This is a genomic window from Stenotrophomonas sp. 99219_Sma (genome assembly GCF_056480785.1).
The window spans coordinates 1,347,723-1,403,885 of sequence record NZ_CM151117.1; the positions used below are offsets into that span (position 1 = coordinate 1,347,723).

Genomic DNA, 56,163 nt, shown 5'->3' on the forward strand with positions numbered 1-56,163 from the left:
CGGCCACGAGATGATGCACGGCTACGACGACTCGGGCAGCCAGTTCGCTGCCAACGGCAACTTCGACAACTGGTGGACCGACGCCGACCGCAAGGCCTTCACCGAACGTACCGACCAGCTGGTCGCGCAGTTCGATGGCTATGAATCGGTGCCGGGCGTGTTCGTGAAGGGCAAGCTGACCCTGGGCGAGAACATCGGCGACCTGGGCGGCTTGACCGTGGCCTACGACGCGTTGCAGATGGCGCTGAAGGAAGATCCGAAGGCGAATGTCGAAGTCGATGGTCACAGCCAGGACCAGCGCTTCTTCATGAACTGGGCTACCGTGTGGCGCCGCAACTTCACCGACGGTGAGCTGCGTGTGCGCCTGAACACCGACCCGCACGCGCCGGCCAACTTCCGTGCCAACGGCGCGCCGTCGAACATGCCGTCGTATGCCGCTGCGTTCCAGTGCAAGGCCGGCGACGCGATGGTGCGTGCCGACGACAAGCGCGTGGTGATCTGGTAATCGATCATCCGTGATGCGTGATGCAGAAGGCCCGGCGAATGCCGGGCCTTTTGTTTGTCTGATCGGTAGCGCCGGGCCATGCCCGGCGGATCTCAGGCCAGCGCCGGCTCCTGCGCCAGCATGCGATGGAAGCGCTGCAGCACGTAGGGATCGATCAGGCCGCCGGATTGCTCGTCAATGATCCGCAGCACCTTTTCGTGCTCCATCGCGGTGCGGTAGGGACGCACGCTGGTCATCGCGTCGTAGGCATCGGCGATGGTGACGATGCGTGCACCGAGTGGAATGTCTTCGCCGCGCAGGCCATCGGGATAGCCACTGCCATCGAAGGCCTCGTGATGGGTGCGGATCAGCCGTGCCACCGGTACGGCATCGCTGCGGCCGGTGGCCATGAAAATGTGCTCGCCACGCACCGGATGCTCGCGCATGATCGCGCGCTCCTCGTCGGTATGCCGGCGCGGGGCCAGCAGCACATCGTCGGGAATGCCGATCTTGCCGATGTCGTGGAAACGGGCGGCCAGGCCGATCTGCGCGCAGGCTTCATCGTCGAGATCGCAGCGTGCGGCCAGGCGCTGCGCGAGCAGTCCGACGCGATCGCAGTGGTGGCGGGTGTAGGCGTCGCGCATCTGCAGCGACATCGAGAGGGCATCGATCAGGCAGGCCTGCGCGTGCAGCAGGTCGGGGGCGGGTACGGCGTCAGGAAACATGGTCATCCGCCCGCACCGGGTGGGGACCGGTGCGGGGTATTCGGGGGCGATCAACCCGGGGCGAGGGTGGTCAGAAGGGCGCGGGCCGCATTGAAGCGGTCTTCCGGCAACGGCAGCGGGTGCTTGATGCGCAGCTTGTCAGGCCCTTCCATGGCGTAGAGATTGGGTTGTTTCTGGATCAGCTGGATCACCGCCATCGGATCGATGTTCGGCTTGGACTCGAACACGATGCGGCCACCGTTCTCGCCCAGGTCCAGCTTGCGGATGCCCAGCGTATTGGCCTTCAGCTTCAGCTCGGCGATGGCGAACAGGTGCTTGGCCGCATCCGGCAGCAGGCCGAAGCGGTCGATCATCTCCACCTGCAGTTCGCGCAGCGCATCACTGTCGCGCGCGCTGGAAATGCGCTTGTACAGGGTCAGGCGGGTGTGCACGTCCGGCAGGTAGTCTTCCGGAATCAGCGCAGGCACATGCAGCTCGACCTCGGCACCGCGCACTTCCTCGCCGGCATCCAGGTCGGGCAGTTTGCCCTGCTTGATGCTGCGCACCGCGCGCTCCAGCAGCTCGGTGTAGAGGCTGAAGCCGACCTCGGCCATCTGCCCGCTCTGGTCCTCGCCCAGCAGTTCACCGGCACCGCGGATTTCCAGATCGTGCGTGGCCAGGGTGAAGCCGGCACCGAGCTCGTCCATCGACGCGATCGCTTCCAGGCGCTTTTCCGCATCCGGGGTGATCGAGCGGCGGTCGGGCGCCACCAGGTAGGCGTAGGCGCGGTGGTGCGAACGACCGACGCGGCCACGCAGCTGGTGCAGCTGGGCCAGGCCGAAGCGGTCGGCGCGGTTGATGATGATGGTGTTGGCGTTGGGGATGTCGATGCCCGATTCGATGATCGTGGTCGACAGCAGTACGTTGAAGCGCTGCTTCTGGAAATCAAGCATCACCTTTTCCAGCTCGCGCTCGGGCATCTGCCCGTGGGCGATGCCGATGCGCGCCTCCGGCACCAGCTCGGACAGCTCGCGCTGCATGCGGCCGATGCTTTCCACGTCGTTGTGCAGGAAGTACAGCTGGCCACCACGCGCCAGCTCGCGCTGGAAGGCTTCGCGCAGCAGCGCATTGTCCCACTGGGTGATGAAGGTCTGCACCGCCAGCCGGTTCGGCGGCGGCGTGGCGATGATCGACAGGTCGCGCAGGCCGGCCATGGCCATGTTCAGCGTGCGCGGAATCGGCGTGGCGGTCAGTGTGAGCAGGTGCACGTTGGCGCGCAGCGCCTTCAGTGCTTCCTTCTGGCGTACGCCGAAACGCTGCTCCTCGTCGACGATGACCATGCCCAGGTCCTTGAACTTCACGTCCGGCTGCAGCAGGCGATGGGTACCGACGATGACGTCGATGGTGCCGGCGGCGACCTTTTCCAGCTCGGCCTTGATTTCCTTGGTGGTCTTGAAGCGCGACAGCACCTCGACCTTCAGCGGGTAATCGGCGAAGCGGTCGCGGAAGTTGCGGTAATGCTGTTCGGCCAGCAGCGTGGTCGGCACCAGCACGGCCACCTGCTTGCCGGCACTGGCGGCGGCGAATGCCGCACGCACCGCCACCTCGGTCTTGCCGAAGCCGACGTCGCCGCAGACCACGCGGTCCATCGGCTGGCTGCTGGCCAGGTCGCGCAGGGTGGCGTCGATCGCGGCCAGCTGGTCCGGGGTTTCCTCGAACGGGAAACCGGCGGCGAACGGCTCGTACATCGCGCGGTCCACCTGCAGCGCCAGACCAGCACGGGCCTGGCGGCGGGCCTGGATCTCCAGCAGCTCGGCGGCGACGTCGCGCACCTTCTCGGCGGCCTTGCGCTTGGCCTTGCTCCACTGCTCGCCGCCCAGCGAATGCAGCGGCGCGGTTTCCGCTGAAGCGCCGGAGTAGCGGCTGATCAGGTGCAGCTGGGCGACCGGCACATACAGGCGGTCGCCCTTGGCGTATTCGATTTCCAGGAACTCGCCGGGCATGCCGCCGACGTCCATCGCAATCAGGCCGCGGTAGCGGCCGACGCCATGGTCCTCGTGCACGATCGGCGCACCCTCGGTCAGTTCACCGAGGTCGCGGATGATCGCTTCCGGCTCGCGGCCGGCACGGCGCGTGCGGCGGGTGCTGCCGGCGCGCTCGGGGAACAGCTGGCGCTCGGTCAGCACCGCGATGCGCGGATCGTCCAGTGCGAAGCCATCCTCCAGCGGCGCCACCGCGATCGCGAAGCGCGCATCGTCGGCGAGGAAGCTGGGCAGGTCGGCCACCACCGGCGGCTTCAGCTCGGCGGCCTGCAGCACTTCCAGCAGCGCCTCGCGACGCCCGGGCGAATCGGCGGCGATCAGCACCCGGCCCGGATAATGGCCGAGGAAGGATTTCAGCGCGTCGCCAGCGGGGGCCTCGCGCGCGGCCACCGGCAGCGGCGGCAGCGGCTGGTCGCCCAACGCATGGGCATCGGCGATGCGCGCGTGGTCAGCCGACCACACTTCGATGCGCGGGGCATCGTTCAGACGCTCGCGCAGTAGTTCCGGCGACAGATACAGCGCCGACGGCGGCAGCAGCGGCCGTTCCACATCGTGGCGGCGCTGCTCGTAACGCTCGCCGGTCTGCGCCCAGAACGCCTCGGCGGCTTCGCCGGCACCGGCGCAGACCACCGGCAGGCTGCCGTCGGGCAGGTAGTCGAACAGGGTCGCGGTGCGTTCGAAGAACAGCGGCAGGTAGTACTCGACGCCGGCCGGGGCCAGCCCGGACTTCAGATCCTGGTACAGCGCGCTGCGCCGGGTATCGACATCGAAGCGTTCGCGCAGCGTGGCCAGCACGCGGGCGATGCTGGCTTCGTCCATCGGTACTTCGCGGCCCGGCAGCATGTGCACCGCCTCGACCTTGTCGAGCGAGCGCTGGCTTTCCGGGTCGAAGGCACGGATCGAGTCGATGTCCTCGTCCAGCAGCTCCACCCGCAGCGGCTCGTCGGCGCCCATCGGGAACACATCGAGCAGGCCGCCGCGCACGGCGAAGTCACCCGGGTCCATCACCTGCGGGACGTTGCGGTAACCAGCACTTTCCAGGCGACGCTTCTCGGCTTCCAGATCCAGGCGCTGGCCGACCTTCAGGTCGAAGCTGCCACCGATCACGTAGCTGCGCGGGGCCAGCTGCTGCAGCAGGGTCTGCACCGGCACGATCACCAGGCCGCGCTTCAGCGTGGGCAGGCGGTGCAGGGCGGACAGGCGCTGCGAAATGATGTCCGGATGCGGGCTGAAGCGGTCGTAGGGCAGGGTTTCCCAGTCCGGGAAGGCCACCACCGGCAGGGCCGGATCGCCGCCGAGCAGGGTCTGCAGGTCGGCTTCAAGCTGGTTGGCGCCGTGGTTGTCACGGGCGATCACCAGCAGCGGGGCGTCGTGCGCACGCGCGGCCTGGGCCAGATACCAGGCCAGGGCGGTCGGCGATGCGGGGGCGCGCCACCAGGCGCGGAGCTGGCCGGCGCGCGGCAGCGGCGGGGCGGGGTATGAGGTACGCGACATGGACCCCGGATTTTAGCAGAAGCCCGATCGAAGCCCGGCGAGTCGTGCCGGCCGTTGGCCGGCCGCCTCATGTGCGGTTGGGGGAACGCAATGCCGGCCAGCGGCCGGCACTACCGGAATGACGCGCCGGGCGATGCCCGGCGCATCCATCAGTTGTCCAGCTCCAGCACCATCCGCACCAGGCCTTCGGCACCGGTCGGGTGCGGGACCGGCTTGAAGCCCAGCGAGGCGGCCAGCTGCTTCATCGGCTCGTTCTCGGCGGCAACGTCGCCGTAAAGACGGTCCAGGTACTTGCCGCGGCCCCACTTCACCAGCTTGCGCATCAGCTGCCGGCCGAGGCCCTGGCCAATGAGGAAGCGGCTGATCAGGATCGCGTACTCGGCTTCACGGGTACCGGGGATGATCGAGGCCCGGGCGACCGCGCCGACCACCGCTTCGCCAGCGGGCAGGGATTCGGCTGCGACCAGGGTGATCTCGGTCTTGGGATTCGGGTGGGTCAGGCGCTGGGTGGTTTCCGGCGACAGCTCGGTCACCGCCTGCAGGAAACGATCACGGATTTCTTCCGGCCCGAACAGGCTGAACGCCGCTTGCAGCGGCGCGCCATCTTCCGGGCGGATGGGGCGGATCAGCAGCTCGTGGCCGCTGGGAGCCTTGAAGATCTCATGCCAGGGCGGCATGCGGTTGCGAGTGGCCATACCGGGTGATTCCTTGGTGGTCCATCGATTGTGGCATCACCGGGGCTGCATTCCGTGAACGAAAGGCTCACAGCGGTACAGCCTCGTGAAGGCCGTTATTCGGGGGCTTTGAGCCAATCCAGGCGGGTGCTGGCACCGGGTTCACCCAGGTGCTGGCGCAGCGCCGGCAGGGCCGGGCCGACCACCCGGTCGAACTGCCAGGGCGGGTTGAGCAGCAGCATGCCGCTGCCGTTGAGGCGCAGCGGCGAGTCGTCCGGCCGCACCAGGAACTCGATCGTCATCGCCGATTTCACCGGCAGGGCGGTGGCCTTGCGCAGGAAGTGCAGGATAGTGCGGCGCTGCTTGATCGGGAACCACACCGCGCAGGTAGCCTGCGGCCAGCGCGCCAGGGTCTCGGCCAGCGCGGCCAGGACGGCCTGGTATTCGACGTCCTGGGCCTCGTAGGGCGGGTCGATCAGCACCAGGCCGCGGCCGATCTTGCTGCCGTTGAACTTCGGCGGCAGCAGCGAGCGCAGCAGCGCATAGCCATCGCCCGCCCGCACGTCGACGCGGCTGTCATGGGCGAACAGGGCCTTCAGCGTGGCCGTTTCGGCTTCCTGCAGCTCACAGACCGCCATGCGGTCCTGCGCGCGCATCGCCTGCGCGCTCAGCAGCGGCGAGCCCGGGTAGTTGGTCAGGGCGCCCACCGGATTATCGGCCTGCACCGCCTTCAGATAGCGCTCGACCACCTCCGGCAGCTTGGGCTGGGCCATCAGCCGCATGATCCCGGATTCAGCCTCGAGGGTCTTGCGGCTCTCTTCGCTGGCCAGCAGGTAGCGGCCGGCGCCGCCGTGGGTGTCGAGCACAAAGAACGGGCTGTCCTTGCGCTTGAAGCTGTCGATCAGGGCCAGCTGCACGATGTGCTTGAGCACATCGGCGTGGTTGCCGGCATGGAAGGCGTGGCGATAGTTCATGGGCGGCAGTGTACGGGGCGGCGGCCGCAGCGGCTATGCTGCGCGCCATGACAGCTCCTGTTGCCCATGTCCTGGTGGTCGAGGACGAAGCCGCCATCGCCGAAACCGTGCTCTATGCGCTGCGCAGCGAGGGCTATGCCGCCAGTCACTGCCTGTTGGGCGGTGAGGCCCTGCAGCGGCTGCAGGCCGGCGATATCGATGTGCTGGTGCTGGACGTGGGCCTGCCCGATCTTGGCGGCTTCGAGGTCTGCCGGCGGCTGCGTGCGCAGCCGGGGCCGGCGGCGCAGCTGCCGGTGATCTTCCTGACCGCGCGCAACGACGAAGTGGACCGCGTGCTCGGCCTGGAGCTGGGCGCCGACGACTACATGACCAAGCCGTTCTCGCCGCGCGAGCTGGTCGCACGGGTGCGTGCACGCCTGCGCCGTGCGGCGCCGGTCGTCGCAGCGCCCAGCGCCGATGCGGGCTGGCAGGAGCATGGCGCGTTCGCCATTGACCGCGAGGGCCGGCGCATCCGCTTCCGCGGCCATGCGCTGGACCTGACCCGCTATGAGTACGCACTGCTGGAAGCGCTGCTGCAGCGCCCGGGTGCCATCCTCAGCCGCGCGCAGCTGATGGACCGGGGCTGGGACAGCAGTGCCGACAGTGCCGACCGCACCGTCGACACCCACGTCAAGACGCTGCGCGCCAAGCTGCGCGCGGCCGGTGCCAGCGACGACCCGATCCGCACCCACCGTGGCCTCGGCTACGCGCTGGAGGTCTAGCCGATGCGCCTGGTACTGAAGCTGTTCCTCGGCTTCTTCCTGATCAGCGGCATCGCCGCGTTCTTCGTGATGCGCGTGTTCGTCAACGAGGTGAAGCCCGGTGTGCGCCAGGCGATGGAATCGACCCTGGTCGATGCGGCCAACGTGCTGGCCGAGATGGCCGCCGCCGACGTCAAGGACGGCACCATCCGCAGCGGCAGCTTCACCCGCAACCTGGCCAAGGCGCGGCAGCGCGACCTGAAGGCGATGGTCTGGCGTTTCCCCAAGCGCTCGCTGGATTACCGGGTGACCATCACCGACGCCAAGGGCATCGTCATCTACGATTCGCTGGGCCGTGATCTCGGCCGCGACAACTCGCGCTGGAATGATGTCTACCGCACCCTGCGCGGTGAGTACGGCGCACGTTCCAGCCCCGAGATTGCCGGTGAAGAGGGCGATACGGTGATGCACGTGGCGGCACCGGTATACGACCCGGTGGATGGCCGCACGCTGATCGGCGTGCTCAGCCTGGCCCAGCCGAACCGCAGCATCGATCCGTTCATCGCCGCCAGCCAGCGCGCCATCATCGAGCGCGGTGCGTGGCTGATCGGGTTGTCGGCGCTGGTCGGCGTGCTGGTGACGATGTGGCTGACCACCGGCCTCGGCCAGCTCAGCCGCTATGCACGCGCGGTCAGCGCGGGCGAACCGGTGCCACCACCACGGCGCCGCCGCGACGAGATCGGCGATCTCGGCCAGGCGCTGGAAACGATGCGCCAGAAGCTCGAAGGCAAGGCCTACGTCGAGCAGTACGTGCAGTCGCTGACGCACGAGATGAAGAGCCCGCTGGCGGCGATCCGCGGTGCCGCCGAGCTGCTGCAGGAGCCATTGCCGGAGGCCGATCGCGTGCATTTCGCCCGCAGCATCGTCGACCAGCAGGAGCGGCTGACCGAGACCATCGACAAGCTGCTGGCGCTGGCCGAAGTGGAACAGCACGGCTGGCTGCAGACGCGTGACCCGATCGCGCTGCCGGCATTGCTGGCCGATGCGGCGGCGGCCGCGCAGGTGCGCGCGCAGGCGGCCGGCGTGCAGGTCCGCATCGGCAGCGTGCCCGACCTGCGGGTGCAGGGCGACGCCTACCTGCTGCGGCAGGCACTGCACAACCTGATCGACAACGCGATTGCCTTCTCGCCGGCCGGCGCGGAGATCGCGCTGCAGGCCGAGGTGGACGGGCAGGGCGTGCGCCTGCAGGTGGCCGACCGTGGCGCCGGCATTCCCGACTACGCGCGTGAGCGGGTGTTCGAGCGCTTCTATTCGTTGGCCCGCCCCGGCAGCGGGCGGCGCAGCTCCGGCCTGGGCCTGCCGTTCGTGCAGGAGGTCGCGCGCCTGCATGATGGGCGTGCCAGCGTGGATATCCGCGAGGGCGGCGGCACCGTGGCCAGCCTGTGGCTGCCTTTGGGTGTGCCAGGCCAGCGCCCGCGCCGCTGACTTCACACTCGCTTCAAATTCGCCACAAACCCTGCTCACCGCGGCGGTCCATCCTGCAGCCCTCTCCAACGAGGATGGACCATGAAATCCCTGAAGATGCTGCTGCGGTTCGCCATTGTCGGCGGGCTGATCCTGCTGCTGCTGGTGCCGCTGACGATGATCCGCGGGGTCATCAACGAACGTAGCGCGTACCGCGACGAGGCCTTCTCACGGGTGGCCGACAGCCGCGCCGGTGCACAGCAGCTGGTGGGCCCGGTGCGGGTGGTGCCGTGGGTGGAACGCAAGCAGGTTGAACTGGTCGACCCGCTGGGCGTCAAGAAGACCGAGGTGCAGGTCACCGAGGGGCACTGGCTGCAGATGCCGGCGTCGCTGGAGGTGGGCGGCGAGATGCTGCCGAGCCAGCGTGAGGTCGGCCTGTTCAAGGTGCCGGTGTACAGCTGGAACGGCCAGATGAAGGCGACGTTCGCTGCAGACGACTATCCGGTGAAGGCCGGCCGCAGCTATGGCCAGCCGTATGTGGCGGTGGGCATTTCCGATGTGCGTGGCCTGGTCGGTACGCCGAACCTGCGCGTGGATGGCAAGCAGCTGCGCCTGCTGCCTGGCGTTGGTGCGGCCAGCGAGGTGGGGCGAGGCCTGCACGCACCGGTGGCCGGATTCGCCGAAGACCATGGCGGCACGCTGGCTGCCAGCACCGTCGAACTCGAGCTGCGCCTGGATGGCAGCCGCATGCTGTCGGTGGTGCCGGTGGGCGATGACACCAAGATCGCACTGCGTTCGAGCTGGCCGCATCCGTCATTCAGCGGTGCGTTCCTGCCCAACGAGCGTCGCGTCGACGCACAGGGCTTCGATGCGCGCTGGGCGGTGTCTTCGCTGGCCTCCGATGCACAGCGACAGCTGCGCAATGATGGTGCGGTCGAGTCGCAGGCGGTGACGGTGTCACTGGTTGATCCGGTCGATGCCTACACCCAGGCCGACCGTGCCTCGAAATACGGCGTGCTGTTCGTGCTGCTCACCTTCGTCGGCTTCATCCTGTTCGAGCTGATCAGGTCGCTGCGCATCCACCCGCTGCAGTACCTCATGGTGGGCCTGGCGCTGGCGATCTTCTTCCTGCTGCTGATCAGCCTGTCCGAGCACATCGCGTTCTGGAAGGCCTACCTGGTCTCGGCGGTGGCCTGTATCGGCCTGCAGGCGGTGTACCTGGCCAACGTGCTGGGCCACTGGAAGCGCGGCCTCGGCTTCGCTGCGCTGCTGACCGTGTTGTATGGCGCGCTGTATGGCCTGCTGGTGTCGGAGAACAACGCGCTGCTGATGGGTTCACTGCTGCTGTTCGTGATCCTGGCGCTGGCGATGTGGGTGACCCGCCGGGTGGACTGGTACGCGCTTGGCGCGGAACTGAAGTAAGGAGCACGCCATGAGCTGGCGCCAGGGATTGCGGCAACGGGCACGGCAGGGCATTCCGGCCCTGCTGGAAGTGGATGCGCTGCTGCAGGCACATGGCGTGCTGGCGGCCCTGCCGGGGGCACGGATCGCCCCCGGCCTGGTCCGCTTCCAGCTGGCGGCGGCGACCTGCGAGGGACTGCAGGGCCAGGGACTGGCCTGGCTGCAGGGCGCACGGCAGGGACGCGGTGCGCTGGCCGGCAGGGTGCCGCGCTACCGGCCATGGAAGGCCGGGGCGGAGGCGCTGGCCGAGATAGGTATCGGCGGCCTTCCGGATGGCTGGCCGGCACACGCGGCGGTGTACGGCTGCAGCAGCATCGACCGGCGGCACTGGTTGCTGCTGCTGCCGGAACGGGCGCAGTTGTGGCTGGGATGGAGTGGGTGATTCGGTTGTTCATCCACGCATGACCTGTATCTACTGTCGCTGTCCATGACCGATGGGACGGTATCGGCGCGCCCCTGCTGGCTAGACTCGATGGGTTTATGATCGAGCCGAAGGGCAGGGGTGCGATGTGTTGAAGTGGGGCATGCTGGCCGCAGCGCTGGCGATGGGTGGCAATGCAGGCGCGCAGCAGCGCGAGCCGGTGGACCTGGACATGGTCAGCCGCATCCGCCAGGAGGCCTTCCACCGTTCGCAGGTGATGGACACCTTCAGCTACCTCACCGAACGCATCGGCCCGCGACTGACCAACTCGCCGGCGATGGGCCGCGCCAATGCGTGGACCCGCGGCAAGTTCAACGAATGGAAGCTGGACAACGTCCACGACGAAGCCTTCGACGACTTCGGGCGCGGCTGGGAGTTCACCTCGGCCAGCGTGGAGATGCTGGGGGACCGCGTGCAGCCGCTGCATGCGCTGCCCAAGGCTTGGACCCCTGGTACCAAGGGACCGGTTGAAGGCGAGCTGGTGCAGGTCGAGATCAAGAAGCCCGAGGACATCGAGAAGTACCGCGGCAAGCTGCGCGGCAAGATCCTGCTGCTGGGCGAGGCGCGCGAGTACAAGCGCGGCACCGAGGCGGATTCGCACCGCCACGACGCCACCTCGCTGGAGGGCCTGCAGGAGTTCACCCTGCCCAAGGACAAGGACGCCACCGCCGAGCGTGCGAAGCGGGTCAAGGAATACCAGGAACGCCAGCAGCTGGCGACCAAGGTCAATGCGTTCTTCGTGGAAGAAGGCGCGCTGGCCTCGATCAGCATCAGCAGCTGGGACAACGGCATCATCCGCGTTGCCGGTGGCGGCTCGCGCAAGGCCGGTGAATCGGTGGGCATCCCCGAACTGGCGATGATCAGCGAACACTTCAATCCGCTGGTGCGCGCGCTGGAGGCCAAGCAGACCGTGCGCCTGCGCGTGGATGTGGCCGCGCGCTTCACCGACGAGGCCGACCAGCCGGGTTACAACACGCTGGCCGAGATCCGTGGCAGCAGCAGGCCCGATGAAGTGGTGATGATCGGCGCGCACCTGGATTCCTGGCACAGTGGTACCGGTGCGGCCGACAACGCGGCCGGCGTGGCGGTGATGATGGAAGCGATGCGCATCCTCAAGGCCACCGGCGCCAAGCCCAAGCGCACCATCCGGGTGGCGCTGTGGAGCGGCGAGGAGCAGGGCCTGATCGGCTCGCAGGCCTATGTGGCCAAGCACTTCGGCCGTTTCCCGGAACCCACCGACCCGGCGCAGAAGGCGCTGCCGGCCTCGCTGCGCGAGCCGACCGGCGCGCTGCAGAAGACCCGCGACTACGGCAAGTTCCAGGTCTACTTCAACATGGACAACGGCTCGGGCCGCTTCCGTGGCATCTATGCACAGGAAAACCTGGCGGCGATGCCGATCTTCGAAGCCTGGCTGGCCCCGTTCCATGACGTCGGCGCCACCACCGTGGCCACCCGCAACACCGGCAGCACCGACCACATCAGCTTCGACCGCATCGGCCTGCCGGGCTTCCAGTTCATCCAGGACCGGCTGGACTACTTCACCAACGTCCACCACAGCCACCTGGACACCTGGGACCACGCCGAACCGGAAGACCTGAAGCAGGCCGCAGCCATCGTCGCCTCGTTCGCCTACAACGCCGCAATGCGCGAGCAGTCCTTCCCACGCAAGGTAGAACCGTAAAAGGGGACGGAGGGGATTAAGTCGTTTCTCCCCTCCGTTTCCCGGTTGCAGGCCCAGCGGCTGGGCAATCGCGACTTAATCCCCTCCGTCCCCTTTTTCCGTCGGGGGCGGTGGGCTGGTAAAATCGGGGGATTCCCGTTCCTCGAGCCGTCCATGACCTGCCGCACCCGCTTCGCCCCCAGCCCCACCGGTTACCTGCACATCGGCGGTGCCCGCACCGCGCTGTACTGCTGGCTGGAGGCCCGCCACCGTGGCGGCGAGTTCGTGCTGCGCATCGAGGACACCGACCGTGAACGCAGCACCCAGGGCGCGATCGACGCGATCCTGGAGGCGATGGAGTGGCTGGGCCTGGACTATGACGAAGGCCCGATCTACCAGACCGACCGCGTCGCCCGTTACCTGGAAGTGGCCGAGCAGCTGGTGGCGGACGGCAAGGCGTACTACGCCTATGAGACCCGCGAAGAGCTGGACGCGATGCGCGAGGCCGCCATGGCCAGGCAGGAGAAGCCGCGCTACAACGGCGCTGCACGCGAACTGGGCCTGCCGCGCAAGGACGACCCGAACCGCGTCATCCGCTTCAAGAACCCGCTGCAAGGCACGGTGGTGTTCGACGACCTGATCAAGGGCCGCATCGAGATCGCCAACAGCGAGCTGGATGACATGGTCATCTTCCGCCCGGACGGCTACCCCACCTACAACTTCGCGGTGGTGGTGGACGACTGGGACATGGGCATCACCGAGGTCATCCGCGGCGATGACCACATCAACAACACTCCGCGCCAGATCAACCTGTACGAAGGCATCGGCGCGCCGGTGCCGAAGTTCGGCCACATGCCGATGATCCTGGACGAGCAGGGCGCCAAGCTGTCCAAGCGCACCGGCGCGGCCGACGTGATGCAGTACAAGGACGCCGGCTACCTGCCGGACGCGCTGCTGAGCTACCTGGCCCGCCTGGGCTGGTCGCACGGCGACCAGGAGCTGTTCAGCCGCCAGGAGCTGATCGACCTGTTCGACGTGAAGGACTGCAACTCCAAGGCCTCGCGCTTGGACATGGCCAAGCTGGGCTGGGTCAACCAGCACTTCCTGAAGACCGAGGACGTGGCCGCGATCGTGCCGCACCTGGTCTACCAGCTGCAGAAGCTGGGCCTGGACGTGGCCGCCGGCCCCGCCCCGGAGGACGTGGTGATCGCCCTGCGTGAACGCGTGCAGACCCTGAAGGAAATGGCCGAGAAGGCGGTGGTCTGGTACCAGCCGCTGACCGAGTACGACGAAGCGGCGGTGGCCAAGCACTTCAAGGCCGGTGCCGAAGTGGCGCTGGGCAAGGCCCGCGAGCTGCTGGCCGCCCTGCCGGAATGGACCGCCGAGTCGGTGGGCGTCGCCCTGCACGACGCGGCCGCAGCGTTGGAAATCGGCATGGGCAAGGTGGCCCAGCCGCTGCGCGTGGCCATCACCGGCACCCAGGTCAGTCCTGACATTTCCCATACCGTTTACCTGGCCGGCCGCGAGCAGGCCTTGAAACGCATTGATGTGGCCATCACCAAGGTAGCAACGGCCTGAGGCATCCTTGCCAGGCCCGAACCGGAGAACACGCATGCCCGCCAAGACCGCCACTGCCTGTACCGCCCCGCACCACCACGTCCACGACGCATCGGATTTCGTGGCGGTGGTCGAGCGTGTCTCGCGCGAACGCGGGCTGCGCCTGACCCCGATCCGCGCCAATGTGCTGAAGCTGATCGCCGAGGCCGGCAAGCCGGTCAAGGCCTACGAGCTGCTGGAATGGGTGCGCAACGGCAAGGGCGTGGGCGCTGATGCCCCGCCCACCGTGTACCGTGCGCTGGACTTCCTGATGGCCAATGGCTTCGTGCACAAGCTGGAATCGGTCAATGCCTTCGTGGCCTGCCACCATCCCAGCAGTGCCGCGCACTCGGTGCCGTTCCTGATCTGCAACAGCTGCCACAGCGCGGTGGAGCTGGAAGACCGCGAGATCGTCACCCAGCTGGAGAAGCGTGCCAAGGAGCTGGGCTTCCAGCCGCAGGCGCAGACCCTGGAAGTGCACGGCCTCTGCGCGCGCTGCGCGGGCTGAGTCGCGGCGCGTACCCGGACTGGGCCGTACGCTCAGTCCCGGGCGGCGTGCTCTTTCAGACGCTTCAGGACGCTGCGCTGTGCGTCGACCAGCACAGGGTCGTCCACCCGCAACTGCTCGACCCAGGCGAGCGCTGGTACCGGGTCGGCACGGCGCACGAAATACAGTGCCTGCGCCAGGAAATGCACATTGGGCACCCTGGCGTCCCAGATGAGCTTGGCGATACGCAGCATCGACGCCTGCATGCCGGGTGTAACCTCAACGCCGGTCTTCCCCGAAAGCGCGGTATTGAGGCAGTAAAGCGCCTGGCAGGGCAGATCACGCGGTGTGCCCGCACGCGACCAGTCAGCGCGTTCGGCAAAGTCCAGCAGGATGGCAATGGCGGCGGGGCCACCCACATCGGCCAGTGTGCCGAGCGCGAACACTGCCAGCTGGGGGTCACCCAGCATATCGCGCAGGCCTTCCACGCCCTGGCGTCCCCAGGCGGTGCAGGCCTTGGCCCAGCCGCCGAACGGTACGACCCGGCTACCATCGCCCAGCAGGCCATCATCCGGCCAACCGTGCAGTATCCGCAGCCGCTCAATCTCCTCGCCACCTTCGGCGCCGTGCTCCTGCACGAAGGCGATCAGATCTTCCGCTTCCAGCGTGTCCTTGGCCGCCCGCCTGGCCAGTGTCGTGAATTTCATCGTCTTCCAGCGATCCTGACCCAGATCCGCAACGGTAGCGGATCAATGGGGTGAAGGCAGCCAGCAGCCTGCACCCTAGTCCATCGGCTTGGACCGGGTATCCACCCGCACGATCACCGACATGCCGGGCCGCAGCTGCGCGGCCAGCGTCTGACCTTCATTGATCGATATCCGCACCGGCAGCCGTTGCACCACCTTGGTGAAGTTGCCGCTGGCGTTGTCCGGGCGCAGCACGCTGAACTCCGAACCTGTGGCGGGTGCGATCTCCTGCACGCGGCCGCGCAGCACCTGGCCCTGGAACGCGTCCACCGAGAACGTGGCCGGCTGACCGATCGCCATGCCCCAGGTCTGGCCTTCCTTGTAGTTGGCCACCACCCATAGCGTGTCAGGCACCAGGAACAGCAGCTGCGAACCGGCGGCGACGTATTGGCCCACGCGCACGCTGGCTTCGCTGATCTGGCCGTCGCGCGGTGCGTGGATCACCGTGTTGGCCAGGTCGATGCGCGCCAGTTCCAGTTGTGCCTGTGCACTTTCCACCTGGGCCTCCAGGCTCTTGCGCGCCACCTGGGTCGACACCAGCGTTTCCTCGGCGATGCGGATCTGCGCCTGCGACTGCTGCACGCTGGCCTGTGCCGAGGCCTGGGTGGTGCGGAACTTGTCGCGGTCGTTGACCGACACCAGTTGCTGCGCAGCCAGTTCCTCGTAGCGTTTCAATTCATTGCGCGAACGTTGCAGCTCAGCCTGGCCGGCCGACAGCGTGGCGTGCGCCGAAGCGATCTGCGCACGATTCTGTGCCTGCGACTGGTCCGAGTTGGCCAGTGCCGCACGTGCGCTGTCCAGCGTTGCCTGCGCCTGGGCGACACGCTGCGTGTAGATGCGGTCATCGATGCGCAGCAGCGGCTCGCCTTCCCTTACGTGCTGGAAGTCCTTCACCAGCACTTCGGTCACGTAGCCGTTCACCTGTGGCGCCATCACCGTGATCTGCCCGCGCACATAGGCGTTGTCGGTCACCATCACGCTGCTGGTGAACGGCCACAGGTGCCAGGCGCGCAGGATCAGCGCAATGCCCAGCAAGGCCACCACCACCATCACCACCACGCTGCGCGCGCTGGGCTTGAGGTACTTCGGCGCGGCAGCCGGTGTCGCGGGCGCAGGCGCAGCATCGGTCGGCGGCGGTGGAGTGACGTTGTCGGCGTCGATGTCGTCGGGGCGGGGCGGGACGGGAGGCATGGAGGAGGACTCAGCGGGGCGCGGCCGGCGTGGCCGCAGCGGGGGAAGTGGGGTGGCGCTTGCGCCATTGCTTGAGCACGGCGGTGCGCAGCGACAGCAGCAGCAACCAGCCCAGGAAGCCGATCGCCAGCCAACCGCTCAGCGTGAACACATCATTGAAGCCACGCACGTTGGCTTCGCGGCGCGTGGTCTGCGCCAGCTGCGCGCTGCCCTGCGCGCTGCGCAGCACCGGGTCGGTGATCTGTGCGCTGTACAGCTGCTGCTGGAGGCGCAGGCGTTGCGCCACCACCGGGTCGGCCGGGTCGAGCTGGCTGGTCAATGCACTGGAGTACAGCTGCTCGCGGTGCAGTTGGAAGGTGCCCAGCACCGCCGAGCCGGCCAGACCACCCAGCGTCTGGGTGATCGACAGCGTCACCAGGAAGGTGATCATGTGGTCCACGCCCTGTTTCAGCGCGGCGGAAATGCCGAGCATGATCAACGGGCCCATGAACATGCCGGCACCCACCGAGGCCAGGAACTGGCTGACGTAGAAGTCGTGCGGTCGATCCATGCTGGTGCGGTGCTGATCGAAGAAGGCGGCAGCGCCGAGCAGCAGGATCGCCATCAGCAGCTGCGCGATCAGCCGCTTCGGGCCGAAGGTCAGCGAGGCACCGGCGATGCCGGTGACCACGCCCGCGAGGATCACTACGAACAGCGGGCGCATCTGGTCCGGGCCCATGCCCAGCGTGCGCATCAGGTTGACCACGCCATAGGACTGCTCGGTGGTCAGGAAGCGGATCAGGAACGCGCCGACGATGAAGTGCAGCACCGGCAGCTTCGACAGCCAGCGGATCTGCAGCAGCGGATTGCGTCGGTAGTGTTCGATGATGAAGGCAGTGGTGGTGAGCACGATCGAGGCGACCAGCGCCCAGCCCAGCCATGGCGTGTTGAGCCACCAGCGGGTGTAGCCCTGCGCCAGTACGATCACCAGCAGCGCGACAGCCGGCGCAAGCAGGGCGAAGGTGAGGAAGTCCAGTGGCTCGAAGGCTTTCACCTGGATGCCGGGCGGCAGCTTCAGCACCACCACTGCCGCGAACGCGCACAGGGCCAGCCCGGCTTCAAACGAGTAGAGCTGGTGCCACTGGCCGGTATCGACCAGGCCCGGTGACACGATCCAGGCGATCGGCACCGCCAGCTGCGAAAGGCCGACACCGACCACCAGCAGGTTGCCGGTGAACCGCCGTGGCAGCGCCTGCAGCATGTACAGCGTGCCCAGCGTCGAACAGGCGGCGCCAGCGAAGCCGCTGGCGGCACGGGTCAGCATCGTGGTCTCGAAGCTGCCAACGAACAGGTGCAGCACCGCCAGTGCTGCGTACAGGCCCAGGCCGATCTCGGCGAACAGGCGGATGCCGTACTGCTGGCGGAACTTGAAGGCCAGCAGGTTGGCCGTGACGTTGACCATTGCATAGGCCGCCACCAGCCAGCTGCCCTGGGTCGGCGTCAGTGCCAGCTGGCCCTGCAGGAAGGGCAGGTTGGCGGTGACCAGTGCATTGCCAAGGCCACCGGTGATCGCCACCAGCAGCGACACCAGTGCATAGGCCACGCGTCGATACGGTGGGTGCCAGGGCATCGACGCCGAACCGGGCATGGTCGGCTTCTCGTGCTCCTCCCAATCCGGAACCGGCTTCAGATACGGCTGGACCATCAGCGGGCCTCGCTGGTTGCTCCCTGGAGACCCCCGCGCAGCAGCTGCAGGGCACGCCCGGCCAGGTGGGCGCGCTCGTCGCGGGTCTTGCCGCGCAGGGCCGCGCCCAGCATGCCCGAGATCAGTGAAATATCCGTCTTCTCCAGGTCGGCCCGGCACAGGCCGGCGGCCTTGGCACGGGCGATCGGTGCTTCCAGCAGATCGCGCACGGTCTCGCGCGCGGTGCGCATGGCCGGCACGTCCGAATCGACTGCACGCCAGTAATCGGCCAGTGCCGGCGAATCGATGATGCGCTGGGCCATACCCTCGAACACTTCGAACAGGGCATCGTCGCGGTCGCCGAGCTGCTCGACCTGGCGCCGGATACGGTCGACCGTACGTTGCAGCAGTGCCTGGATCAGCGCGGTGCGGTCGGGGAAGTTGCGGTACAGGGTGGCGCGGCCCACCTGGGCGCGTTCGACCACCAGGTCCAGCGGGGCGGTGACACCGTGTTGGCCGAACACATGATCGGCGGCGTCGAGGATGAGGGCACGGCGGGCAGCAGCATCGGCACGTTGGGCAGTCATGGAATTATTTTCGGACAAAAGTGTCCGATTGGCGAGACTTTGAGTGACGGGATTGTCCGCTTGTTGTGGTACGCACATCTTTGTGACGAATGCGTGATGGATGCTGCACAAAGAGATGGGGGCCAGAAGGCCCCCATCGGATCTGCTTGCATTGGATCCACGCCATGCGTGGGCTGAGGCTGGGGTCAGAACCCATTCCTCTGGAATGGGATCCGACTCCACTACGCGATCAGAAGAACGCGCGGATGCCGAATGCGACACCACGGCCCGGCAGCGGCGAGTAATCACGCAGCAGCGAGGTATGCGGACGCACTTCGCGGTTGGTCAGGTTGCTGCCATCCAGGAACACCTCGTAGCTGTTGCTCGCGTTGCGATCCCAGCGGTAGGCCAGATGCGCGTCGACCAGGGTGTAGCCGTCGCTCGGCGCTTCGTTCTGGGCGACATCCTTCTGGCGGCTGTAGCGGACCGCACCGACCGAGGCGCGCCAGCCGTCCTTCGACCAGCGCAGGTCGGCGCCGACGCGGGCCGGGGCGATGCGCGGCAGGTAGCCGGTGTTGGCCAGCTCCACGCTGTAGTTGTGGTTGTGGTCGCCATGCGGCACGGCGATGTCGAGGTTGCGGCTGCCGCTGCCATCCAGCTTGGCCTTCACGTAGTCGCCGAACAGGCGCAGATCCCAGTCACCGGCGCCGCCTTCGAACAGGTGCACCAGCGCTTCGGCTTCGGCACCGCGGAACACCGCATCCTGCTGCGTCCAGGCGCGGACCGGCAGACCCTCGGTAACGCCGGTGTCGGCCAGGTAGATGAAGTCCTTGAACCTGGTCTGGTAGACCGACGCGGAGAAGTCCAGGCGTTCGCTGTGGGTGTGGATACCCAGTTCCACGCGCTGGCCGCGCTCGGTCTTCAGGTTGGCGTCGCCGATTTCCAGCGAGCGGGTGGCGATGTGTGCGCCGGCGGCATACAGCTCTTCGTTGGTCGGTGCACGCTCGGAGCTGTCCACGCCGATGCGAAGGTCAACGGCATCGTTGAGCTTCCAGATGCCGGCCGCAGACAGGTTGGTGGCGCCGAAGGTGCGGCGGCGATAGTCGCCGGTCGGGTCCAGCTTGACCTGGTCGTGGCGGCCGCCCAGTTCCAGCTTGAACGGGCCGAACTGCTTTTCCTGCAGTACGAACAGGCCGATGTTCTTCGTGCCGGTATCCGGAACGAACGCCTCTTCGCCCTTGGCACCGAAATCACTGTTGCCGAACTGCAGGCCGAAGGCGCCGTCCCAGCCGCCGATCTGCTGCTGCACGGCTTCCAGGCGCGCCTCGATGCCACGGTTGGTGAAGCGGGTGGACGGCGTGCCGGCTTCCAGCTCCACGTGTTCGTAGTCGGTGTAGGCCACGCGTGCATTGATGTTCTTCAGGAACGAGACCGGGTTGTAGATGCCGGCCTTGGTCTCGAAGCGGTTCTGCACCATGTCGATGCGCACGTCATGCTCGTCGCCGCCTTCCTCTTCATCGCCATGGTCGTGGCCGTGGTCATGGCCATGATCATCGCCATCGGCATGCACGTGCGCGCCATTGGGAATGCCGTAGTTGGTGCGGTAGGTGCTGGCCGATACGCCGAAGTAGCCGCCGTCGCCCAGCCAGGTCGCGCCGACGCCGCCGGCGCGGGTGCGGATCGAGCTGTTGTCGAGGCGGCCGCGGCGCGGCTCTTCGCCTTCTTCGCCCGCGTGGTCATGGTCGTGATCGTGATGGTCTTCAAGGCTGTCGATCACTGCATAGCCGGGAATGCGGTAGTCGTCGCCATTGCGCACCAGGCCGTCCACATGCAGCACGACATTGCCGCTGACGCCATCGAGGCGGAACATGCCGCTGCGCTCGTTGTTCACCGAATTGCCGCGCAGCTCGGCGCGGCCGCTGAGCGGGCGCTCCGGCAGCTCGCGGGCGATGCGGCCATCCACCACATTGACCGCGCCACCGATGGCGCCACTGCCGAACAGCAGCGTGGCCGGGCCCTTCAGCACTTCGATCTGGTCGGCCAGGAACGGCTCGATGCTGGTGGCATGGTCGGCACTGACCGTGGACGCATCCATGTTGCCCATGCCGTTGGACAGCACGGCCACGCGCGGGCCTTCCTGGCCGCGGATGATCGGGCGGCCGACGCCGGGGCCGAAGAACGTGCTCTGCACGCCCGGCAGCTTGGCCACGGTATCGCCGAGGGTGCCGGCCTTCTGCTCGTCCAGGCGTTCGCCGGCCAGCACCTCGACCGGGCGCGCCAGCGATTCGGCATCGCCCTGCAGCGGCGACGCAGTCACCTGCACCGACGACAGTTCGGTCAGGTGGCGGTCACGATGAGCGCTGTCATCGCCGGCGGCAAAGGCAACCGAAGGCAGCAGGGCGGCGAGGGCCAGAGCGAGGGAATGCGGCTTCAACCGCGGGGTGTGGGCGGGCATGGAGCGGGTCCTTTGTTACAGTGTATCAATCGCTGGGCGCACGTATCCCGTCAGCGGGACAGGGGGAGGGAAACCGTGCGGGTCGGGAACAGATGTTATATTATTCCATAACGATTCGCCGACCCTGCTGGAAGTCATGTCCCTGTCCTCACGCCTGCGCCACCTGCTCGACCGTTTCGGCGCCACTGGTTCGATGCTGTGCGCGGTGCACTGCGCGGTGATCCCCGTGCTGCTGGCTGCGGCGCCGTCGCTGGGCCTGTCGTTCTGGCTGAGCGATGGGGTGGAACAGGCGCTGGTGGTGTTCGTGACCCTGCTCGGATTGTTCAGCCTGGTCTGGGGCTACCGCCGGCACGGTGCGCTGCGTGCGCTGGGCTTCCTGATCCCCGGCCTGGTCGCGTTGTGGGCCGGCGTGCTGTACGACCCGCTGCACCACAATGCGGTGCCACACGCGGTGGTGATGACCGTCGGCGGCCTGCTGGTGGGGGTCGCCCATCTGGTCAACCTGCGCCTCAACCACGGTCACGTGCACGACGCCAGCTGCGCGCACTAGGCGCTCCGTGATAGGATTTTCGATCGTGCGCGGGGGCGCCCAGCAAGGCGGCCCCGCCGAACCCGTGTCAGTACGGGGTAACCAGATTTCACATTTGAGGAGTTGAAGACATGGGTAAGGGTGACCGCAAGACCGCCAAGGGCAAGCGCTACAACGCCAGCTACGGCAACGCCCGTTCGCACACCGCGAGCAAGGTCGCCGTAGGCGCCGCCGCTCCGGTTGCCAAGAAGACCGTGGCCAAGGCTCCGGCGAAGAAGGCTGTGGCGAAGAAGGCCGTCGCCAAGGCCTGATCCGGCCCAGGCCGGTTCAACGAAAAACGCGGCGCCTGGCGCCGCGTTTTTTTATGCCTGTCCGGCGAGCCGAGCGTGGGCTCGGCTCTACAACCGGATCAGCGCAGGGTTTTCTTCAGCGTTTCCGGATTGCCGTCGTTCGGTGCAGCCGGCACCTGCAGCAGGTCGGCCAGCAGCGGGTAGACGTCGACATTGTCGAAGCCATCGATCACCAGGCCTTGGCGGAACGACGGGCCGCTGGCCACGAATACCGCGCGCATGGAGGGCAGGGCATTGTCGTAGCCATGCGAGCCACGATCCTGATGGTCTCGCTTGGCGATCTTCTCCTGGTGCAGGGCATCCCAGCCTTCATCCATCATGCAGACAATGGCGGGAATGCGCGGGTGGGTGCCGTAGTGCAGGCGCGCCGGCAGATTCTCTTTCTTCCAGCACTCATACCGGTCGTGACGACCGAGCAGGGCGCGCTCGGCGGCGGCTTCGTGACCGGCCAACGGCGCAAAACCCACCGACTGGCCCTGGCTGACGTTGCGAGCGATGGCCGGGGCGGCCATTGATTCGGTGGAGATCACCTGGCCGACCGGGACGCTGGCCATGCCATGGTCGGAGACCACGATCACGTTGGTGGTCGCGGCCAGGCCGCGCTGCTGCAGTCCATCGAGCACCTGGCCGACGATCTGGTCGGCGCGCACGATGGCGTCGGCGTACTGCTTCGATTCGGGGCCGTAGTTGTGGCCGGCCTTGTCCACGTGCTCCATGTACAGCGTGGTCAGGCGGGGGGCATCGGCATCGGTCTGCGCAAGCCAGTCCAGCACGGTGCCCGCGCGTTGTTCCAGCGGTTCCTTGCCGTCGTACACGCGCCATTGGCTTGGGCGCACACCACGGATTTCCGATTCACTGCCCGGCCACGAGGTGGTGGCCGAACGCACCCCGGCGTTCTCGGCGCCGACCCAGATCGGTTCGCCGCCCCACCAGCCGCTGGTGGTGACCGCCTCACGGTTGCTCAGCTCGAACCGGCCCAGTGCTTCATCGTCCATGCTGTTGTTGACGATGCCGTGGTGGTCCGGGCGCAGGCCGGTGACGATGGTGTAGTGGTTGGGGAAGGTCAGCGACGGATAGGACGGGGTCATCCAGCGTGCACGCACGCCGCCGTCGATCAGGCGCTGCAGGTTGGGGGTCAGGCCGCGGTCCAGCGCATCGGCGCGCAGGCCGTCGATCGAGATCAGCAGCAGCTTCGGCGGCGCAGCCGCAGCGACAGCGGTGGGAGCGGAGGCGGAAGGGGCGGGCGCGGTGGTGCAGGCGGCCAATGGCAGCAGCAGCGCCAGCGCGCAGGTCAGGCGTACGGAAGTCATCCGCCCATGATAAGCCGGTGCAATGACCACCCCAAGACACGTTGCGCCGAAGGGCGCAGCGTGTCCGCGCATTTTTCCTTATCCCTGCGCCATCGACGCGCGCCCTTGAACAACAAGGGGGCTCCTCACCAGACATACCCCGTCGATTGCATTCCACCCCTGATGCGGCCGGAGCGTGTCGACCAAGGTCGACACCTACCCACAGCCGCGCGTACCAATAATCGCCGTTACCAGCAGCCGCGTGAACCTGTCGCAGGCGGGGCGGTGTCGGATTGCGGGGTGTCCGCGGCATGGATGCCGCGGCCAAGCCTACAAGGACGTACTTGCGGCGTCCCCGCAATCCGACACCGCCCCGCCAACCCACGGATAGCCCGCTTTTGACGTTGACGTTGACGGTGATTCGGCGGGTGCAGGGCGCAGCCCTGCCGGAAAACCTGCCCCTCAGGCGAACAGCGGGGCCTGGCGTTGTTCCAGTCGCAGCAGTGCGGCCTTGGTTTCCAGGCCGCCACCGAAGCCGGTCAGTGCCCCGTTGCTGCCGATTACACGATGGCAGGGCAGGATGATCGGCAGCGGATTGCGCCCATTGGCAGCGCCGACGGCGCGGGTCGCACTGGGCTGGCCCAGGTGCTGCGCCAGCTGCAGGTAGCTCCAGGTCTGGCCGAACGGGATCAACGCCAGCGCCTGCCACACGCGCAGCTGGAACGGCGTGCCGCGTGGCGCAAGCTCCAGGTCAAAGCTGCTGCGTTCGCCGTGCAGGAACTGCAGCAGCTGCTCGCGTGCTTCCGGCAGCGCATCCGGCGCGTAGTGCCAGTCGTCGCGCCCGCGTGCCGGGTGGCGGTTTTCCGGGAACAGCACGTGGGACAGGCCACGCTCGTCACCGGCGATGGTCAGCACGCCGATCGGGCTGTCGAAACGGTCGAACAACAAGGTCATGTCGGTTCTCCAACGAAAGTGCCGGACAGGTGCCACAGGTGCAGCACGGCATAGGCACGCCAGGGGCGCCACGGTTGCGCGCGCGCTTCGGTCGCGCGTTCGCTCAGGCGCTGGCCCTGCGCATGGCCGAGCACCTGCTGCAGTACCAGGTCACCGGCCGGGAAGGCATCGGGCTGGCCGAGCCCGCGCAAGGCGATGTACTGCGCGGTCCACGGACCGATGCCGGGTAGTGCCACGCAGCGGGAAACGAACTCTTCCAGCGCCTGGCCCGGGCCGAAGTCGAGCGCGCCACTGGCACAGGCGGCGGCAAGCGCACGCACGGTGGCGGCGCGGCTGCGCGGCAGGCCGATTGATTCCAGTGGCGCCTCGGCCAGTACCTCGGGCGCCGGAAACTGGCGATCGAATTCCGACGGCATGCCCGGCAGGTGCGCGCCATAGGCATCCACCAGCCGCCGCGCGAAGGTGGTGGCCGCGGCCACGCTGACCTGTTGGCCGAGCACCGCGCGCACGCCCACTTCGAAGCCATCCCAGCCGCCCGGTACGCGCAGCCCGGGACGTTCGGCAATGCCGCGCGCCAGCAGCGGCTCTTCGCCGAGCGCGGCGTGGACCTGCTGCAGGTCGGCATCCAGATCGAATACGCGACGCACACGGCGGACGATGTCGGGGATCAGGCGCGGATCGACCGCGCCCAGCTGCAGGCGCAGTTCCGGGCGCTTCGGGTCGGCGGTGACGCGCAGCAGGGTGGGGCGCTCCGGCGTGCCGAGCACGCGCTGGTAGCTGTCTTCGCCGATCAGCTCGATGCCGGGCAGGCTGCGCTTGCGCAGGAAGGCCAGCATGCGTGGGAAATCCAGTGGTGGCCGGTATGCCAGACGCAGTACCAGGCAGCCATCGTCGGCGGCCAGTGGCTGGTGCTGGCGACGCAGTGCTGTCGGTGCCATGCCGCAGCCCTGCAGGAAGGCGGTATTGAAACGGCGCAGGCTGTTGTAGCCGGCGGCCAGCGCGACGTCGGTCACCGGTAGCGTGGTCTCGGTCAGCAGCTGCTTGGCCAGCAGCAGGCGATGGGTGGCGTGGATCTGCCCTGGCGTTGCGCCCAGATGTTCGACGAACAGGCGCTGCAGCTGGCGCGCGCTGAGTCCGATCTTCTCTGCGAGGTCGGCTACCGGCTGCTCCTGCAGGAAGCCGCCATGGATCAGGGCCAGTGCGCGCTGCACGGTCTGCCCGGCCAGTGCCTGCTGCGCCTGCGGTGCCAGCTCGGGGCGGCAGCGCAGGCATGGGCGGTAACCGGCTGCCGCAGCAGCGGCCGCAGTCGGGTAGTAAGTGATGTTGCGCGGCTTCGGCGGCGGTGCCGGGCACATGGGGCGGCAATAGATGCCGGTGCTGCGCACGGCGGTGAAGAACACACCGTCGAAGCGTGCGTCGCGGGCCAGGCGGGCGCGGTCGCAGGCGGCGGTGTCGAGGGCGAGGGCGGTGTCCATGGCGCCAGTCTAGGCGTGTGCGGGCGGGGATACTCGCCGGATTCGGACATGGATGCTGGAGGGGGGCTGGCAGGGCTTGCAGCCCTGCACCCGCAACGTCAACGTCAACGTCTCAATCAAAAGCTGGCAGTCCGTGGGATGGCGGGGCGGTGTGGGCTGTCAGGACACGCCGTAAACCCGTCCATGGGGGCTCGATGGCGCCATCCATGGCGCCAACGGTCCTGTCAGCCCACACCGCCCCACCTCTGACAGTTGGTCGCTGCAGTTGGTGGGTGCCGACCGTTGGTCGGCACGCTTTTGCTGTTGGTAGGTGTCGACCTTGGTCGACACGCTTTTTCCCAAGGGTCAGAAGGGGTTCAGTGCCACGCGCTGAATGCGCGGCCTGGACGGGTAGACTGTGCCTCTTGCTCCCATGAATCCCGGTTGCCCGATGTCCGCCAAATTCCGCTGGTTGCCCCTGTTGTGCCTGGCCCTGGCGGGCTGCAGTCAGTTGGAGAATCCGGGCAATGTGACCGCTGCCGACAAGGCGGCGCGGGCGCCGGCCAGCGATGGCGAGAACATGGTGTCGATCAATGCGGCTGACGCACCGCCACCGCCGGCGCCGCCGCGCAGCCGGGCGGATCGGCCGTGGCCGCAGGCGCAGTTGGAGAATGGCCGCGCCTGGGTCAGCTGCAGTACCGAGTACGCCGGTGAGGCGGGCGATGGCGTCGAGCTGGAGGGCCTGCAGCGCGAGCAGATTGCCCAGGCCCTGGCGCCGTGTGCCGAGCGTGGTCTGATGCGGGTGCGTTACGCCGGCAAGATCAATCCGGGCTTCGCCGAAATGATGTGGCGACTTGCCGTGGTCGCCGATGAACAGAAGATCCACAAGCGCATCCTCGATCTGGACTCCAGCGGCGGCCAGGTGGAATCGGCGATCGTCGCCGGTGACAGCATCGGTGAATCGGGCTGGACCATCTGGGTGCGCGAGGGCTCGATCTGCCACAGCGCGTGCGTGTTCGTGCTGGCCGCCGGTGACAACCGCCTGCTGTCGGGCAAGGTCGGCATCCACCGCATGATGCGCATCAGTTCCAAGGCCACTTCGCGCGCCGAGCTCAACCGCGAGCTGCACGAGGTCTACGACAACGTGAAGGACTACCTGCAGCGCAACGGCGTGGCGGTGGGCGTGGCCGATCTGATGATGACGGTGCCCAACCGCAGCCTGCGCCTGCTGACGCCGGACGAACTACGCCAGTACGGTCTGGATGGCACCAACGCGGTGCAGGACGATCTGGAACGGATCAAGCAGATGCGCGCCTGCGGCGATGACTTCGTGCAGCGCAAGGATGCGTTCCTGATCGCCTTCGACCAGCAGTGCAAGCGCGAAGGCGCCGACATGGAATCGATCAACAGCTGCGGCCAGGCACTGAAGCAGCGCTTCGGTTTCCCGGATGCGGTGTGCCCGGAAGAAAGCCCGCTGTCGGAAATCGATGTGGCAACGTTGCCGCCGGCACCGTCGGAGCCGCCGCCGGTGGCCGAACAGGCGCCAGCAGACACCGGCACGCCTGCCGCGCAGGCCGATGCCGCAGCGGTGGAAGGCAGCGCCCACGCGCGCTGACGAACAGCTCACCGCGCTGGCGTAGACTGCGGTTCTTTCCCGAGAACCGGCGGTGTCCATGAAGCGCGTGCTCCTGCTGCTGTCCCTGCTGCCCCTGACCGCATTGGCGCAGGCACCCGCGCCGGCCACGCCTGCACCGGCACCCGCGCGCCCCGCACTGGCATCGCCGGCGGCTGCGAAACCGGCCACGGCCGGCGCTCCGGCGTTGACTGCCGCGCAGCAGGCGCAGGTGCAGAAGCAGGATGCGGAAATGGGCGCGGCCGCAGTGAAGGCGGCGCAGCTGGTCGATGCCAACCGCGCAGGCGAGTTGTGGGATGGCGCTTCGGCCGTCGCGCGCCGTGCAGTACCGAAGGCCGCCTTCGTCAGCCAGTTGACTGCCGAGCGCACGCGCCTGGGCGCGCTGGCCGGGCGTGGCCAGCCGACCATCACCCGGGTCAAGTACAGCGCCGGTGCCGCGGTGCCGGAGGGGCTGTACATCAACGTCAGCTTCCCGACCCGTTTCGCCAACAGCGCGCAGCCGGTACGCGAGCTGGTCTCGTTCCGTTTCGACGAGGACCAGGTGTGGCGCCTGGCCGGTTACAGCCTGCGTGCGTCGGCACCCTGAGGAGATGATCGATGGCAACTGAACTGACGATGCTGGCCTGGTCGGTGCTGCTGGGCTTTGTCTACATCTTCGCTACCTCCACCGTGGTCACCCGCGAGCGCGGGATGAAGTGGAATGCCTCGGCGCGTGATGGCGAAGCCAGGCCACTCAGCCCGCTGGCCGGGCGCCTGCAGCGTGCGCAGGCCAACTTCCTGGAGACGTTCCCGTTCTTCGCTGCCGCCGCCATCGCAGTGGTCGTGGCCGGGCGCGGCAACGACACCACGGCGCTGGCGGCGCAGGCCTACTTCTGGGCGCGCGTGGTCTACCTGCCGCTGTATGCCGCGGGCGTGCCCTACGTGCGCAGCCTGGTCTGGGCAGTGTCGCTGCTGTCGATCCTGGCGCTGGTGTTCGCGTTGTTGTGATCCCGGCCTGATCCAGATCAAGGCCGGTCAGGTGCGCGGCGCTATGCTGGCGCGGACTGAATCAACGGCAGGAGGCGCGCATGCGCAGGATGGACGTGGTGGTGGTCGGCGCCGGACCGGCGGGGCTGTGTTTCGCGCGTGCGCTGGCCGGTAGCGGCCTGCAGGTCGGGCTGGTCGAAGTTCAACCGCGCCAGGCCCTTGCCGAGGCCGCCTTCGATGGCCGTGAGATCGCGCTGACCCATGCCTCGCGGCAGAGCATGGAGCAGCTGGGGCTGTGGCAGCGCCTGCCGCAGGCCGAAGTCGCTGAACTGCGCGATGCCAAGGTGATGAACGGCGGCTCGCCGTTCGCGCTGACCTTCGCCAGCAGCCAGGTGGACGGTCAGCCGCTGGGTTGGCTGGTGCCCAACCATCTGATCCGCCGCGCTGCATGGGATGCCGTGCAGGGGCAGGACGGCCTGGAGCTGTTCGACGGGCGCAAGGTGCTGGGCGTGCAGGCCGATGCGCAGGGCCACGTGGTCAAACTCGATGACGGCAGCCAACTTCATGCGCGCCTGCTGGTCGCCGCTGACAGCCGCTTCTCCGCAACCCGCCGCATGCTCGGCATCGGCGCGCAGATGCGCGACTTCGGCAAGTCGATGCTGGTGTGCCGCATGCAGGTTGAGCGTGATCATCACCACACTGCCTGGGAATGGTTCGGCTACGGCCGCACGATGGCGTTGCTGCCGCTCAACGAAGGCCAGGCATCAGCAGTGATCACACTGCCACCGCGGCAGATTGAAGAACTGCTGGCGATGGATGAGGTGGCCTTCGGTGAGGCCATCGGTGCCTGCTTCGAACACCGTCTTGGCCGCATGCAGCCAGTGGCCACGCCGCAGGCGTATCCGCTGGTGGGTGTGTACGCGCACCGTTTCGTCGGCGAGCGTTCGGCGCTGATCGGCGATGCCGCCGTCGGCATGCATCCGGTCACCGCACATGGCTTCAATCTGGGCCTGGCCAGTGCGCAGCGGCTGGCGCAGGGCATCGTCGAACAGCAGCGTCGCGGTGCCGACATCGCCGCCGCCGGCATGCTGGCCAGCTACCAGCGCGGTCATCGGCTGGCATCGAGGCCGCTGTACGAGGCCACCAACGCGATCGCCAGCCTGTATACCGACGATCGCCGCCCGGCGCGGCTGCTGCGCGCGGCCGGCCTGCGCCTGGCGCAGGGCGTTGCGCCGTTCAGGCAGCTGATCGCCTCGCACCTGACCCAGCGCGTGGCCTGAACCGGTTCAGATCAGCCCGTTCAGATCAGCCGGCGGCCAGCACCCGGATCTGGCTGTCGGCGAATTCAACCACCTGGCCTGCGCGGATCTTGCAGGCCTTGCGCAGTTCGACCTCGCCGTCGACCCGCACCTGGCCGTCGCTGATGACCATCTTGGCCTCGCCGCCGCTGGTGACCAGGTCGGCCAGCTTGAGCAGCTGCTTGAGTTCGACGTAGTCACCGTCGAGGTCGAATTCGAGAATCTGCATGGAGCGGGGTTCCTGGGGAAGGGCGCAGCAGCGGCCGGGCCGGTGAAGAGGGCGCGTATTGTGCGCCAGCTTGGGGCATGACGGTACGCGCACGGCAAGCTGTACGCCTTGTTCAGGATCAATGCGGTATGATTCCGCTCTGAGCGAGTGAAATCTCCTCCAACCGAGCAGCGCCAGGGCACGCGATAAGAAGGGCGCCCAAAGCGCGGACCATCACCTTTTTTATCGCACTGCCAGGAAGACGGCAGTGTCTTCGGAGTTCCCCATGTCCCAAGATTCCCAAGCGCCGCTGCAGTTCGCGCAGCTCGGCCTGTCCGAGCCCGTGATGCAGGCGGTCACCGCCATCGGCTACGAAACCCCGTCGCCGATCCAGGCCGCCACCATCCCGGCGATGCTGGAAGGTCGCGACGTGCTGGGCCAGGCCCAGACCGGCACCGGCAAGACCGCAGCGTTCGCGCTGCCGGTACTGTCCAACATCGATCTGCAGCAGATCAAGCCGCAGGCCCTGATCCTGGCGCCGACCCGCGAACTGGCCATCCAGGTTGCCGAGGCGTTCCAGTCCTATTCGTCGAAGATCCCGGGCTTCCGCGTGCTGCCGGTGTACGGCGGCCAGCCGTACGGCCAGCAGCTGTCGGCCCTGCGCCGCGGCGTGCACATCGTGGTCGGTACCCCCGGCCGCGTGATCGACCACCTGGACCGCAGCACCCTGGACCTGTCAGAGCTGAAGACGCTGGTGCTGGACGAAGCCGATGAAATGCTGCGCATGGGCTTCATCGACGACGTCGAAGCCGTGCTGAAGAAGCTGCCGGAGCAGCGCCAGGTGGCCCTGTTCTCGGCCACCATGCCGCCGCAGATCCGCCGCATCGCGCAGACCTACCTGCAGGACCCGGTGGAAGTGACCATCGCGGCCAAGACCACCACCTCGGCCAACATCCGCCAGCGTTACTGGTGGGTGAGCGGCATGCACAAGCTGGACGCGCTGACCCGCATCCTGGAAGTCGAGCCGTTCGACGCGATGATCATCTTCGCGCGCACCAAGGCCGGCACCGAGGAACTGGCCAGCAAGCTGCAGGCCCGTGGCCTGGCCGCTGCCGCCATCAACGGTGACATGCAGCAGGCCCAGCGTGAGCGCACCATCGCCATGCTGAAGGAAGGCAAGCTGGACATCCTGGTCGCCACCGACGTGGCTGCCCGCGGCCTGGACGTGGAGCGCATCAGCCACGTGCTGAACTACGACATCCCGTACGACACCGAAAGCTACGTGCACCGCATCGGCCGTACCGGTCGTGCCGGCCGCAGCGGCGAGGCGATCCTGTTCGCCACCCCGCGCGAGAAGGGCATGCTGCGCCAGATCGAGCGCGCTACCCGCCAGCCGATCGAAGAGATGCAGCTGCCGAGCGTGGAAGCGGTCAACGACACCCGCATCAACAAGTTCACCTCGCGCATCAGCGAAACCCTCGGCGCCGGTGGCCTGGACTTCTACCGCCAGCTGCTGGAGCGTTTCGAGAACGAGCAGAACGTGCCGGCCATCGAAGTGGCTGCCGCGCTGGCCAAGATGCTGCAGGGTGACACCCCGTTCCTGCTGCAGCCGCCGGTGCGTGCCCCGCGTGAAGAGCGCGCACCGCGCGAACGCTTCGACCGTGGTGACCGCCCGGAACGTGGCGATCGCTTCGACCGCAACGAGCGTGGTCCGCGCTTCGAGCGTGGCCCGCGCCGCGACGACGCCGAAGGTGGCTTCGAGCAGCGTCCGCGCCGTGAGGTTCCGCCACGTGGTGCGCCGGAGCAGGGCATGGAGACCTACCGCATTTCGGTCGGCCACCAGCACGGCGTGAAGCCGGCCAACATCGTTGGCGCCATTGCCAACGAAGCTGGCCTGGAAAGCCGCTTCATCGGCCGCATCGACATCCACGACGACTTCTCGCTGCTGGACCTGCCGGCACAGATGCCGCCGGACGTGCTGTCGCACCTGCAGAAGGTGTGGGTGTCCGGCCAGCAGCTGCAGATGCGTGCGCTGGCTCCGGGTGAAGACACCAACCCGGCCCCGCGTCCGTTCAAGCCGCGCTTCGACAAGCGTGGTCCGGGCGGCCCGGGTGGCCCGCGTCGCGGTGGCCCGGGCGGTCCGGGTGGCCACGGTGGCGACCGCGGCGGTGACCGCGACAGCCGCCCGCCGCGTCGTGACGGCTTCAAGCCGCGCGGCCCGCGCAGCTTCTAAGCCGCACCTGCGGTCCTGAACAACGCCAGCCTCCGGGTTGGCGTTGTCCGTTATGGGCCTGGAAAAGGGGACGGAGGGGATTAAGTCGTTTATGCCCGGCAGTGCGCTTATGCCGAAAACGACTTAATCCCCTCCGTCCCCTTTTCGCATGGCAAACACATTGCCGGTCATAGGCTGGGCCGGTTCCAAGGGAGGTTGTCACCGCAGCACATTCGGGGGGATCCGGGATGGGTAGAAGTGGCACGGACCAGCAGAGCCGGCGGGTGCCGATGACCCGTGGCCTGGGATTGCGCTTTGCGTTGTTGACGGGCATGGCGATCGGGTTGGTCGCGCTGTCCGCGTTGATCCAGGAACTGCAGGCGGCCTCGACGGCCTGGATTGCCGGCCAGGGCTACTGGTCGCGGGGGCAGCAGGATGCGACCGCTGCGCTGAGCCGCTACCTGGCGCGTGGCGATGCGCAGGACCTGGATGACGCGCGCCAGGCCCTGCGGATTCCGTTGGGGGATCTGCAGGCCCGGCTGGCGCTGGAACAGGCGGTACCGGACGAGGAGAAGGCCCGGCAGGGTTTCCTGCAGGGCGGCAACGCGCGCGCCGATATTCCACGCCTGGTGTTCTCGTTCCGCTACGCCCGTGACCTGGGAGCATTCCGCGAAGCCACTGCACTGTGGCGGCAGACCGATGGTGATCTGGAGGCTGTGCAGGCTCTGGTCGCCGAGCTGCAACGGAGGCATGCGGCAGGTGAACTGCCCGTGGCCGACCGCAATCGCTACCTGCAGCAGCTGCGGGATCTCGACCGCCGCCTGCAGGTGCAGGCCCAGGCGTTCTCGCAGGCGCTGCTGAGGATGGCCACCATGGTCCGGATCGCCACGCTGATGGTTGGCGGCCTGTCGGTGCTGGTGATCAGCCTGATGGCAGTGGCGCTGGCGCGTCGCGTCGGCAAGGATCTGACCGAGCACGAGAGCCGCTTCCGCGCGGCCTTCTACCAGGCCAATGTCGGCATGCTGAAGCTCGACACCGATGGCCGCGTGGTCGAGGCCAACCAGGCGATGGCGGATATCCTCGACTACCGGCGCGATGTGCTGCTGCAGATGCTGCTGGGTGACCTGCTGATGGAGGGGGAACTGGTCCTCGACGGTGTCGGCCGCATCGACTGGGACCGGCAGCTGCGGCCGAGCGAGCTGCGTTTCCGGCGGCGCGATGGCAGCCTCGTCTGGGGACGCTGGAGCGGTACCGCGGTTCGCAGCTCGGGCGGTGGATTGTCGGTGTTCGCGATCATCGAGGATGTCAGCCAGAACCATGCACTGGCGCGCGAGATCGAGCATCACGCCAGCCACGATCCGCTGACCGGCCTGATCAACCGCCGCGAGATCGAACGCCTGCTGGAACGCGCGCTGCTGCAGGTCCGGACGGACGGTGGTACGCATGCGCTGTGCTACATCAACCTGGACCACTTCAAGCTGGTCAACGACAGCTTCGGTCATGCCGCCGGCGACCAGATGCTGCGCGGTTTCGCCGACTATCTGGTGGCGGCGGTGCGTGATGGCGATTGGGTCGGCCGCCTGGGGGCCGATGAGTTCGCGGTGTTTCTCGCCCACGCCGGCCAGGATGAAGCCAAGCGGGTACTGCAGCGGGTGATCCGCAACCTGGGCCAGGCCACGTTCCCGATCAGCGAGGGCAGCCCGCAGTTGAGCTGCAGCATCGGCGTGGTCGAGGTCAGTGCCGAGGCGCCGGACGCGAACTGGTTGATGAGCGCCGCCGACAGCGCCTGCTATGCGGCCAAGCAGGCCGGTCGCAACCGTGTGCACTGCTTCAACGAGAACCGCATGGCGCTGGAGGAGCGGCGGCAGGAGGCCGAGCGTCTGCAGGGTGTCAGCCTGGCCATGGCGGAGAATCGCATGCTGCTGTACGCGCAGCGCATCGCCCGCGTGGGCGATCCGTCCTACCTGCATTACGAGGTGCTGGTGCGCATGCGTGGTACCGATGGCAGCCTGCATCTGCCCGGTCAGTTCATGCCGGCGGTGGAGCGATACGGCATGGCGGTGGCGCTGGATCGGCACGTGCTCGGGCTGTTGTTCCGCCACCTGCAGGTCTGCCCGGCACACGTGCGCCAGCTGGGCCTGTGCAACGTCAACGTTTCGGCGCAGTCGATCGCCGAGCCGGGATTCCTCGCCTTCGTCTGCGACCTGCTCGAGCGCAACCGCGCGCTGGCCTCGAAACTGTGTTTCGAGATCACCGAGACCGCGGCGATCAGCAACCTCAGCCAGGCACGCGCTTTCATCGATGCGGTCAAAGCGCGTGGCTGCCGGATGGCACTGGATGACTTCGGCTCCGGCCTGTCCTCGTTCGGCTATCTGCGCCAGCTGCCTGCGGACATCCTGAAGATCGACGGCACCTTCGTGCGTGACATGGACACCGACCCGGTCAGCCACGCCACGGTGCGGGCGATCAGCGAGCTCGGGCGGGAACTGCAGATGGAGGTGGTGGCCGAATGGGTGGAAACCGCCGAGGTGGCTGGCGCACTGACCCGGCTCGGCGTGCAGGGCCTGCAGGGCTACGCGATCGAGCGGCCGCAGCCGCTGGAACGGATGACCCTGAGTGACCTGAGGCCGGTCCGCCTGGTGGCGGTGAAGGGGCCTCCGGCCGCTGGCTGAACGGCGCACGGCGACTTTGGTCTACACATGCGTGGCGTGCCCGGCTGCGATAATGCGCGCCAGGGGCGACGCGCAGTGGGCGCGGACGTAAGCAGGAACAGGATGTGGCGTGGGCGTCAGGCAGTGGCGGTACGAAACAGGGGCGCTGCTGGTCGTCCTGCTGATGGGAGTGTTGCTTCCCGGTCTGGTGCACGCGCGCCTGGCCGAGGCCGGCCGGGATTTCCTGCTGGTTGGCGCACCGACGGACGAACCGACACCCCATCGTGGCTGTACGCCCGCGATGCTGGCCGGGCCGCGCGAGCAGGTAGAGGTACCGGCGCCGCCCGGGGGCTGGTCGGGGCAACCCCAGGCGCTGGATGTGTTCAACGTGTTCGCTGGCGAAGTCCGCGTACAGCATGGTGACCGCGAGATCTGCGGCAACATGCACGATGCGCGCACCCGTGATTCGCGCTTCCGCGCCGGCATCGGCCTGGTGGCGGTGCCAGCGGCAGGCAGCCATGAGCCGTTCCTGGTGTCGTGGCAGGCGCCGCTGAAAGCGCGCTGGGTGCCGACCTTGCGGCTGGGGGCGCCCAGTCCGGTCCAGCAGAACGATACCGCCCGCCTGCTGGTGCGCGCGGCCTGCATCGCGGTGGCGATCGCGCTGGCGCTGTCGGCATTGATGGCCTACCTGACCACCCGTGACCGCAGCTTCCTGGTCTACATCGGCGCGACGATCGTGGTGGTGGTGTGGCAGGCGGTTCTTGGCGGCTTGAGCGGCTACCCCGAACCGTGGCTGCCGGTGGGCGAGCGCGGCGCATGGTGGCTGCTGGCGCTGACCGCCGCGACCCAGGCGCTGGTACTGCCGGCTCTGTGGCGCCTCAACGGTGGGGACCGCTTGCTGCCGCGCTCGCGGCCGGCACAGCAGGCTGTGCTGTGGGGCCTGATGGGACTGGCCGCGCTGGTGCCGTGGCTGCGCTGGGACACCCTGGCGCTGGTCGCGCAGAGCCTGCAGCTGACCTTCATCCTCGGTTGCCTGTTGTCACTGGCCGCTGGCATGCGTGCCTGGTTGCGCGGTGACTGCTGGGCGTTGGCGGGCCTGGCGGCGCTGGTGCCACTGCTGGTGATGATCGCAGCCGATGCCAGCAGTGCGGGGTGGCTGCTGGAGTACCGGGTGGAAGCACTGCAGCTGTCGGTGACCTGGCTGCTGATGATGGCCGCCTATGCCATGAACCAGCGGCTGGGCCGGCTGCGCCAGCAGCGCGATGAACTGCGCCAGCTGGCCGAAACCGATGGCCTGACCGGGCTGCCCAACCGCCGGGCCGGCCTGCAGCAGCTGGCCCGTCACCTGGCACAGGTCGACCGTGAGCGCGGCCCGCTGGTGATCGGTTTTCTCGACATCGACCTGTTCAAGGACATCAACGACCGCCATGGCCACGCGGTGGGCGACCAGGTGCTGGTGGCGGTAGCGCGTGCCCTGCGCACGGCAGTCCGCAGCCAGGACGAAGTGGTGCGGATGGGCGGCGAGGAGTTCCTGCTGCTAATGCCGGGCATGCCGCGCGAGGCGGCGTCGGCACGCCTGGACCGCCTGCGCCAGCGCATCACCGAAGCCGGCCAGGCCCTGCAGGTGCCGGGCCTGGAAGTGACCGCCAGCATCGGACTGGCGCAGTGGCGGCCGGGTGAGGATGACCTGGCCGGGCTGCTGCGGCGGGCCGACCATGCCATGTATGTGGCCAAGCGGGCGGGTCGCAACCGGGTGTTCGACGGCGAAGAGCTCGATCCGCCGGCCCCGGCATGAAGCGCAGCGGGCGGCGATGCCGGATAATGGACCGATGACCACCCGACTCAACAAACATATCGCCGACACCGGCTTCTGCTCCCGCCGCGAGGCCGATCGCCTGATCGCCGCCCGCCGCGTCACCGTCAACGGCCACGCGGCCGGCACCGGTGCGGTGGTGGGCGAGGAAGACCAGGTGCTGGTCGACGGCCAGCCGCTGCGCGCGCGCGTGGCACGCAAGCCCGGCGCCCGCCGCCACGTCTACATCGCGCTGAACAAGCCGGTGGGCGTCACCTGCACCACCGAAACCTCGGTCAAGGGCAACATCGTCGACTTCGTCGGCCACGAACAGCGCATCTTCCCGGTCGGCCGCCTGGACAAGGAGTCCGAAGGCCTGATCCTGATGACCAGCAACGGCGACATCGTCAACCAGATCCTGCGTGCCGAGAACGGCCACCAGAAGGAGTACCTGGTGGCGGTGAACAAGCCGGTCACCGACGAGTTCCTGCGTGGCATGGCGCGCGGCGTGCGCATCCACGACCAGATGACGCTGCCGTGCAAGACCTCGCGCATCGCCAAGTTCGGATTCCGCATCACCCTGCAGCAGGGACTGAACCGGCAGATCCGCCTGATGGCCGCCGAGTTCGGCTATCGCGTGACCCAGCTGCGCCGCGTGCGCATCGACAACATCAAGATCGGCGCGCTGAAGCCGGGCCAGTGGCGCAACCTGACCGAGCAGGAACTGCAGGGCCTGCTGCCGAAGCAGCTGGACTGGTAACGCGCGGCAGTGCCGGCCGCTGGCCGGCAGCACCAGGCATCGAATGAGCGCGGGATGCCGGCCAGCGGCCGGCACTCCCCGTTGTGCGGATTGCGCACCGGCATCAGCTAGACTCCGCAGTGACCTGCCGGAACGTGACGCTGCATGATCAAGCCCGACAAGCCTGCCAACGAAGCCCTTCGGCTCGAGGCGCTGTACCGCTACCGGATCCTGGATTCGCAGCGTGAGAAATCCTTCGACGACCTGGTCGCGATCGCCAAGGCGGTCTGCGGTACCTCGATGGCGGCGGTGACCCTGATCGACGTCGAACGGCAGTGGTTCAAGTCGATCCAGGGCATCGACGCGGCGGAAAACCTGCGCAGCGAATCGATGTGTGGCCACGCCATCCTGCAGCCGCAGGAAATCATGGTGGTCGAGGACGCGTTGCAGGACATCCGCTTCCACGATAATCCGGTAGTGACCGGCGACCCGCACATCCGCTTCTACGCCGGTGCGCCACTGATCAGTTCCGATGGCCTGCCTCTGGGCACGCTGTGCGTGTTCGATGCACATCCGCAGCACCTGCCCAGCGACAAGGCCGAGGCACTGGCCGCGCTGTCACGGCAGGTGATGCTGGTGATGGAGCTGCGCCGTTTCGCGCTCGACATCCAGAAGCACATGCTGGAGCGCGATGACTACGAGCGCCTGTTGGCGGAGTACCAGGACGTGCTGCTGGCGCAGAATGCCGACCTGGCCGAGCAGAGCCGCACCGATGCGCTGACCGGCCTGCCCAACCGCCGCGCAATGGCGGCGGCACTGGAAGAGGCGGTGGTGGAGATCGATGGGCAACCGGGCGTCGCCTGCGTTGCGTTGCTCGACATCGATCATTTCAAGCACATCAATGATTTCCAGGGCCACGCTACAGGCGACCGGGTGCTGGCCGAGCTGGGCGTGCTGCTGCGCTCGCACTTCGCCGGCCGCGGCATGGCTGCGCGCTACGGCGGCGAGGAGTTCGTGGCGGTAATGCCGGGCACCGACCTGCACACGGCCGAACTGCAATGCGAGTTCCTGCGCCTGGCCGTGGCTGACCTGCCGCTTGGATTCCCGGTCACGATCAGCATCGGTGTTGCCCAGCACCAGCCAGGTGAAAGCGTGGATGACATGCTGGCGCGCGCCGACAAGGCGCTGTACCGGGCCAAGGGCAATGGTCGCAACCGGGTGGAACGGGCGGGCTGAGCCCTGCATGCAGTAGATCCACGCCATGCGGGGATGCTTTTGCAGATGAGGTAACGCCGTGTCGCGGCCTGTGCGATTGCGCCCGGCGAATATGCCGTTCCTGTTCCCACGGACACAACCATGCTGCAGACCCTGGCCATCGCCCACTATCGCTCGCTGCACGGGCTGATACTGCCGCTGCAGCAGTTGAATGTGGTGACCGGCGACAATGGCAGTGGCAAGTCCAGCCTGTACCGCGCGCTGCGCCTGCTGGCAGAGACCGCGCAGGGCGGCGTCGCGGCGGTTCTGGCCCGCGAAGGTGGGCTCGGTTCGGCGCTGTGGGCGGGGCCGGAAAAAATGGACCGTCGGGTTGCTGCCGGCGAAATCCCCTTGCAGGGCGGCCCACGTCAGGAATCGGTGGGATTGAAGCTGGGCTTCACCACCGACGAGTTCGGCTATGCCATTGACCTGGGCTACCCACCGCCCAGCCGTTCGGCCTTCGCACTGGACCCGCAGATCAAGGCCGAGGCGATCTGGGCCGGGCCGTTCCTGCGCAGCGCCAACCTGCTGGTCGACCGACGTGGGGCAATGGTGCGGCAACGCCATGCGCGCGGTTGGGATCTGGTCGATGACCGGTTGTCGCTGTTCGACAGTCTGTTCACCCAGGTTGGCGATCCGCAGCGCATGCCGGAAACCATCGCCCTGCGCGAGTACATCCGTCGCTGGCGCTTCTACGACCATTTCCGCAGCGACGCCGATGCCCCGGCACGGCAACCGGCGATGGCCACGCGCACGCCGGTGCTGCATCACGACGGTCGCGATCTGGCGGCGGCCTGGGTGACCATCCTCGAGATCGGTGATCCGGGCGCACTGGCGCGCAGCGTGGAGGATGCGTTCCCGGGCGCCACGGTGGGGTTCGAGGAACTGGATGGCCGGCTGGCCCTGCGCTTCCACCAGCCGGGGCTGCTGCGGCCGTTGTCGATGGCCGAGCTGTCCGACGGCACGCTGCGCTTCCTGCTGCTGGCCGCGGCACTGCACACGCCGCGCCCGCCGCCGCTGCTGGTGCTCAACGAACCGGAGACCAGCCTGCATCCGGACCTGCTGCCGGCGCTGGCGCGGCTGATCATCGCGGCCAGTGCGCGCAGCCAGGTGTGGGTGGTCTCACACGCCAGCCGACTGATCGCAGCACTGGAGCAGGCGCCCGGCTGTCATTCGCTGCATCTGCACAAGGAACAGGGGCGCACGCTGTTGAGCGGGCAGGGCTTGCTGGATGCCCCGGCATGGCACTGGCCGCAGCGCTGACAAGGCGATTCGCACCCTGCGCGGATACGCTCAATCGGCGATGTTGCGTGCTTCCGACGTACCGAGAATCTCCGGGTGCTGCACCGGCTTGCGGCGGTTCAACAACGGATGCAGGAACACCGCGCCGACGATGATCGCCACGCCCAGGTAGAACCACGGCGTGACCTCGTGCTGCTCGCGCAGCAGCACCACTGCCAGCACCACCGCGTAGACCGGTTCCAGGTTGGTCACCAGCTGCACGGTGTAGGCGCTCAGGTGGCGTAGCGCGACCAAGGCCAGGGCGAACGGCAGCAGCGTGCAGAACCCGGCCAGTACCAGTAGCAGGATGCCGTCGTGCAGGTCCGGAACCACCCATAGCGGGCTGGCCAGCGCCGGCAGCAGGTAGGGCATCAGCGGCGCCAGCAGGGTCAGGGTGAGGGTACCTGCACCCAGTTCCAGTGCCGTGACCGTAAGCGGATCGGCGTGGCTGACCATGCGCTTGTTGAGCGAGCCGAACACCGCCACCAGCAGCGCCGAGATCGCACCGATCAGAACGCCCAGGCGCATGCCATCGGGTACGCCCCCGACCACCAGTGCCACGCCCGGCAGCACGGCCAGGCCGAAGGCGAGTTCACGCAGCTGGAACGGCCGCTTGGCCACCCAGGGTTCGATGATCGAGGTGAACACCGGGGCCAGCGCGATGCAGGTGGCGGCCACCGAAGCGTTGGCCAGTTTCACCGCGCCATAGAAGGTCAACCAGTGCAGGGCGACCAGCGCGCCGATGCCGGCATAACCGGCCACCAGTCGCAGTGGCAGGGTGCGCAACCCGCGCCAGACCCGCGGCAGCAGGGCCAGCATCGCTGTCACCAGCAGCATGCGCCACCAGACCAGCGGCAGCGCGGGCAGAGTGATCAGCTTGCCGAGGATGGCAGTGACGCCCCACAGCAGGACACAGAAGTGGATCTGCCACAGCGCTTTGCGGGTGTCGGGTGTGCTCATCCGCCTATTGTGAGGCAAGGCGGCGCCCGTCGCGCATCGGTCGTGCTATGCGCCGCCGTCCACGTGCCGCTGTAGCGCCATCGCCGCCGCAGGATTGCGCGCTTTGGCGGCGCCGATGCACAGCAGGTAGACCTCGCGCGGCTCTGACGGTGCCTGCCCGGCGAGGCAGGGCAGGTCGGCTACCGGCTCGCCGCGTGACCAGCGTCCTGCGCGCTCCGCCCAGCGCTGCTGCACGGGTGCCGGCAGGCCCTCGTTCAAGCGGGCCTGGCTGCGCTTGATCCTGGCGTAGACGAAGCCGGCACTGACATCGCCGTGTAGTGGCGCCTCGTCGCTGTCCTCGATCACCAGCGCCACGCCATGGCGGCGCGCGGCGGCGACCAGTGCCGGGCCATGTGCCTCGGCGTTGCGGACCTCCAGCGCATGCTGCAGCGGCACGCCGTCCAACTGCTCCGGCAGCTGTGCCATCAGTGCGTCCAGCGCTTCGGCATCGGCCGGATGGCGTGGGTCGAACTGCCACAGCAAGGGGCCGAGCCGGTCACCCAGCGCGAGCGCCGCCTGCAGGAACGGCGTTGCAGCCTCCACAGTGCTGGACAGGTCGCGGCGCTGCACCAGGTAGCGTGGCGCCTTCATCGAAAAACGGAAGCCGTCCGGCGTCTGCGCCGCCCATTGCGCGCACTGGGCGGCAGTGGGCGTGCGGTAGAAGGTGCCGTTGATCTCGATGCAGCGCAGCGCGCGGCTGGCATGGGCCAGTTCCTCGCGTTGCGGCAGGCCCGGCGGATAGAACATGCCACCGCGCCATTCGGGAAACACCCAGCCACCGATACCGCAGCGGATCGCGGCCTGCGTCGTTGCGGCCATCACTGGCCGTGGTCCGCGCGCCACGGATCGTAGCTGCCGAACCACCACATGTAACCTTCCGGGTCGGCACAGGCGTAGCCACGGCCACCGTAGTCCTGGTCGGCAATGTCGATGACGATGCGGGCACCGGCAGCCTTGGCCCGCGCATAGTGCGCATCGGCATCGGTGACGATCACGCAGGCGCTCTGCGTCTGGCGGCCGCCGACCTCGTCCGGCATCACCGCCAGCTTGGACCATTCGCCGCTACTGCTGCTCGAGCCGAGCATGATCATGCCGTTGCCGTATGTCAGCTGCGCATGGAACACCGTATCGCCGTCGGCATACACCGCCTGGACGTGAAAACCGAAGGCGCGTTGCAACCACTCGATGGCGGCCTGCGCGTCGCGGTAGCGCAGGCACGGAATGATGGTCGACCCGTTGCTCGGTTGTCCGTTCTCGCCCATGACACCCCTCCTATGGCACAGGGCAGGCTGCGCCGGGGGCCGTTACCATCGCGCGAAACCCTGGTGACGGCCTGCACATGGCCGCCACCCCTGTTCGGAGATCGTGCTGGATGAAAACCTGGATTGGAGGAGCCGTGCTGCTGGCGTGCACGACCATGGCGAATGCTGCGACCCCGGAGCAGCTGCAGGACCTGGATGCCACCGTCGAGCGCGTGCGCGCACAGTTCGACGTGCCCGGCATTGCCGTGGCCGTGGTCAAGGATGGCCAGGTGGTGCTGGAACGCGGCTGGGGCGTGCGCGAGCAGGGCAAGCCGGAACCGGTGCAGGCCGATACGCTGTTCGCCATTGCTTCCAACACCAAGGCGTTCACCGCCACCTCGCTGAACCTGCTGGCCGAGGACGGCAAACTGAAGATGGACGACAAGGTGATCGACCACCTGCCGTCGTTCCGCATGTCCGATCCGTTCCTGACCGGGCAGATGACGATCCGCGACCTGCTGTCGCATCGCAGCGGGCTGAGCCTGGGCGCAGGTGACCTGCTGTTCTGGCCGACCACCTCCTACAGCAATGCCGAAGTGGTGGAGCGGCTGGGCAAGGTGCCGCTGAAGGGCGGTTTCCGCGAGAGCTATGCGTACGACAACATCCTGTACGCGGTTGCCCAGCAGGTGATCGAGCATGTCTCCGGCATGAGCTACCAGCAGTTCCTGCAGACCCGCATCTTCGACAAGGTGGGCATGGCCGGCACACGCTACAACGCCGATCACCTGAAGCCGGGCGACAAGGCCGCGGTCGGCCACGCCAAGTACGATTTCAAGGACCTGCGTACCGTTGCACCGCTGACCTGGTCGAACAATGCCGGCGCCGGTGGCATCTATTCCAGTGCGCACGACATGGCGCGCTGGATGCAGGTGCAGCTGGACGAAGGCAAGCTGGCCGATGGCACCGCGCTGTTCAGCGACAAGAGCCAGCAGCAGATGTGGCGGATGATCACGCCGCAGTCGATTCCGGCGCCGAGCGTGCCGGAGCTGGCGCCGGCGCGGGCCAACTTTGCCGGCTACGGCGAAGGCTGGAGCCTGAGCGACTACCGTGGCCGGAAGCTGGTCTGGCACACCGGTGGCTGGCCGGGCATGGTTTCGCGGCTGACCCTGGTGCCGGGCGAGAAGCTGGGCGTGGTGGTGCTGACCAACCAGGAAGTGGGCGCGGCGTTCAACGCGATCACCCTGAGCGTGCTTGATGCCTATCTGGGCGGCGAGAAGCACGACTGGGTGGATGCCTATGCCAAGGCCGTGGCCAAGGGCCAGGACAAGGCCGACGAGGCCTGGGCCAAGCACCAGAACGCGCGCGACAAGGGCAGCAAGCCATCGCTGGCACTGGCCGGCTACACCGGCACGTTCCGCGACCGCTGGTATGGCGACATGCAGATCAGCGCCCAGGGCAAGGGCCTGCGCCTGCGCTTCATGAAGACTGCACAGCTGAGCGGTCGGCTGGAGCACTGGCAGCACGACACCTTCATCGTGCGCTGGGACGACCGTTCGCTCAACGCCGACGCGTTCGTGAACTTCAGCCTGGATCCGGACGGCAAGGTGCGCGAGGTGCGCATGCAGTCGATCTCCGACCTGACCGATTTCAGCTTCGATTTCCAGGACCTGCTGTTCACCCCGGTGAAATGACGTCGCCGGGCGTGGCCCGGCACTACCGGAACCGCGGCGATCATCGGCTGGCGTACACACGCGGCGTGGGATACTCCGCCGGCTATTGATGGCGAGGGAATGCGATGTTCCGTTGGTTTGAATCCCTGATTCCGGTGTTCCCGCCCGTGGACGGGCGCATGCCGCCGCGAAAGGTGGTGCCGTTCTACCTGCATTACCTGCGCCCGGTGTGGCCGGTGCTGCTGGCCACCCTGATCGCCGGCCTGCTGCTGGCGCTGGTGGAAGTGGCAATGTTCGATTATCTGGGCCGCATCGTCGACATGGTCGCCGAGCAGCCGGGGGCCGATTTCTTCAAGCGCCATGCCAACGAGCTGGGCTGGATGCTGTTCATCACGGTCATCGCGCGGCCGATCCTGGTCGGCCTGCACAACCTGCTGGTCAACCAGGCCATCGTGCCTGGCCTGAGCAACCGCTCGCGCTGGCTGATGCACAACTACGTGGTGCGGCAGAGCCTGAACTTCTTCCAGAACGACTTCGCCGGCAGCGTGGCCAACCGGGTGATGCAGACCGGTACCTCGCTGCGCGAGTCGGCGGTGCAGATGGTCGACTCGCTCTGGTACATCGTGGTCTACACCGGCACCGCGCTGTACCTGTTCGCGCAGGCCGACTGGCGGCTGATGGTGCCGTTGATCCTGTGGCTGCTGGCCTATGCAGTGATCCTGGCCTACTTCGTTCCGCGCGCGAAGGAACGCGCATGGATCGCCTCCGAAGCGCGTTCCAAGGCGATGGGCCGCATCGTTGATGGCTACACCAACATTCCCACGTTGAAGCTGTTCGCCCATGGCGGACGCGAGCAGGCCTATGTGGCCGAGTCGATCCAGGAACTGGCGGTCAAGCACCGTGCGCAGACCCGCATCACCACCGGCATGGACCTGACCATCGCCATCGTCAACGGTTTCCTGATTGCCGGTACCTGTGGGCTCGCGCTGTGGCTGTGGAACGGTGGCCACATCACTGTTGGCGCGATCACGCTGGCGACCGGCCTGGTGATCCGCATCCACAACATGTCCGGCTGGATCATGTGGACCATCAACGGCATCTTCGAGGACATCGGTACGGTGCAGGATGGCATCACTACCATCGCCCAGCCGCTGACCGTGCAGGACCGCGAGGATGCAGTGCCGTTGCAGGTGACCCGTGGTGGCGTGCACTTCCAGGACATCCACTTCCACTACGGCAAGAAGGGCGGTGTGATTGCCGGCCTCGATCTGGTGGTGAAGCCGGGCGAGAAGATCGGCCTGGTCGGTCCTTCCGGTGCCGGCAAGTCGACCCTGGTCAACGTGCTGCTGCGGCTCTACGACCTGGAAAGCGGCCGCATCCTGATCGACGATCAGGACATCGCCCATGTCACCCAGGAGAGCCTGCGCCAGCAGATCGGCGTGGTCACCCAGGACACCTCGCTGCTGCATCGCTCGATCCGCGACAACCTGCTGTATGGCCGCCCCGATGCCACTGACGAGCAGTTGCATGCCGCCGTGGCCAAGGCGCGCGCCGCAGCCTTCATCGATACGCTGGTGGACGGGCAGGGCCGGCGTGGCTACGACGCGCACGTGGGCGAGCGCGGAGTGAAGCTGTCCGGTGGCCAGCGCCAGCGCATCGCCATCGCCCGCGTGCTGCTGAAGGACGCACCGATCCTGGTGCTGGATGAGGCGACCTCGGCACTGGACTCGGAAGTGGAAGCGGCGATCCAGGACAGCCTGGACCAGCTGATGGGCGGCAAGACGGTGATCGCGATCGCGCACCGGCTGTCGACCATCGCACGCATGGACCGGCTGGTGGTGATGGACCAGGGCCGCATCGTCGAGACCGGCAGCCATGCCGAACTGATTGCGGCCGGTGGCCTGTACGCGCGCCTGTGGGCGCGGCAGACCGGTGGTTTTGTGGCTGCAGACCAGTAGACCCACGCCATGCGTGGATGCATTCCCTGGGGTCGGAGGCCCGCATGATTCGTTCTCTACGCCCCCTGCTGCTGGCGCTGGTGCTGGCACTGGTCGCCACTGCCGCAGCCGCTGCATCGCCATCAGTGGAAGGCGAAGCCCTCGAGCAGGTCATCCTTCTCAGCCGCCACAACCTGCGCGCACCGGTGGTGGCATCGGGCGCGTTGGCCAATGCGACTCCGGAGCGCTGGCCGAGCTGGGACGTAGGCGCCGGCGAGCTGACCACCAAGGGCGGCGTGCTGGAGGTCTACATGGGCCGTTACATCGGCCAGTGGCTGCGGCAGGCAAAGTTGCTGCCGACAACGGGCTGCCCGCAGCCGAGCGACTTCCACGCGCACGCCAACAGCCTGCAGCGCACCCAGGCCACCGCGCAGTTTTTCGTTGCCGGTGCGTTCCCGGGCTGCCACGTGACGGTGGAACAGCGCATGCCGCTGGGCACGATGGATCCGTTGTTCAATCCGGTGATCCACAACGGTGATGCGGCCTTCCGCGAACGCGCGTTGTCGGCGATGCAACAGGCGCAGGCCGCATCGGATCTGGCACCGGCGTTGGCGGCGGTGGAGGCGATCACCCGCTACCCGCAGTCGGCTGCGTGCGCAGGCCGCAGCGAATGCCACCTGACGCCGGCCGATTCCATTTTCAGCGCAGAGCCGGGCAAAGAACCGCGTACTTCCGGTTCGCTGGCCCTGGCAAGCGGGTTGGTCGATGCCTTGTTGATGGAGCACTACCAGGGAAGTGGCATCCCCCGCGAAGGCTGGGGCCGATTGAACACGGAGGCCCAATGGCAGGCGCTGGCGCAGGTCCACAACCGCTACCAGGACATCCTGTTCGGAACACCCGAGGTGGCGCGTGACGTTGCTGCGCCGCTTTTGGCAAGAATAAAAGGGCTGTTCGAAGATCCGGCGTCACCGAAGGTGAGCCTGCTGGTCGGCCACGATTCCAACATCGGTTCCGTGCTGGCGGCGCTGGGAATCACGGACTACACGTTGCGGGGCCAGTACGAGAAGACGCCGATCGGCGGCCTGCTGCAGTTCGAGCGCTGGCGCGACCGCCAAAGCGGTGGCGAGCGTTTCCGCTTGGCCTACGTCTACCCGACCACCGCGCAACTGCGAGATGCGCTGCCGTTGAGCGATGTACAGCCACCCGTTCGGGTGGAGCTCGCGCTTCCCGGGTGTGGGCAGAATGGATGCAGTGACGTGCAGTTCGAGCGCGTGCTGCATCGCGCGGTGAATTGAATGCCATCCACGCATGGCGTGGATCTACTGGCAGGCGGGTAGTAGATCCACGCCATGCGTGGATGGGTCCATCCGGGGACGCCGAACAGAAAACGGCCCGGGTTTCCCCGGGCCGTTCTGTTTCCGCTCACACCGGCGCGATCACTCGATCGGCTGGTCCAGCATCAGCTGGCGTGCGAAACGCACCGGTGGCGCGCCGTAGGACAGCATCTGGTCGTGGTAGGCCTTCAGGTTGAACTTGTCACCCAGCTTGTCCTGCATCGCCTTGCGGGTGTCGAAGTGTTCCTGCGCACCGACGAAGTAGGTCGGCAGCTGTGCCGAGGTCAGCTGCGCGCGCACCCACTTGCCGGCGGCTTCGCTCTCCTGCTGGAAGGCATCATGGGTCATCAGGTGCATCGCCTTTTCGCGATCCCAGTTGTCCACGTGCACGCCCTGGTCGAGGATCGCGTTGGAGATCGTGCGCAGGTAGAACTTCAGCTGCACCAGGTGGAACAGCGGGTCGTTGTTGAGGTAACCCTGCTCCTGCATCATCCGCTCGGTGTAGACCGCCCAGCCTTCGGCGAACAGGCCCGAACGCAGCACCGCACGCAGGGTGGAGGGGAACTTGGCCGAGTGCCAGCCTTCCAGGTAATGGCCCGGAGTACCTTCGTGGATGCTCAGCAGGTGGATCATGCGCGAGTTGTACTCACGCAGGAACGAGTCGACCTGCTTGTCGTTCCAGTCGTCCGGAATCGGCGACACGGCGTAGAAGGTCTTCAGGTTCTTGTCCAGCGGGCCCGGCGAATCGCAGTAGGCCACGGCCACGCCACGCTGGAATTCCGGCATCAGGATGATGTCCACCGGCGCGTCGGGCAGGGTCATCAGGTCGTGTTCGCGCACGAACGCGGTGGATTGTTCCAGCGCGGCCTTGGCATCGTCCACCACCTTGTCGCGGGCCGGCTTGTCGGCGTAGGCCAGTTCCAGCGCGGCCTCGATCGCCTTCTGCTGCTGCTCGTCGGTCGGCTGGGCCGGCATTTCCGGTGCGCCCGGCTTGTCCTTCAGCACGGTCTGCGCGATGCCGTACATGTCTTCGCGCACGCGCTTGAGTTCGGCGCGTGCTCGCTCACCGATCTCCTGGCGCGACAGCGACGAGTTCAGCGCGAACTTCAGCTTCTGGTCGTACTTTTCCGCACCGATGCGGAAGTCGCCCTTGGCGTTCGGCACCAGGGTCTTGTCCAGCCAGGTCTGCTGTTCGTCCACGGCCTTCTTCAGGCCGTCGATGGCGGCCTGCAGGCGCTGCTGGTCGGCCTGCGGCAGTTCACCGATGTGCGGGGTGATGAAGGTATCGACGATGCTGAGGATGCCCTTGTTCTGCTTGGCCACCGTCTCGGCATGGATCTTCGGCACGCGGGCCGGATCCAGGTTCTCGCGGGCCTGCGCGAAGATCGCCGGCAGCTTTTCCATGCGTGCGGTGGCCGACTTCAAGCGCTCCGGCAGCGGCGCGAACTCGCGCGCCATCAGGCCGTAGATCGCGCTGCCAGCGATGCCGTTGTACAGCTGCGGGTCCCACTTGCCGGACTGCAGCACTTCGGCGTTCCAGATTTCCGACTGCAGCTGGTTGCGCAGGATCGCCGCGTCCACCTGGTTCTCGCGGCCCAGCTTGGCCACCTCGATCTTGTCCAGCTCGCCCAGAAGCGCTTTGTAGGCGGCCAGGGTCTTCTGCTGGCCGGCGGCACTGAGGTCATCCAGTTCGCTGTCGTAGCGGTGGTCACCGATCTGGGTGGCGCTGACCGGCGACAGCTGCATCCAGGTGTCCAGGGCGCGCTTGGAAAGATCGGCGAAGGCGGCATCGACCGCCGCGTCGCCGGCCTGCTGGCTGGCGGCCGGGGTGGAAGCGTTGGTCGGGGCGTCGGCCGGCTGGCAACCGGCCAGGGCGGCGACCAGGGCGAGGGCAAGAAGATGCGGGCGCATCGGCGTTCCTGTACAGGGTCAAACCCCGAGCATAGGGCCCCGGGGCTGCTTTGTCCCCGTGCCATAGGATTACCATGGGCACTGACAAGGACCCTCCAGCGGAGCGCAGGACATGGAATACCAGGGAAGCTGCCATTGCGGCAGGATCGCATTCACCGTACAGGCCGAGGCGCCGATCAGCGACGTCATCGACTGCAACTGCTCGATGTGCCGTCGCCGCGGCAGCCTGCTGTGGTTTGCCCCGCGCGAGGCGTTCCAGCTGAGCACCAATCCCGCGGACGTGGCTACCTACCACTTCAACAAAGCCCACATCGATCATCACCACTGCCGCGAGTGCGGCGTTGCCCCCTACAGCGAAGCGGTGGACCCGCGCACCGGTACGCCGATGGTGGCGGTGAACGTGCGCTGCGTACCGCAGGTAGACCTGGCCACGCTGGCGGTGATGTCCTACGACGGAGCGGCACTGTGAGGCCGGTGCGCGCGTGGACGCGTGTGGTGGCGATGCCGGTGCTGCTGCTGGCGCTGGCGGCCTGTGCCAAGAACGGCGAGAGGGCGCAGGAGGCGGGTGCGGCCGCTGCCGATGCTGCTGTCGCTTCGCCGGAAGGTGCGTTCCTGGCCTACGAGCATGACGTGCAGATCCAGCTGGAAGCGGCGCAGATCGCTGTGCGCATCCAGCAGGTGGCGCAGGCCTGCCAGAGTGCGAAGTTCGGTGATTGCGCGGTGCTGCAGGTCGACCAGCGCAGTGGCGAGCAGCCCAGCGGCGAGGTCAAGGTGCGCATTGCGCCAAAGGGCACCGAGCCGTTGATCGCTCTGGCCGGTGAGGGGGGCACGCTGCAGTCGCGCAATACGCGCGCCGAGGACCTGGCGCAGGAGGTAGCAGACACCGCACTGACCAAGGCGCGGCTGGAGAAGGAACATGCGCGGCTGCTGTCCTACCAGGACCGCAAGGACCTGAAGATCGAAGACCTGATGGCGATCACCACGCGCCTGTCGGAGATCGAAGCGGGCGTCGAGCAGGCCAACAAGGATTCTGCGCAGCAGCGCCGGCGCATCGATACCCAGCTGGTCACGATGCACTTCGATACCACCTCGGGCCAGCGCAGCCGCAGCGAGATCGGTGAGGCGCTGAGCGAATCGGGCAGCATCCTCAGCACCAGCGTTGCGTTCCTGATCCGCGCTGCCGCCGCGTTGTTGCCGGTAGCGGTGCTGGCGTTGATCGCGGCCTGGGGGGTGCGGGCGTGGTGGCGTCGCCGCCGTCGCACGCTGCCGCCCACCCTTTGAGGACAAGGTTGATGCCGGCAGCCAGCCGGCATCAGCCCTCGTCGGTCTCGTACTCGACGAACACATCCAGCTCCAGCGCCAGTTCCTGCACCGCATCGCGCACCTTCTGCGCGGTGCTTTCGTTGCCGACTTCCACCTCCAGTTCGTGGATGCCCGGGCCGATGTCATCGGACAGCCCGGCAGAACTGGAATCGTCGTCGTCCATGTGCGGCATCAGGTCGTCGGTTTCCTCGACATGTTCGATGCCGTCCAGGCCGAGCAGCAGGTCGCTGATGGCACGGGCGTCGTCTTCGGTTCCGGTGATGCGCAGTCGCAGCATGGCCATGGCGTCGATACGGTGTGGGGTTGCCTGCAGCCTAGCCAGCGTGAAGCAAAGAACGGGTGAGGGCGCAGTCAGCCGTGCGTGGCCGGGCGCCCGAGCAGGCTTTCCGGCAACGCGGGAATCGGCGTGGGTTCGTCCTGCGCCTGCTCCAGCAACCAGTCGATGAACAGGCGCGCGGCGTGGCTCGGCGGTTGCCCTTCGGCATGCACCACGTGATACGCGTAGCGCGCCTTCAGCGCCGGGCCAGGCAGGCGTACCACCTCGTAGCGCTGCAGGTAGGGCTGCGCGATATGGGTACGTGCCAGCACAGTGCCCATGCCGTACACCGCGGCACGCATCGCATCGGTACTGTCGGCGAAGGTATGCATCGGCGGCAGTGGCGAGGGTGGGCGCACGCCGGCATGGCGGAACCAGTCACGCCAGCCCTGCGGCGACAGATCGGTCAGCAGCGGCAGGTCGGCGATGCGCGCCGGATCGACCAGCGTTTCGACCCCGGCCAGCGCCGGCGAGGCCACCGGGAACAGGTAGTCATCCATCAGGTGCTGTGCACGCAGGCCCGGCCATTGGCCCAGCCCGTAGCGGATGCCGACTTCCGGCCCGTTGTCGTCGTAGCGGTCCAGGCCGCTGCCGGTATGCAGCTCGATGCGGATGTGCGGATGGGCCTGGGTGAAACGCGGCAACCGCGGCAGCAGCCAGCAGTACGACAGTGAACGCAGCGTGGTGATCCGCAACGGCACGCTGTTCGCATCCGGGTGCAGATGGTGGGCGACCGCCGCGACATCGGTGAAGGCGGCGCTGGCGGCGTCGGCCAGCTGCCGGCCCTCGGCGGTCAGGCGCACGCCGCGGGCATGGCGCAGGAACAGCCGGGTCTCCAGCACCTCCTCCAGGCGGCGCACGTGATGGCTGACCGCGCTGGCGGTCAGGTGCAGCTCCTGGGCGGCCTGGGCGAAGTTCTGGTGGCGCGCTGCAACCGCGAACACGGCCAGTGCGGGGAGCAGGGAAGGGCGTAGCTGCATGTCCAGCCTCAAACCATATTTGTGGCTGGCAGCGATACTACGCGCTTGTGTGGCGGGCGTCTGCGCCTGATCCTTTCTGCCTTGGCGAGGAACAGACGATGGACGGAGGCAGGGCATGAATGCGGTCCCACAGGCGGCCGAGCGCGACTGGCGCACGCCGCTGGAATTGACCCTGCTGGGCGCCATCTGGGGCTGCTCGTTCCTGTTCATGCGGGTGGCAGTGCCGTCGTTCGGCCCGTTCGCGCTGGTCGAGGTGCGGCTGGTGCTGGGCGCGCTGGTGCTGCTGCCGTTCCTGTGGCGCGCCCGCGCACAGTTCCCGCCGCGGCGCTGGCTGTGGCTGGCGCCGATCGGCCTGATCAACTCGGCGCTGCCGTTCGTGCTGTTCGCCTATGCCGCAGAGCAGGCGCCGGCCGCGATCGGTGCGATCTGCAATGCGATGACGGTGCTGTTCGCCGCGCTGATCGCGTTCCTGTTCTTCGGCGAGAAGATCGGCATGCGCCGTGCGGGCGCGCTGCTGGTCGGCTTCGCCGGCGTGGTGGTGCTGGCCACGGCCAAGGTCTCCGGCCTGAGCATCGGCACCGCGGTGCTGGCCGGTGCGGCGGCTTCGTTGCTGTACGGCCTGGGCGTGAACCTGGTGAAGCGGCACATGACCGGGTTGCCGTCGGCTGCGGCTGCGGCGGCAACGCTGTCCTGCGCTTCGCTGTGGATGCTGCCGATGGCGGTCAGCCACTGGCCGCAGGCGGCGATTCCGGCCAAGGCGTGGGGCGCGGCGATTGCCCTGGGCGTGGCCTGCACTGGGCTGGCGTTCCTGATGTTCTATCGTTTGATCGGCCGTATCGGCCCGTCGCGTGCATCCACGGTGACCTACCTGATTCCGCTGTTTGGTGCGGCCTTCGCGTGGTTGTTCCTGGGCGAGCCGGTGACACTGCAGATGCTGATTGCCGGTGCGTTGATTCTGGGTAGCGTGGCGGTGAGTCAGAAGGGTTGAGGTGTTTTGCACGTGGCGCGTGCTGAAGGCGCTTCATTGTTCATGGGCGTTACTTTTCTTTGTACGCAAAGAAAAGTAACCAAAAGAAACGTTCCGCCGGTCACGAGCCGATGCTGCGCATCGGTGCCCTGCGCTCCTCGGCCCGTCGAGGGACGGCGCGGGAACTCGCTGCGCTCAGACACCCGCGCCTCTTCGCCCTCGCCGGACCTGCGGTGCTCTGCTCGCTCAAGGCGGACCCAGATCAAAGGCCACAGCTGCACCCAGTAGATCCACGCCATGCGTGGATGCTTTTGCGGTTGATCTTGACCTTCCAGTCCGCCTTGAGCGAGCCGAGCATCGCAGGGGAATCAGGGGCGAAGAGGTGCCGATGTCTGAGCGCAGCGAGTTCGGCACCGCCCCCTGATTCACCGAGAAGCGCAGGGGACCGGCGTGCGAAGCACGGCGGCTCGCGACCTGGCGGCGCGTTTCTTTTGGTTACTTTTCTTTTCGCGCGAAAAGAAAAGTGACGCCCATGAACGATGAAGCACCTTCAGCACGCGCCACGCGCAGAACCCGCGACGGCGTTACTTCACCGGCACCGGAACATTGCAAAGATCGATATGCCCCGCCGGGCGCTTGTAGAAATCATCCACGCGATTCCGCCGCGCTTCCACCGTATCGGCGAAGGTCTTCGAGTCGGTACGCAGTACCTGGATCGGCGTGCGCTCGGCCACCGGCACATCGCTGGCACGGCGGATAGACACGATCGGCGTGCGCAGCTTCGGGTCGGCATAGAAACCCATCGGCGCCGGGCCGCGCGGGGTCGCGCTGAGCAGCTCCATGCCCTTCAGCACGCGGCCGACCAGGGTGATGTTGCGGTCCAGCTGGCGCGGCGACTGGCCGGTCACCACGTACAGTTCGGCACCGATGCTGCTGTCTTCCTCGTTGCTGCGGCCAGCGCCGAGCATGCCGTAGCAATGCGCCAGCCAGGCCTTGCCGGCCTGCGGGTCCTGGCCGACCGGGAAACCGTCGACGAATCCGGTCTGCGCGGCCCAGCCATCGCGATCCGGCAGCACGCTGACCTTCAGGCCGGCGCTGGCGCGTTCGAATTCGGCCGGCAGCTTGCGCGCGGCGCTGCCGAACGGCTTGGCCTTGGCGGCGTCATCGGCGTCGGCATCGCCGAACTGCACCACGAAGTTGTCCTGCGAGCGGTAGATGCTGGTGCCGTCCCAGAAGTGCTCGCGGGCGAAGGTCTGGATGTTGGCGACATGGCGCGGGGCGAACTGCGGCGCCAGCTCGATGATCACCCGCCCGGCCGGCAGGTCCATGTACAGCAGGTTGGCCGGGTCCGGGGTGCGCCAGTCGCTGGCCGCCGAAGCATCAAGAATCTGCTGCGGGCTGCGGTAGGGCGTGGCCGAACTGGCCATGGCGGGCAGCAGGCAGGACAGGGCGATGGCGGTCAGGGCAAGGCGACGAAGGTGCGGCATGGGATCCCCGGAACATGAACGAGGCTTCGATTCTGCGCGAGCGGCCCGGCCACGCCAACCGGCACGATGACTAACGACACATTCGCTATACCGAACTTCGCACTACTGTGGACTTCAACGTAGTGGAGGGCCGGTCATGTCCGAGGACGATGTCCAGCTGAAGAAGTTCCAGAAGGAGCTCAGCGCCGGAACGGTGTCGCTGGCCCTGCTGGCGGTGCTGGCCCGGGCCGGGGAGCCGCTGTACGGCTACCTCATTGCCAAGGAGCTGGAGCGGGTGGGCGAGGGCGTGCTGAGCGGCAAGCAGAGCGCGCTGTACCCGGTGCTGCGCAATCTGGAGGGCGCCGGCCTGCTGGAAAGCCATGTGGAGCCGTCCAGCAGCGGGCCGCCGCGGCGCTACTACCGCATCAATGAACGTGGCCGCGAGGTGCTGGCGCAATGGCGCCAGGCCTGGCAGGCCACACGCGATTCCGTCGATTCCGTGTTGGAGGGGGTACCGCAATGAACGACCCGAGCCTGGCAGGCCGAGCCCTGCCCACGACCATCCCGCAGTACCTGGCGCAGCTGCGCGCGTCATTGGAAGGCGCCGACCCGGCGATGGTGCAGGACGCGCTGTACGACGCCGAGGAATACCTGCGCTCGGAGCTGGCGGCGCAGCCCGGCCGCAGCGAGGCCGAGGTGATCGCCGACGTCGCCGGCAGCTACGGTGCGCCGGACGAGGTAGCCGAAATCTACCGCGAGACCGAAGTGACGGTGAATCGCGCGCTGCGTACACCGCGTGCGGATACCGCACCGGTGCTGCGTGCGGCGGCGGAAGCCAGTGGCGTCGAGCCGGCCGCACACCCCGCCGGTACCGGTGCCGCGTTCGCTGCTGGCGCGCTTCTTCGGCGTGGTGACGGATCCGCATACCTACGGTGCGCTGTTCTACATGCTGCTGTCGCTGGCCACCGGCATCTTCTTCTTCATCTGGGTGGTGACTGGCCTGTCGCTGTCGCTGGGCCTGCTGATCCTGATCATCGGCATCCCGTTGACGGTGCTGTTCTTCGGTTCGGTGCGCGGGCTGGCGTTGCTGGAAGGGCGCCTGGTGGAAGCGCTGCTGGGCGAGCGCATGCCGCGTCGTCCGCGCTACACCGACCGCAGCCGCACCTGGCTGCAGCGCATCGGGGACATGTTCACCGACGGCCGCACCTGGCTGACGCTGCTGTACTTCGTGCTGATGCTGCCGCTGGGCGTCATCTACTTCACCATCGCGGTGACGTTGCTGTCGCTGTCGCTGAGCCTGATCTGGGCGCCGGTCGCGGCGATCTTCAGTGGCGACATCCCCGGCGTGTACGTCAACGACGTGAACGTGCTGCCGATGGCGGCCTCGCCGCTGGTGGCGATCGCGGTTGCCGGGGCGGGCGCGCTGCTGCTGCTGCTGACGATGCACCTGGCACGCGGCATCGGCAAGCTGCATGGGCTGATCGCCAAGAACCTGCTCGTGCGGCTGTAAGCGGGTGCGGACGCTCCGGTAGGTGCCAACCTTGGTTGGCACGATCCATCAGTGCAGGGGCGCTTGGCGGAATTCGCTTTGGTAGGTGCCAACCTTGGTTGGCACAATCCTTCAGATACCGGGATTCAGGGTAGAGCGCCAACCAAGGTTGGCATCTACCAGGGCGTACCGACCAAGGTCGGCACCCACCCTGGGCGAGTTACCCCGCCTTTCGCCGCAACGGGGTGACGTTGCTCTTCTTCTTCGTGACCTTCGCCGCCGGTGCTTCGGCATGCGCGGCGAAGAAATCGCGCACCTTCGGGTACACCACTTCGCGCCAGCGACGGCCGCTGAAGATGCCGTAGTGGCCGGCACCTTCGACGATGAAATGCTCGCGGCGGTCAGCGTCGATGCCGGTGCAAAGCGCCTGCGCCGCTTCGGTCTGGCCGAGGCCGGCAATGTCGTCCAGCTCGCCTTCGATGCTCAGCAGCGCGGTATCGCGGATCGCCGACGGATCGACCTTCTCGCCGTTGACCACCCACTCGCCACGCGGCAGCAGGAAGTCCTGGAACACCACGCGGATGGTATCCAGGTAGTACTTGGCCGGCATGTCCAGCACCGCGTTGTACTCGTCGTAGAAACGACGGTGCGCGTCGGCGTCTTCCAGGTCGCCCTTGACCAGGTCGGTGTAGAAATCCCAGTGCGAGCTGAAGTGGCGGCTCGGGTTCATCGACAGGAACCCGGCGTGCTGCAGGAAGCCCGGGTACACGCGGCGGCCGGCGCCGGGATAGCTGGCCGGCACGGTGTGGATGACGTTGTTCTCGAACCACGACAGCGGGTTCTGCGTGGCCAGGTTGTTCACTGCGGTCGGGCTGCAGCGTGCATCGATCGGGCCACCCATCATCACCAGCGTGCGCGGCGTCGGCTCGCCACGGCTGGCCATCAGCGAAACCGCCGCCAGCACCGGTACGGTCGGCTGGCACACACTCACCACGTGCAGGCGCTCCACGCCGAGGTGGCGGATGAACTCCTGGATGTAGGCGATGTAGTCGTCCAGGCCGAACTCGCCTTCGCTGGCCGGCACCATGCGCGCGTCGA

General features: G+C 67.4%; 49 protein-coding genes and 1 pseudogene (2 of these 50 running past the window's edge). 28 read left to right on the forward strand and 22 right to left on the reverse strand.

Annotated elements, in window-relative coordinates; genetic code table 11:
• Window positions 1-505: the 3' end of a M13 family metallopeptidase gene (locus ACZK13_RS06145; RefSeq protein WP_253143351.1), read on the forward strand. 1,589 nt of this gene lie to the left of the window's left edge; 505 of the gene's 2,094 nt are visible here — the last part of the coding sequence; its start codon lies beyond the left edge, outside the window; its stop codon occupies window positions 503-505.
• 92 nt (window positions 506-597) lie between these two features.
• On the opposite strand, the gene ACZK13_RS06150 is transcribed toward ACZK13_RS06145, so the two are convergent.
• The 4 genes from ACZK13_RS06150 to ACZK13_RS06165 form a co-directional block, all read right to left on the reverse strand.
• Window positions 598-1,215 carry an HD-GYP domain-containing protein gene (locus tag ACZK13_RS06150; RefSeq protein ID WP_046983231.1) on the reverse strand — a complete coding sequence of 206 codons (618 nt, stop codon included), beginning with the start codon at window positions 1,213-1,215 and terminating at the stop codon, window positions 598-600.
• 44 nt (window positions 1,216-1,259) lie between these two features.
• On the reverse strand, window positions 1,260-4,724 hold the full coding sequence (mfd, locus tag ACZK13_RS06155; RefSeq protein WP_110711665.1) for a transcription-repair coupling factor: 3,465 nt from the start codon (window positions 4,722-4,724) through the stop codon (window positions 1,260-1,262).
• Window positions 4,725-4,873: 149 nt separating this feature from the next.
• Window positions 4,874-5,419 (reverse strand): GNAT family N-acetyltransferase, encoded by a 546-nt coding sequence (locus ACZK13_RS06160; RefSeq protein ID WP_004150340.1) that lies wholly within the window; start codon window positions 5,417-5,419, stop codon window positions 4,874-4,876.
• A 95-nt stretch (window positions 5,420-5,514) separates the two neighbouring features.
• Window positions 5,515-6,372, reverse strand: coding sequence for a 23S rRNA (adenine(2030)-N(6))-methyltransferase RlmJ (locus ACZK13_RS06165; protein ID WP_253143350.1), 858 nt, complete (start codon window positions 6,370-6,372; stop codon window positions 5,515-5,517).
• Between the two features lie 35 nt (window positions 6,373-6,407).
• Between ACZK13_RS06165 and creB the strand changes: the two genes are divergently transcribed.
• The 7 genes from creB (at window position 6,408) to ACZK13_RS06200 (ending at window position 14,222) form a co-directional block, all read left to right on the forward strand.
• Window positions 6,408-7,133, forward strand: a complete 726-nt coding sequence (gene creB / locus ACZK13_RS06170; protein ID WP_080355454.1) for a two-component system response regulator CreB — start codon at window positions 6,408-6,410, stop codon at window positions 7,131-7,133.
• Window positions 7,134-7,136: 3 nt separating this feature from the next.
• On the forward strand, window positions 7,137-8,597 hold the full coding sequence (gene creC, locus ACZK13_RS06175) for a two-component system sensor histidine kinase CreC (RefSeq protein WP_478482359.1): 1,461 nt from the start codon (window positions 7,137-7,139) through the stop codon (window positions 8,595-8,597).
• A gap of 81 nt (window positions 8,598-8,678) precedes the next feature.
• Window positions 8,679-9,998 carry a cell envelope integrity protein CreD gene (gene creD / locus ACZK13_RS06180; RefSeq protein WP_110711667.1) on the forward strand — a complete coding sequence of 440 codons (1,320 nt, stop codon included), beginning with the start codon at window positions 8,679-8,681 and terminating at the stop codon, window positions 9,996-9,998.
• Between the two features lie 10 nt (window positions 9,999-10,008).
• A complete protein-coding gene (locus ACZK13_RS06185; protein WP_125895780.1) occupies window positions 10,009-10,419 on the forward strand; it encodes a hypothetical protein in 411 nt (136 codons plus the stop codon).
• A 142-nt stretch (window positions 10,420-10,561) separates the two neighbouring features.
• Window positions 10,562-12,139: a M20/M25/M40 family metallo-hydrolase gene (locus tag ACZK13_RS06190; RefSeq protein ID WP_121503870.1), complete on the forward strand. Its 1,578-nt coding sequence runs from the start codon at window positions 10,562-10,564 to the stop codon at window positions 12,137-12,139.
• A 153-nt stretch (window positions 12,140-12,292) separates the two neighbouring features.
• Entirely contained in the window at window positions 12,293-13,696 is a 1,404-nt protein-coding gene (gene gltX / locus ACZK13_RS06195; protein ID WP_125895779.1) for a glutamate--tRNA ligase, read from the forward strand.
• A 34-nt stretch (window positions 13,697-13,730) separates the two neighbouring features.
• A complete protein-coding gene (locus ACZK13_RS06200; RefSeq protein WP_004150412.1) occupies window positions 13,731-14,222 on the forward strand; it encodes a Fur family transcriptional regulator in 492 nt (163 codons plus the stop codon).
• 32 nt (window positions 14,223-14,254) lie between these two features.
• Here ACZK13_RS06200 and ACZK13_RS06205 read toward each other — a convergent pair whose 3' ends face one another.
• The 5 genes from ACZK13_RS06205 to ACZK13_RS06225 form a co-directional block, all read right to left on the reverse strand.
• Window positions 14,255-14,908 carry a hypothetical protein gene (locus tag ACZK13_RS06205; protein ID WP_329893066.1) on the reverse strand — a complete coding sequence of 218 codons (654 nt, stop codon included), beginning with the start codon at window positions 14,906-14,908 and terminating at the stop codon, window positions 14,255-14,257.
• A gap of 75 nt (window positions 14,909-14,983) precedes the next feature.
• The gene (locus ACZK13_RS06210; protein ID WP_478482360.1) at window positions 14,984-16,138 is read right to left on the reverse strand and encodes an HlyD family secretion protein; all 1,155 of its coding nucleotides are present in this window, start codon (window positions 16,136-16,138) and stop codon (window positions 14,984-14,986) included.
• Between the two features lie 10 nt (window positions 16,139-16,148).
• On the reverse strand, window positions 16,149-17,822 hold the full coding sequence (locus ACZK13_RS06215) for an MFS transporter (protein ID WP_478482361.1): 1,674 nt from the start codon (window positions 17,820-17,822) through the stop codon (window positions 16,149-16,151).
• Window positions 17,822-18,388, reverse strand: a complete 567-nt coding sequence (locus ACZK13_RS06220; protein ID WP_010483118.1) for a TetR/AcrR family transcriptional regulator — start codon at window positions 18,386-18,388, stop codon at window positions 17,822-17,824. The genes ACZK13_RS06215 and ACZK13_RS06220 overlap by 1 nt, the downstream gene beginning before the upstream one ends.
• 229 nt (window positions 18,389-18,617) lie before the next feature.
• Window positions 18,618-20,822 carry a TonB-dependent receptor gene (locus ACZK13_RS06225; protein ID WP_478482362.1) on the reverse strand — a complete coding sequence of 735 codons (2,205 nt, stop codon included), beginning with the start codon at window positions 20,820-20,822 and terminating at the stop codon, window positions 18,618-18,620.
• Between the two features lie 136 nt (window positions 20,823-20,958).
• Between ACZK13_RS06225 and ACZK13_RS06230 the strand changes: the two genes are divergently transcribed.
• Window positions 20,959-21,372 (forward strand): MerC domain-containing protein, encoded by a 414-nt coding sequence (locus ACZK13_RS06230; RefSeq protein WP_019338435.1) that lies wholly within the window; start codon window positions 20,959-20,961, stop codon window positions 21,370-21,372.
• Between the two features lie 110 nt (window positions 21,373-21,482).
• Window positions 21,483-21,662: a 30S ribosomal protein THX gene (locus tag ACZK13_RS06235; RefSeq protein WP_004150462.1), complete on the forward strand. Its 180-nt coding sequence runs from the start codon at window positions 21,483-21,485 to the stop codon at window positions 21,660-21,662.
• Between the two features lie 98 nt (window positions 21,663-21,760).
• Here the strand turns inward: ACZK13_RS06235 and ACZK13_RS06240 are convergent, their stop codons facing one another.
• The 3 genes from ACZK13_RS06240 to ACZK13_RS06250 all read right to left on the reverse strand — a co-directional run bounded on the left by ACZK13_RS06240 (window position 21,761) and on the right by ACZK13_RS06250 (window position 25,419).
• Entirely contained in the window at window positions 21,761-23,011 is a 1,251-nt protein-coding gene (locus ACZK13_RS06240) for an alkaline phosphatase family protein (protein WP_253143346.1), read from the reverse strand.
• A gap of 441 nt (window positions 23,012-23,452) precedes the next feature.
• Window positions 23,453-23,944, reverse strand: coding sequence for a methylated-DNA--[protein]-cysteine S-methyltransferase (locus ACZK13_RS06245; RefSeq protein WP_012510484.1), 492 nt, complete (start codon window positions 23,942-23,944; stop codon window positions 23,453-23,455).
• Window positions 23,941-25,419, reverse strand: a complete 1,479-nt coding sequence (locus tag ACZK13_RS06250) for an AlkA N-terminal domain-containing protein (RefSeq protein WP_478482363.1) — start codon at window positions 25,417-25,419, stop codon at window positions 23,941-23,943. The genes ACZK13_RS06245 and ACZK13_RS06250 overlap by 4 nt, the downstream gene beginning before the upstream one ends.
• Window positions 25,420-25,849: 430 nt before the next feature.
• Here ACZK13_RS06250 and ACZK13_RS06255 point away from each other — a divergent pair, with 430 nt between their 5' ends.
• From ACZK13_RS06255 to ubiM, 4 genes are all read left to right on the forward strand, one after another.
• Window positions 25,850-27,013, forward strand: a complete 1,164-nt coding sequence (locus ACZK13_RS06255) for a COG3904 family protein (RefSeq protein ID WP_032128359.1) — start codon at window positions 25,850-25,852, stop codon at window positions 27,011-27,013.
• 58 nt (window positions 27,014-27,071) lie between these two features.
• Complete coding sequence (locus ACZK13_RS06260; protein ID WP_478482364.1) at window positions 27,072-27,617, forward strand: DUF4019 domain-containing protein; 546 nt, start codon at window positions 27,072-27,074, stop codon at window positions 27,615-27,617.
• Window positions 27,618-27,628: 11 nt separating this feature from the next.
• Window positions 27,629-28,018, forward strand: coding sequence for an MAPEG family protein (locus tag ACZK13_RS06265; protein ID WP_032128357.1), 390 nt, complete (start codon window positions 27,629-27,631; stop codon window positions 28,016-28,018).
• An 80-nt stretch (window positions 28,019-28,098) separates the two neighbouring features.
• Window positions 28,099-29,277 (forward strand): 5-demethoxyubiquinol-8 5-hydroxylase UbiM, encoded by a 1,179-nt coding sequence (gene ubiM / locus ACZK13_RS06270; protein WP_071228464.1) that lies wholly within the window; start codon window positions 28,099-28,101, stop codon window positions 29,275-29,277.
• Between the two features lie 25 nt (window positions 29,278-29,302).
• Here ubiM and ACZK13_RS06275 read toward each other — a convergent pair whose 3' ends face one another.
• Window positions 29,303-29,524 carry an RNA-binding S4 domain-containing protein gene (locus ACZK13_RS06275; RefSeq protein ID WP_012479588.1) on the reverse strand — a complete coding sequence of 74 codons (222 nt, stop codon included), beginning with the start codon at window positions 29,522-29,524 and terminating at the stop codon, window positions 29,303-29,305.
• A 265-nt stretch (window positions 29,525-29,789) separates the two neighbouring features.
• Here ACZK13_RS06275 and ACZK13_RS06280 point away from each other — a divergent pair, with 265 nt between their 5' ends.
• The 6 genes from ACZK13_RS06280 to ACZK13_RS06305 all read left to right on the forward strand — a co-directional run bounded on the left by ACZK13_RS06280 (window position 29,790) and on the right by ACZK13_RS06305 (window position 39,414).
• The gene (locus tag ACZK13_RS06280) at window positions 29,790-31,736 is read left to right on the forward strand and encodes a DEAD/DEAH box helicase (protein ID WP_032128355.1); all 1,947 of its coding nucleotides are present in this window, start codon (window positions 29,790-29,792) and stop codon (window positions 31,734-31,736) included.
• Window positions 31,737-31,963: 227 nt separating this feature from the next.
• Window positions 31,964-34,387, forward strand: a complete 2,424-nt coding sequence (locus ACZK13_RS06285) for a putative bifunctional diguanylate cyclase/phosphodiesterase (protein WP_049424576.1) — start codon at window positions 31,964-31,966, stop codon at window positions 34,385-34,387.
• Window positions 34,388-34,496: 109 nt separating this feature from the next.
• A complete protein-coding gene (locus tag ACZK13_RS06290; RefSeq protein ID WP_125893802.1) occupies window positions 34,497-36,161 on the forward strand; it encodes a sensor domain-containing diguanylate cyclase in 1,665 nt (554 codons plus the stop codon).
• A gap of 34 nt (window positions 36,162-36,195) precedes the next feature.
• Window positions 36,196-36,918: a pseudouridine synthase gene (locus ACZK13_RS06295; protein ID WP_032128352.1), complete on the forward strand. Its 723-nt coding sequence runs from the start codon at window positions 36,196-36,198 to the stop codon at window positions 36,916-36,918.
• Window positions 36,919-37,062: 144 nt separating this feature from the next.
• Window positions 37,063-38,133: a sensor domain-containing diguanylate cyclase gene (locus tag ACZK13_RS06300; protein WP_125893804.1), complete on the forward strand. Its 1,071-nt coding sequence runs from the start codon at window positions 37,063-37,065 to the stop codon at window positions 38,131-38,133.
• A 120-nt stretch (window positions 38,134-38,253) separates the two neighbouring features.
• Window positions 38,254-39,414 (forward strand): AAA family ATPase, encoded by a 1,161-nt coding sequence (locus ACZK13_RS06305; RefSeq protein ID WP_134951490.1) that lies wholly within the window; start codon window positions 38,254-38,256, stop codon window positions 39,412-39,414.
• 30 nt (window positions 39,415-39,444) lie between these two features.
• Here the strand turns inward: ACZK13_RS06305 and ACZK13_RS06310 are convergent, their stop codons facing one another.
• From ACZK13_RS06310 to ACZK13_RS06320, 3 genes are read right to left on the reverse strand one after another with little or no spacing between them, the layout of a single operon-like run.
• Window positions 39,445-40,392 carry a DMT family transporter gene (locus ACZK13_RS06310; protein ID WP_049461762.1) on the reverse strand — a complete coding sequence of 316 codons (948 nt, stop codon included), beginning with the start codon at window positions 40,390-40,392 and terminating at the stop codon, window positions 39,445-39,447.
• A 45-nt stretch (window positions 40,393-40,437) separates the two neighbouring features.
• Complete coding sequence (locus ACZK13_RS06315) at window positions 40,438-41,250, reverse strand: DUF72 domain-containing protein (protein WP_478482365.1); 813 nt, start codon at window positions 41,248-41,250, stop codon at window positions 40,438-40,440.
• Window positions 41,250-41,693, reverse strand: a complete 444-nt coding sequence (locus tag ACZK13_RS06320; protein WP_012510493.1) for a VOC family protein — start codon at window positions 41,691-41,693, stop codon at window positions 41,250-41,252. The genes ACZK13_RS06315 and ACZK13_RS06320 overlap by 1 nt, the downstream gene beginning before the upstream one ends.
• Before the next feature lie 110 nt (window positions 41,694-41,803).
• Here ACZK13_RS06320 and ACZK13_RS06325 point away from each other — a divergent pair, with 110 nt between their 5' ends.
• The 3 genes from ACZK13_RS06325 to agp all read left to right on the forward strand — a co-directional run bounded on the left by ACZK13_RS06325 (window position 41,804) and on the right by agp (window position 46,574).
• Window positions 41,804-43,363 (forward strand): serine hydrolase, encoded by a 1,560-nt coding sequence (locus ACZK13_RS06325; protein WP_478482366.1) that lies wholly within the window; start codon window positions 41,804-41,806, stop codon window positions 43,361-43,363.
• A 104-nt stretch (window positions 43,364-43,467) separates the two neighbouring features.
• Window positions 43,468-45,300 (forward strand): multidrug efflux ABC transporter SmrA, encoded by a 1,833-nt coding sequence (smrA, locus tag ACZK13_RS06330; protein ID WP_478482367.1) that lies wholly within the window; start codon window positions 43,468-43,470, stop codon window positions 45,298-45,300.
• 44 nt (window positions 45,301-45,344) lie between these two features.
• On the forward strand, window positions 45,345-46,574 hold the full coding sequence (gene agp, locus ACZK13_RS06335) for a bifunctional glucose-1-phosphatase/inositol phosphatase (RefSeq protein WP_478482368.1): 1,230 nt from the start codon (window positions 45,345-45,347) through the stop codon (window positions 46,572-46,574).
• A 141-nt stretch (window positions 46,575-46,715) separates the two neighbouring features.
• Here the strand turns inward: agp and ACZK13_RS06340 are convergent, their stop codons facing one another.
• Window positions 46,716-48,524: a DUF885 domain-containing protein gene (locus ACZK13_RS06340; protein ID WP_329893076.1), complete on the reverse strand. Its 1,809-nt coding sequence runs from the start codon at window positions 48,522-48,524 to the stop codon at window positions 46,716-46,718.
• Between the two features lie 112 nt (window positions 48,525-48,636).
• Between ACZK13_RS06340 and ACZK13_RS06345 the strand changes: the two genes are divergently transcribed.
• On the forward strand, window positions 48,637-48,993 hold the full coding sequence (locus ACZK13_RS06345; protein WP_046983156.1) for a GFA family protein: 357 nt from the start codon (window positions 48,637-48,639) through the stop codon (window positions 48,991-48,993).
• A gap of 32 nt (window positions 48,994-49,025) precedes the next feature.
• Window positions 49,026-49,805 carry a DUF4349 domain-containing protein gene (locus tag ACZK13_RS06350; RefSeq protein WP_346484914.1) on the forward strand — a complete coding sequence of 260 codons (780 nt, stop codon included), beginning with the start codon at window positions 49,026-49,028 and terminating at the stop codon, window positions 49,803-49,805.
• Window positions 49,806-49,836: 31 nt separating this feature from the next.
• Here ACZK13_RS06350 and ACZK13_RS06355 read toward each other — a convergent pair whose 3' ends face one another.
• Both ACZK13_RS06355 and ACZK13_RS06360 read right to left on the reverse strand, forming a co-directional pair.
• Window positions 49,837-50,130: a hypothetical protein gene (locus ACZK13_RS06355; protein ID WP_005415831.1), complete on the reverse strand. Its 294-nt coding sequence runs from the start codon at window positions 50,128-50,130 to the stop codon at window positions 49,837-49,839.
• A 68-nt stretch (window positions 50,131-50,198) separates the two neighbouring features.
• Window positions 50,199-51,143 carry a LysR substrate-binding domain-containing protein gene (locus tag ACZK13_RS06360; protein WP_478482369.1) on the reverse strand — a complete coding sequence of 315 codons (945 nt, stop codon included), beginning with the start codon at window positions 51,141-51,143 and terminating at the stop codon, window positions 50,199-50,201.
• Window positions 51,144-51,258: 115 nt separating this feature from the next.
• On the opposite strand from ACZK13_RS06360, the gene ACZK13_RS06365 reads away from it, so the two are divergent.
• Window positions 51,259-52,131: a DMT family transporter gene (locus ACZK13_RS06365; RefSeq protein ID WP_032128339.1), complete on the forward strand. Its 873-nt coding sequence runs from the start codon at window positions 51,259-51,261 to the stop codon at window positions 52,129-52,131.
• Here ACZK13_RS06365 and ACZK13_RS06370 read toward each other — a convergent pair.
• A complete protein-coding gene (locus ACZK13_RS06370) occupies window positions 52,119-52,409 on the reverse strand; it encodes a hypothetical protein (RefSeq protein WP_153856883.1) in 291 nt (96 codons plus the stop codon). The genes ACZK13_RS06365 and ACZK13_RS06370 overlap by 13 nt on opposite strands.
• A gap of 285 nt (window positions 52,410-52,694) precedes the next feature.
• On the reverse strand, window positions 52,695-53,597 hold the full coding sequence (locus ACZK13_RS06375) for a peptidylprolyl isomerase (RefSeq protein WP_478482370.1): 903 nt from the start codon (window positions 53,595-53,597) through the stop codon (window positions 52,695-52,697).
• A 136-nt stretch (window positions 53,598-53,733) separates the two neighbouring features.
• Between ACZK13_RS06375 and ACZK13_RS06380 the strand changes: the two genes are divergently transcribed.
• The gene (locus tag ACZK13_RS06380) at window positions 53,734-54,099 is read left to right on the forward strand and encodes a PadR family transcriptional regulator (RefSeq protein WP_032128337.1); all 366 of its coding nucleotides are present in this window, start codon (window positions 53,734-53,736) and stop codon (window positions 54,097-54,099) included.
• Window positions 54,096-55,086: pseudogene (locus ACZK13_RS06385) on the forward strand (sensor domain-containing protein). The gene ACZK13_RS06380 and the pseudogene ACZK13_RS06385 overlap by 4 nt, the downstream one beginning before the upstream one ends.
• A gap of 199 nt (window positions 55,087-55,285) precedes the next feature.
• Here ACZK13_RS06385 and ACZK13_RS06390 read toward each other — a convergent pair.
• On the reverse strand, window positions 55,286-56,163 hold the 3' portion of the coding sequence (locus tag ACZK13_RS06390; protein ID WP_478482371.1) for a polyhydroxyalkanoate depolymerase. It continues 430 nt past the right edge of the window; 878 of the gene's 1,308 nt are visible here — the last part of the coding sequence; its start codon lies beyond the right edge, outside the window; the stop codon is at window positions 55,286-55,288.

Excerpts from the sequence above, each read along its gene's own strand:
- ACZK13_RS06285 (WP_049424576.1), top strand. The coding sequence starts at position 31,964 with ATGGGTAGAAGTGGCACGGACCAGCAGAGCCGGCGGGTGCCGATGACC.
- ACZK13_RS06245 (WP_012510484.1), bottom strand. The coding sequence starts at position 23,944 with ATGACCTTGTTGTTCGACCGTTTCGACAGCCCGATCGGCGTGCTGACC.
- ACZK13_RS06305 (WP_134951490.1), top strand. The coding sequence starts at position 38,254 with ATGCTGCAGACCCTGGCCATCGCCCACTATCGCTCGCTGCACGGGCTG.
- ACZK13_RS06260 (WP_478482364.1), top strand. The coding sequence starts at position 27,072 with ATGAAGCGCGTGCTCCTGCTGCTGTCCCTGCTGCCCCTGACCGCATTG.
- ACZK13_RS06235 (WP_004150462.1), top strand. The coding sequence starts at position 21,483 with ATGGGTAAGGGTGACCGCAAGACCGCCAAGGGCAAGCGCTACAACGCC.
- ACZK13_RS06200 (WP_004150412.1), top strand. The coding sequence starts at position 13,731 with ATGCCCGCCAAGACCGCCACTGCCTGTACCGCCCCGCACCACCACGTC.
- ACZK13_RS06360 (WP_478482369.1), bottom strand. The coding sequence starts at position 51,143 with ATGCAGCTACGCCCTTCCCTGCTCCCCGCACTGGCCGTGTTCGCGGTT.
- gltX (WP_125895779.1), top strand. The coding sequence starts at position 12,293 with ATGACCTGCCGCACCCGCTTCGCCCCCAGCCCCACCGGTTACCTGCAC.
- ACZK13_RS06150 (WP_046983231.1), bottom strand. The coding sequence starts at position 1,215 with ATGACCATGTTTCCTGACGCCGTACCCGCCCCCGACCTGCTGCACGCG.
- creC (WP_478482359.1), top strand. The coding sequence starts at position 7,137 with ATGCGCCTGGTACTGAAGCTGTTCCTCGGCTTCTTCCTGATCAGCGGC.
- ACZK13_RS06370 (WP_153856883.1), bottom strand. The coding sequence starts at position 52,409 with ATGGCGTGGATCTACTGGGTGCAGCTGTGGCCTTTGATCTGGGTCCGC.
- ACZK13_RS06215 (WP_478482361.1), bottom strand. The coding sequence starts at position 17,822 with ATGGTCCAGCCGTATCTGAAGCCGGTTCCGGATTGGGAGGAGCACGAG.
- ACZK13_RS06325 (WP_478482366.1), top strand. The coding sequence starts at position 41,804 with ATGAAAACCTGGATTGGAGGAGCCGTGCTGCTGGCGTGCACGACCATG.
- ACZK13_RS06220 (WP_010483118.1), bottom strand. The coding sequence starts at position 18,388 with ATGACTGCCCAACGTGCCGATGCTGCTGCCCGCCGTGCCCTCATCCTC.
- smrA (WP_478482367.1), top strand. The coding sequence starts at position 43,468 with ATGTTCCGTTGGTTTGAATCCCTGATTCCGGTGTTCCCGCCCGTGGAC.
- ACZK13_RS06380 (WP_032128337.1), top strand. The coding sequence starts at position 53,734 with ATGTCCGAGGACGATGTCCAGCTGAAGAAGTTCCAGAAGGAGCTCAGC.
- ACZK13_RS06320 (WP_012510493.1), bottom strand. The coding sequence starts at position 41,693 with ATGGGCGAGAACGGACAACCGAGCAACGGGTCGACCATCATTCCGTGC.
- creB (WP_080355454.1), top strand. The coding sequence starts at position 6,408 with ATGCTGCGCGCCATGACAGCTCCTGTTGCCCATGTCCTGGTGGTCGAG.
- ACZK13_RS06190 (WP_121503870.1), top strand. The coding sequence starts at position 10,562 with ATGCTGGCCGCAGCGCTGGCGATGGGTGGCAATGCAGGCGCGCAGCAG.
- ACZK13_RS06375 (WP_478482370.1), bottom strand. The coding sequence starts at position 53,597 with ATGCCGCACCTTCGTCGCCTTGCCCTGACCGCCATCGCCCTGTCCTGC.
- ACZK13_RS06225 (WP_478482362.1), bottom strand. The coding sequence starts at position 20,822 with ATGCCCGCCCACACCCCGCGGTTGAAGCCGCATTCCCTCGCTCTGGCC.
- ACZK13_RS06280 (WP_032128355.1), top strand. The coding sequence starts at position 29,790 with ATGTCCCAAGATTCCCAAGCGCCGCTGCAGTTCGCGCAGCTCGGCCTG.
- ACZK13_RS06275 (WP_012479588.1), bottom strand. The coding sequence starts at position 29,524 with ATGCAGATTCTCGAATTCGACCTCGACGGTGACTACGTCGAACTCAAG.
- ACZK13_RS06355 (WP_005415831.1), bottom strand. The coding sequence starts at position 50,130 with ATGGCCATGCTGCGACTGCGCATCACCGGAACCGAAGACGACGCCCGT.
- ACZK13_RS06255 (WP_032128359.1), top strand. The coding sequence starts at position 25,850 with ATGTCCGCCAAATTCCGCTGGTTGCCCCTGTTGTGCCTGGCCCTGGCG.
- ACZK13_RS06350 (WP_346484914.1), top strand. The coding sequence starts at position 49,026 with ATGCCGGTGCTGCTGCTGGCGCTGGCGGCCTGTGCCAAGAACGGCGAG.
- ACZK13_RS06345 (WP_046983156.1), top strand. The coding sequence starts at position 48,637 with ATGGAATACCAGGGAAGCTGCCATTGCGGCAGGATCGCATTCACCGTA.
- ACZK13_RS06240 (WP_253143346.1), bottom strand. The coding sequence starts at position 23,011 with ATGACTTCCGTACGCCTGACCTGCGCGCTGGCGCTGCTGCTGCCATTG.
- mfd (WP_110711665.1), bottom strand. The coding sequence starts at position 4,724 with ATGTCGCGTACCTCATACCCCGCCCCGCCGCTGCCGCGCGCCGGCCAG.
- creD (WP_110711667.1), top strand. The coding sequence starts at position 8,679 with ATGAAATCCCTGAAGATGCTGCTGCGGTTCGCCATTGTCGGCGGGCTG.
- ACZK13_RS06165 (WP_253143350.1), bottom strand. The coding sequence starts at position 6,372 with ATGAACTATCGCCACGCCTTCCATGCCGGCAACCACGCCGATGTGCTC.
- ACZK13_RS06185 (WP_125895780.1), top strand. The coding sequence starts at position 10,009 with ATGAGCTGGCGCCAGGGATTGCGGCAACGGGCACGGCAGGGCATTCCG.
- ACZK13_RS06340 (WP_329893076.1), bottom strand. The coding sequence starts at position 48,524 with ATGCGCCCGCATCTTCTTGCCCTCGCCCTGGTCGCCGCCCTGGCCGGT.
- ACZK13_RS06160 (WP_004150340.1), bottom strand. The coding sequence starts at position 5,419 with ATGGCCACTCGCAACCGCATGCCGCCCTGGCATGAGATCTTCAAGGCT.
- ACZK13_RS06210 (WP_478482360.1), bottom strand. The coding sequence starts at position 16,138 with ATGCCTCCCGTCCCGCCCCGCCCCGACGACATCGACGCCGACAACGTC.
- ACZK13_RS06315 (WP_478482365.1), bottom strand. The coding sequence starts at position 41,250 with ATGGCCGCAACGACGCAGGCCGCGATCCGCTGCGGTATCGGTGGCTGG.
- ACZK13_RS06230 (WP_019338435.1), top strand. The coding sequence starts at position 20,959 with ATGTCCCTGTCCTCACGCCTGCGCCACCTGCTCGACCGTTTCGGCGCC.
- ACZK13_RS06295 (WP_032128352.1), top strand. The coding sequence starts at position 36,196 with ATGACCACCCGACTCAACAAACATATCGCCGACACCGGCTTCTGCTCC.
- ACZK13_RS06265 (WP_032128357.1), top strand. The coding sequence starts at position 27,629 with ATGGCAACTGAACTGACGATGCTGGCCTGGTCGGTGCTGCTGGGCTTT.
- ACZK13_RS06205 (WP_329893066.1), bottom strand. The coding sequence starts at position 14,908 with ATGAAATTCACGACACTGGCCAGGCGGGCGGCCAAGGACACGCTGGAA.
- ACZK13_RS06250 (WP_478482363.1), bottom strand. The coding sequence starts at position 25,419 with ATGGACACCGCCCTCGCCCTCGACACCGCCGCCTGCGACCGCGCCCGC.
- agp (WP_478482368.1), top strand. The coding sequence starts at position 45,345 with ATGATTCGTTCTCTACGCCCCCTGCTGCTGGCGCTGGTGCTGGCACTG.
- ACZK13_RS06310 (WP_049461762.1), bottom strand. The coding sequence starts at position 40,392 with ATGAGCACACCCGACACCCGCAAAGCGCTGTGGCAGATCCACTTCTGT.
- ubiM (WP_071228464.1), top strand. The coding sequence starts at position 28,099 with ATGCGCAGGATGGACGTGGTGGTGGTCGGCGCCGGACCGGCGGGGCTG.
- ACZK13_RS06300 (WP_125893804.1), top strand. The coding sequence starts at position 37,063 with ATGATCAAGCCCGACAAGCCTGCCAACGAAGCCCTTCGGCTCGAGGCG.
- ACZK13_RS06365 (WP_032128339.1), top strand. The coding sequence starts at position 51,259 with ATGAATGCGGTCCCACAGGCGGCCGAGCGCGACTGGCGCACGCCGCTG.